The following is a 57,671-nucleotide window of genomic DNA, read 5'->3' on the forward strand; positions in this document are numbered from 1 at the left end:
GATCGGCCAGATCCAGACGCTGATCAACAAGAAGGTCGACGTACTGGTGATCCTGCCGGCCGACGGCAAGGCTCTGACCCAGGTCGGACTGCAGGCCATGAAGGCCGGCATCCCCGTGATCAATCTGGACCGGGTCTTCGCATCGCCGCAGGCGTACCGCTGCTGGATCGGCGGCGACAACTACGGCATGGGCCTCAACGCGGGCCGCTACATCGGCGAACAGCTCAAGGACAAGCCGGACGCCAAGGTCGTCGAGCTCGCCGGGATGGACAACCTGGAGCTCACCAAGCAGCGCACCCAGGGCTTCGACGACGCTCTGAAGAACTATCCCAACATCAAGAAGGTCGCCCGCCAGGCCGCCGATTTCACCGTGGAGTCCGGCCAGGCGAAGATGGCCCAACTCCTCCAGGCACAGAAGCAGTTCGACGCCCTGTGGAACCACGACGACGACCAGGGCGTAGGGGCCCTGCGCGCCATCCAGCAGGCGGCCCGGAGCGACTTCCTGATGGTCGGCGGCGCGGGCGCCAAGTCCGCGATGGACGCCATCAAGGCCGACAGCGGCGTACTGAAGGCGACCGTTCTCTACCCGCCGACCATGGCAGCGTCCGCCATCGACCTGGCGCGGGCGCTGGGCCAGGGCAAGGGCGTGGGAGGGCTCGCGGAGCTGGAGATCCCCGCCTCGATCACCCTCTACTCGGCCGTGGTCACCAAGGAGAACGTCGACGAGTACCTGCCCACGGGCTTCAGCTGATCGTCCCGCCCGCCCCCACCGAGCAATCGACGAGGAGGAACCCGTATGGAACAGAGGGACAGCGACGCCGGTGGAGCCGGTGGGTCCGGAGGAGCCGGCAAGGCTGCGGTGCCGGTGCTCGGCATCGGCATGGTCGGCTACGCGTTCATGGGCGCCGCGCACTCCCAGGGCTGGCGCACCGTCGGCCGCGTCTTCGACCTGCCCGTGCGACCGGTCCTCGCCGCCGTCTGCGGTCGTGACGCGGCAGCGGTCCGGGCCGCGGCGGACAAGCACGGCTGGGCCGCCGCGGAGACCGACTGGCGCGCCCTCGTGACCCGCGACGACGTCCAGCTCGTCGACATCTGCACACCGGGTGACAGCCATGCGGAGATCGCGATCGCCGCGCTGGAGGCGGGCAAGCACGTTCTGTGCGAGAAGCCGCTCGCGAACTCGGTCGCCGAGGCCGAGGCCATGGCCGCCGCTGCCCGACGCGCGCGGGAGCGCGGTCAGGTGGCCATGGTCGGCTTCAACTACCGCAGGGTGCCGGCGCTCTCGTACGCCCGCGCTCTGATCGCCGACGGGCGGCTCGGCACCCTTCGGCATCTCCGGTTCACCTACCTCCAGGACTGGCTGGTCGACCCGGACTTCCCGCTCACCTGGCGTCTTCGGCGGGAGCACGCGGGCTCGGGGGCGCTCGGCGATCTGGGGGCTCATATCGTGGACCTCGCGCAGTACCTGGCGGGGGAGCCGCTGGTCGGGGTCTCGGCGCTCGCGGAGACCTTCGTACGCGAACGGCCTCTGCTCGCCGGTGCGTCGGCGGGGCTGTCGGCGTCGGGAGGCCTCCGGCGGGGGCCGGTCACCGTCGACGACGCCGCCCTGTTCACCGGGCGGCTGGCCTCCGGGGCGCTCGCGTCCTTCGAGGCCACCCGGATGGCGCCCGGCCGCAAGAACGCGCTGCGGCTCGAGATCAACGGGGAGCGGGGGTCGCTCGCCTTCGACCTCGAGCGGCTCAACGAGCTGTCCTTCCACGACGACTGCGAACCCGCGGCGTCCTCCGGCTTCCGCCGGATCCTGGTCACCGAGACGGAGCACCCGTATCTGGCGGCCTGGTGGCCGCCCGGCCACGCGCTCGGATACGAGCACACCTTCACCCACCAGGCGCGCGACCTGGTGCACGCCATCGCCGAGGGCGCAGAACCGGCACCGTCGTTCGCCGACGGACTGCAGGTGCAGCGCGTGCTCGCGGCGGTGGAGGAGAGCGTGGAGAAGAACGCCGTCTACACACCCGTCCCCGTCTGAGGAGGTCCTTGCCGTGCCACGCCCCTTCACCCTCTTCACCGGTCAGTGGGCCGACCTTCCGCTGGAGGAGGTCTGCCGGCTCGCCCGGGACTTCGGCTACGACGGCCTCGAACTCGCCTGCTGGGGCGATCACTTCGAGGTCGACAAGGCTCTCGCCGACCCCTCGTACCTGGACGGGCGGCGGGCGCTGCTCGACAAGTACGGGCTGAAATGCTGGGCGATCTCCAACCATCTGGTCGGGCAGGCGGTCTGCGACCATCCGATCGACGAGCGGCACCAGGCGATCGTGCCCGCCCGCATCTGGGGCGACGGGGAGCCCGAGGGCGTACGGCAACGGGCGGCGCGTGAGCTCGCCGACACCGCCCGGGCCGCGGCGGCATTCGGCGTCCGTACCGTCATCGGCTTCACCGGCTCGTCCATCTGGCATCTGGTCGCGATGTTCCCGCCGGTGCCGGAGCGGATGATCGAACGCGGCTACGAGGACTTCGCCGAGCGCTGGAACCCGATCCTGGACGTCTTCGACGCGGAGGGCGTGCGGTTCGCCCATGAGGTCCATCCGAGTGAGATCGCGTACGACTACTGGACCACGCACCGGGCGCTGGAGGCCGTGGACCGCCGGGCGGCGTTCGGGCTGAACTTCGACCCGAGCCACTTCGTCTGGCAGGACCTCGATCCGGTGGGCTTCCTCTACGACTTCCGGGACCGGATCTACCACGTCGACTGCAAGGAGGCGCGGCGCCGGCTGGACGGACGCAACGGGCGGCTCGGTTCGCATCTGCCCTGGGGCGACCCGCGGCGCGGCTGGGACTTCGTCTCGGCCGGGCACGGCGACGTGCCGTGGGAGGACGTGTTCCGGATGCTGCGGTCGATCGGCTACGACGGTCCTGTCTCCGTCGAGTGGGAGGACGCCGGAATGGACCGCCTGGCGGGCGCTCCGGAAGCGCTTGCCACGCTGAAGCGGTATGACTTCGAACCGTCCACGGCCTCGTTCGACGCAGCCTTCGGAGGCAACGACTAGAGCATCGACGCAGGCCAGGCCCGGTGGCGCGGAACGCGCTGCCGGGCCGGTCAGGCCTGCCCGTCACCGGCTTTGTCCTGCCTCTGGAGAAAGTTCAACTTCATTGGTGTGCAAGGGCTTTCGGCCCAGGACGAAGCCCGCTACGGTCCCTGAGGTGTACAGGACATAGCTCAGAACAGGGGTCTCCCCGATCTCGACCAGCGTGACGGCGCACGCCGGTCCCCGGAGTTCCCGCGGCACGTCCCGCGCGCGGAACCGCACGGCAGCAGCACCCGCCCGTACGACCGGCCACTTCCGGAGGACACACGTGCACAGAACACGGCCCGGAGCACGCGGAGTCAGGAAGGGACTCGCGCTCCTCACCGGCGGCCTTCTGGCCGCGACGTCACTCACCCTCGCCGCCCCCGCAGGAGCGGGAGCCGCCCCCCATGACACGGCACCCGCGGCGGCGGCCGAGGAATTCCAGCAGGTCACCCTCGCCAAGGGCGAGCCCGAGGTCGGCGAGCCGATGTCGCTCGCCGTCCTGCCCGACCGCAGCGTGCTGCACACCTCGCGCGACGGCGAGCTGCGGACGACCGACGCGGCGGGCAACACCCGCGTCATCGGCACCATCCCGGTCTACGCACACGACGAGGAAGGTCTCCAAGGCGTCGGCATCGACCCGGGGTTCAGCGAGAACCGGGCGATCTACCTCTACTACGCGCCCCCGCTGGACACACCCGCCGGCGATGCCCCCAACGAGGGCACGGCCGCCGAACTCGCCAAGTTCGACGGAGTCAACCGGCTCTCCCGCTTCGTCCTCAAGGCCGACGGCACGCTCGACAACGCCAGCGAGAAGAAGGTCATCGACATCCCCGCCACCCGTGGCATCTGCTGTCACGTCGGCGGAGACATCGATTTCGACGCTCAGGGCAATCTGTATCTGTCGACGGGCGACGACTCCAACCCCTTCGCCTCCGACGGCTACACCCCCATCGACGAGCGGCCCAACCGCAATCCGGCCTACGACGCCCGCCGCACCTCGGGCAACACCAACGACCTGCGTGGCAAGATCCTTCGCATCAAGGTCACGGCCGACGGCTCGTACACCGTCCCCGACGGCAACCTCTTCGCCCCGGGTACGGAGAAGACACGGCCCGAGATCTACGCCATGGGCTTCCGCAACCCGTTCCGCTTCAGCGTCGACAAGAAGACCGGTGTGCTGTATGTCGGCGACTACGGCCCCGACGCGGGAGCGGCCGACCCCGGGCGAGGACCGGCCGGACAGGTCGAATTCGCCCGTGTCACCAAGCCGGGGAACTTCGGCTGGCCCTTCTGCACCGGCGACAACGACCCGTTCGTCGACTACGACTTCGAGACAAAGGTGTCCGGAGCAGCCTTCGACTGCGCGGCCCCGAAGAACGAATCCCCGCACAACACCGGTCTTGTCGACCTGCCGTCCGCAGAGCCCGCGTGGATTCCGTACGACGGTGGGTCCGTGCCCGAGTTCGGCACCGGCTCCGAGTCCCCGATGGGCGGCCCCGTCTACCACTACGACGCGAACCTCGACTCCCCGGTGAAGTTCCCCGAGGCGTACGACGGCGACTTCTTCGCCGGCGAGTTCGGCCGCCGCTGGATCAAGCGCATCGAGCACGGCGCCGACGGCACCGTCCGGTCCATCAACCCCATTCCCTGGACCGGGACGCAAATCATGGACATGTCCTTCGGCCCCGACGGCGCGCTGTACGTCCTCGACTACGGCACCGCCTGGTTCGGCGGCGACGAGCACTCCGCGCTCTACCGCATCGAGAACGCCACCGGAGGCCGCTCCCCGGTCGCAGAGGCGGCAGCGGACAGGACATCGGGCAAGGCCCCGCTGCGGGTCGCGTTCTCCTCTGCCGGCACCACCGACGCGGACGGCGACGCCCTCACCTACACCTGGGACTTCGGCGACGGCGGTACGTCCACGGCGGCCGACCCGACATACACCTACCGCAGGAACGGGACCTACACGGCGACCGTGACGGCGAAGGACCCCACGGGGCGCACCGGGTCGGCCAGTGTGCACGTCGTGGTGGGCAACACCGCGCCCAAGGTGACCCTGGAACTGCCGTCCGAAGGCGCGCTGTTCAGCTTCGGCGATGAGATCCCGTTCCGGGTGAAGGTCACCGACCCGGAGGACGGCCCCGTCGACTGCGCGAAGGTGAAGGTCACCTATGTCCTCGGTCATGACAGCCACGGCCACCCCGTGACCTCGGCGAACGGCTGCACCGGCACCATCAAGACCTCCGCCGACGGCGGCCACGACCCGAACGCGAACATCTTCGGCGTCTTCGACGCCGAGTACACGGACGGCGGAGGCGGTGGCCAGGACGCGCTGACCGGCCACGACCAGGCGCAGCTACAGCCACGCCACCGGCAGGCCGAGCACTTCACGGGCTCGTCCGGCGTCAGCGTCATCGACAAGACGCCCGCGAACGGAGGCAGGACCGTGGGCGACATCGACGACGGGGACTGGATCTCCTTCAAGCCCTACAACCTGACCGGTACCACCAAACTGACCGCACGGGTCTCCTCCGGCGGCGCGGGCGGCTTCCTCGAGGTCCGCACCGGATCGGCGGACGGCACCCTGCTGGGCTCCGCCCCGGTCCCGGTGACCGGCGGCTGGGAGACCTTCCAGGACATCGACGTACCGCTGCGGGGCGTACCGAAGAAGACCACCGAGCTCTTCCTGGTCTTCAAGGGCGGCGCGGGAGCGCTCTACGACGTCGACGACTTCGAGCTCTCCAGCACGCCCGTCGACCGGACCGCCAAGCGTGTCCTGGTCTTCTCGCGGACGGCCGGCTTCCGCCACGACTCGATCCCGGCCGGTGTCGTGGCTCTGAAGGAACTCGGGAAGACCAGCAACATCACGGTCGACGCCACAGAAGAGGCGGCCCAGTTCACCACCGGCAACCTCGCCCGGTACGACGCCGTGGTGTTCCTGTCGACCACCGGTGACGTGCTGAACGCCGAGCAGCAGAAGGCGTTCGAGAACTATGTCGCCACGGGCGGCGGATACATGGGAGTCCACGCGGCCGCCGACACCGAGTACGACTGGGAGTTCTACGGCGGACTCGTCGGCGCCTACTTCCAGTCCCACCCGCAGATCCAGAAGGCGACCGTGCGGGTCGAGGACCACGTCCACCCGGCCACCTCGCACCTCGACGAGGTCTGGGAGCGCACGGACGAGTGGTACAACTACCGCACCAACCCGCGCGGTCAGGCCCGCGTCCTCGCGACCCTCGACGAAACCACCTACGTGGGCGGCACGATGAAGGGCGACCATCCGATCGCCTGGTGCCAGAACTACCAGGGCGGGCGCGCCTTCTACACGGGCGGCGGACACACCAAGGAGTCCTACACCGAGCCGGCGTTCCGGCAGCATCTGCTCGGCGGACTGCGCTATGCCTCCGGGCAGGTCAACGCCGACTGCAAGCCGGGAACCGGACACCGGGACCTCTTCAACGGCCACACGCTGGAGGGCTGGAAGCAGGCCGGGCCCGGCAGGTTCAACGTGGTCGACGGCGAGCTCAGGTCCGAGGGCGGCATGGGGATGCTCTGGTACCAGGCCAAGGAACTGAACTCCTACTCCCTCAAGCTCGACTGGAAGATGACGGGCGACGACAACTCCGGCGTCTTCGTGGGCTTCCCCGCCTCCGACGACCCCTGGTCCGCGGTGAACAAGGGCTACGAGATACAGATCGACGCCACCGACGCCCCTGATCGCACCACCGGCGCCGTCTACGGCTTCAAGTCGGCCGACCTCAAGGCCCGCGACCGGGTGCTGCGGCCACCCGGCCAGTGGAACAGCTACGAGATCCGGGTCCAGGGTGAGCGGCTCACCGTCCTCCTCAACGGCGTGAAGATCAACTCCTTCACCAACGCCGACCCGGTACGGAGCCTCAAGGACGGCTACATCGGCATCCAGAACCACGGCGCCGACGACCAGGTGTCCTTCCGGCAGATCCGGCTCAAGGAACTGCCCTCGTCCTCATAGGGCGGTCCCTGCCGGACCCACAAGCCGGCGGCGGGCGGGGAGCGCCGTAACCCCGCCCGCCGCCCCACCACCGCATCCCAGGGAGGCAGCCTGTGACGAACAGGAACGAAACAGTGTCGCGCACCGGGGTCTGGCTGGTCGGAGCCCGCGGCTCCGTCGCCACCACCGCGGTCGCCGGCTGCGCGGCGGTGACCGCCGGGCTGCACCCGGCGACGGGCATGGTGACGGAGACCGCGCCGTTCGCCGCGTCCCGGCTGCCATCGTTGTCATCCCTGGTGTTCGGCGGCCACGACACCGTCAACTGCCCACTGCCGAAACGGGCCGAGCAACTGGCGGCGGGCGGCGTCCTGCCCCATGGCCTGCCGGCGGCGGTAGGGACCGAACTCACCGCGGCGGACGAGGAGATCCGGGCCGGCGGACCGCTTCCGGGGGACACCCGCACCGACGCGGAACTGATCGCCGCGTTCGCGTGCGACATCGCCTCCTTCCGGCACCGCCACGGGCTCGCCCGAGTGGTCGTGGTCAACGTCGCCTCCACGGAGCCCGTCCCGGACCCGGCTTCCGTACGGCTCCCCGCCAGCTCGCTCTATGCGGCGGCCGCGACCGAGGCCGGCTGCCCCTACGTCAACTTCACCCCCTCCACCGGGCTGCGCACCGACGCCCTCGCCGAGAACGCGTCCGCCCGTGGACTTCCGCACGCGGGCCGGGACGGCAAGACGGGCCAGACGCTGCTCCGCTGCGTACTCGCCCCGATGTTCGTCCAGCGGGCCCTGTCGGTGCGCGCATGGTCCGGCACCAATCTGCTGGGCGGGGGCGACGGGGCGGCGCTGTCCGACCCCGCCGCGGCCGCGGCGAAGAACGCCGGCAAGGAACGCGTCCTGGCCGACACCCTCGGCGCCGCACCGGAGGGCGAGGTCCACATCGACGACGTCCCGGCGCTCGGCGACTGGAAGACCGCCTGGGACCACATCGCCTTCGACGGCTTCCTCGGTACCCGCATGGTGCTGCAGACCACCTGGCAGGGCTGCGACTCGGCCCTCGCCGCCCCGCTCGTCCTCGACCTGGCCCGGCTGCTGGCCCGCGCCCACGAGGCGGGCATCCGCGGCCCCCTTCCCGAGCTCGCCTTCTACTTCAAGGACCCGGACCCGGGCGCACCGGCCGCTCTGCCGGACCAGTACGCCGCCCTCGTCGCCTTCGCGGACCGCCTCCGGGAGAACCGGTGACACGCGGCGGCGGCCGACGGCGCCTCCTCACCGCCCTTCGCGGCCTGGCATGGCTGTCACCCCCGAAGGCGCGCCCGGCGACGGGACGCAGGGCGCCGCGAGGCCGGTGGGGGGTCGCGGGGGCGGGCGCGGCACACAGGCACGGGCACGGCGACACGCGGTGCGTGTGCGGATGCCCGGATGCGCGCAGCGAGCAGCCGGCGCCGGCGGATCCCGTGGCGGGCGCCGCCGAACCCGGGAACGACGCGGCGAACCACGGCGGACCTCGGCGCGGGGGAGCCCGTCGGACAGCACCCGGGCGTGTGGACGCGCGAGGCGGCGTACCGGCCGAGGGCGGCGTACCGGCTGAGGGCGGCGTACCGGCTGAAACCGGCGTGCCGCACGGTGCGTCCACGCGGGAGGAATCCGCCCGGCCCGGGCTCGGGCCGACGATCGGGCCCGTGCCCCCCGGAGCGGGGGCCGCACCCGGACGCGGCGGGACGGCGCGGGCCTGGGCCGAACTGCTCCGCGTCTCCGCCCTGTTCACCGTCCCCGGTGACGCGCTCGCGGGCGCCGCCTCCGCAGGCCTGCGCCCCAACCGGGGCACCGCTCTCGCCGTCGTCGCCTCGCTCTGCCTCTACGAGGCGGGCATGGCCCTCAACGACTGGGCCGACCGGCACGAGGACGCCATCGACCGGCCCCACCGGCCGATACCCTCGGGCCGCGTCACCCCGTCCGCGGCCTTCGCCGCGGCGAGCTCCCTCACCGCTGCCGGTCTGGCCCTGGCCGCCCGCGCGGGGAGGGTCCCGCTCGCCGTCGCCACATCCCTGGCGGTCATGGTCTGGTCGTACGACCTGCACCTCAAGCACACTCCGGCCGGGCCGGCGGCGATGGCGTCGGCCCGCGCCCTGGACCTCCTCCTCGGCGCATCGGCCACTCGTCCGGGTGCCCTGCGTGCCGCCCTGCCGAGCGCCGGCCTCCTCGGTGCCCACACCTGCGCGATCACCTCCGTCTCCCGCCATGAAGTCCAGGGCGGCTCCACCACTGCCCCTCTCGCGGCTCTGGCGACGGCCCTCACCGTCGCGGCAACGACCAGCCGTCCCGGACCCCGCAGCGAGGGCCGGCCCGCGCCACGAAGTCCGGAGGACGCGGGAGGCGGACGGCGCGACGCGGGGGTCCGTCGGCTCCGCGCCACGACGGGTCTCCTCGCCGCCACATATGCCCACGCCACCCTCACCCCCTTCCTCCACGCCGCCCTCAACCCCTCCCCGCCCCTCACCCAGCGCGCCGTCGGCGCCGGGATCCGCGCCATGATCCCGCTGCAGGCCGCCCTCGCCGCCCGCACCGGAGCGACCGGAACCGGACTGGCCGTCCTTGCGCTCGTCCCCGTCGCCCGGCGTCTCGCCCGGAAGGTGAGCCCGACATGAACCTGCGCCTCGGCTATGGCACCAACGGCCTCACCGACCTCCGTCTCGACGACGCCCTCGTCCTTCTCGCCGACCTCGGCTACGACGGCGTCGGCCTCACCCTCGACCACATGCACCTCGACCCGCTCGCCCCCGACCTCGCCGCCCGCACCCGCCGGCTCGCGGGACGCCTGGCCGACCTCGGTCTGGAGGTCACCGTCGAGACCGGCGCACGCTATGTCCTCGACCCGCGCCGCAAACACGGCCCCTCGCTCCTCGACCCGGACCCCGACGGACGCGCAGCCCGCACCGGACTCCTCCTCCGCGCCGTCCAGGTCGCCGCGGACCTCGGCGCACACGCGGTGCACTGCTTCACCGGCATCACCCCCCACGGGACGTCCGACTCCACCGCTTGGCAGCGCCTCGAAGCCGCCCTCACCCCCGTTTTGGACGCCGCGGCCACCGCTCACGTCCCCCTCGCCGTCGAACCCGAACCCGGGCATCTCCTCTCCAACCTCGAGGACTTCCATCACCTGCGCACCCTGCTCGGCGACCCCGAACCCCTCGGTCTCACCCTCGACATCGGCCACTGCCAGTGCCTCGAACCGGCATCGCCCGCGGACTGTGTCAAGACGGCCGCCCCCTGGCTGCGGCACGTCCAGATCGAGGACATGCGCCGCGGCGTCCACGAACACCTTCCGCTCGGCGACGGCGAGATCGACTTCCCCTCCGTCCTGGATGCACTGGCCGCCGTCGGCTACCGGGGACTGACCGTCGTCGAACTGCCCCGCCACTCCCACGCGGGCCCCGAACTCGCCCGCGCCTCGATCGAGTTCCTGCGCACGCGAGGAGCAGCGGCATGACGACGTCCACCCGCGAGGACCTCGACGCCCGGCTCGGCGCCCCCGCCCGTGCCTGGCTGCACGAAGCCCTTGCCGAAGCGGCCCGCACCACCGGCACCCCGGAAGACGCCCCCGGCCCCTGCGCGGTCCCCGGCTGGGAACTGCGCTTCGCGGCCGCCGGCCGTCACTGCGGTCAGGAGCACGCCGACTCCGTACGCACCCTCCTTCTCCACGAGGCCGGCGCCGACGCGGCCACCCTCACCCGCCTCTACCGGCAAGGCACCGCCGCCGAGCGCCGCGCCGTCCTCCTCGCTCTGCCCCTCCTCTCCCCGGACCCCGCCGCCGGCCTCCCACTCGTCGAGGACGCACTGCGCACCAATGACACCCGGCTCATCGCCGCTGCCCTCGGCCCGTACGCCGCCGAACACCTCGATCCGCACTCCTGGCGGCACGCACTGCTCAAATGCCTGTTCACCGGAGTGCCCGTGGACTGCGCCGACGGCCTCGAGCGGCGCACCCGGGGCGACGGGGAACTCGCCCGCATGCTCGGCGACCACGCCGCAGAACGCACCGCCGCCGGCCGCCCCGTACCCACCGACCTCCACCGCGTCCTTGCCCTGACGTCCCCCACGGAGGAGCCCTGATGCGCATCTTCGACCCCCATATCCATATGACGTCCCGGACCACGGACGACTACCGGGCGATGCACACCGCGGGTGTCCGCGCCCTCGTCGAACCCTCCTTCTGGCTCGGCCAGCCCCGCACCTCACCCGCCTCCTTCTTCGACTACTTCGACTCCCTCCTCGGCTGGGAACCGTTCCGTGCCGCCCAGTACGGCATCGCCCACCACTGCACGATCGCGCTCAACCCCAAAGAGGCCAACGATCCCCGCTGCACACCGGTCCTCGACGCGCTGCCCCGCTACCTCGTCAAGGACAACGTCGTCGCCGTCGGCGAGATCGGCTACGACTCGATGACCCCCGCGGAGGACGCCGCCCTCGCGGCCCAGCTCCAGCTCGCCGCCGACCACGGCCTGCCCGCCCTCGTCCACACCCCCCACCGCGACAAGCTCGCCGGCCTGCGCCGCACCATCGACGTCGTCCAGGAATCCGCCCTCGCCCCCGAACGAGTCCTCCTCGACCACCTCAACGAGACGACCGTGAAGGACGCCGCCGGCAGCGGATGCTGGCTCGGCTTCTCCATCTACCCCGACACCAAGATGGACGAGGACCGCATGGTCGCCGTCCTCAAGGCCCACGGCACCGACAGGATCCTGGTCAACTCGGCCGCGGACTGGGGCAGGAGCGACCCGCTCAAGACCCGCAAGGTGGCCGACGCCATGCTCGCGGCCGGTTTCAGCACCGATGACGTCGATCAGGTCGTGTGGCGCAATCCCGTGGCCTTCTACGCCCAGAGCGGTCGCCTGCAGCTCGACCAGCTCGACCAGCTCGACCCGTACGACGTCCCGGCGCCCGAGGCCCTGCACGAGGGCAACTCCATCCTCCGCGGCGGGGAATGAGGAGGCGACACACATGCGCTTCCGCCACCCCGACGGCTCCACCGTCCACCTGGCCTACTGCACCAACGTCCACCCGGCAGAAACCCTCGCCGGTGTCCTCGCTCAGCTCCGCGACCACTGCGAACCCGTACGCAAACGCCTCGGCCGCGACCGCCTCGGCATCGGCCTGTGGCTCGCCAAGGACGCGGCCCAGGCCCTGGTCACCGACCCGGCGGCCCTGCGTGGACTGCGCGCCGCACTCGACCGGCGCGGACTGGAGGTCGTGACCCTCAACGGTTTCCCCTACGAAGGCTTCGGCGCCGACGAGGTCAAGTACCGCGTCTATCGCCCGGACTGGGCCGAGCCCCAACGCCTCGCCCACACCGTCGATCTGGCCCGTCTCCTCGCCTCGCTCCTTCCCGACGACATCACCGAAGGGTCCATCTCGACCCTTCCGCTCGCCTGGCGGACCCGCTTCGACGACACCGTGGCCGCCGCCGCCCGAACCGCGCTCACGACCCTCGCCGAGCGCCTCGACGCCCTCGAGGAACTCACCGGCAAGTCCATCCGGATCGCCCTCGAACCCGAGCCCGGCTGCACCGTGGAGACAACAGCTGACGCGATCCGCCCCCTCACCGCCATATCGAGCGACCGCATCGGCATCTGCGTCGACACCTGCCATCTCGCCACCTCCTTCGAAGAACCCGGCCCCGCACTCGGGGCGCTCACCGCCGCCGGTATCACCATCCCCAAAGCACAGCTCTCCGCCGCGCTGCACGCAGAACACCCCCACCTCCCCGATGTACGCGACGCGCTCGCCGCCTTCGCCGAGCCCCGCTTCCTCCACCAGACCCGCACCCTTGCCCGACCTGCCCGAGCAGGGGACCCGACGTCGGCCCCGGGGCTGCGCGGCACCGACGACCTCCACGAGGCCCTGGCCACCGACGGCCTTCCCGACGACGCCCCCTGGCGTGCCCACTTCCACGTCCCCCTGCACGCACCGCCCGCACCGCCTCTCGGCTCAACCCTCTCCGTGCTCCAGGACGCCGTTACCCACCTGGTCGGCGGCCCCGTTCCGCTCACCCACCACCTCGAGGTCGAGACGTACACCTGGCAGGCACTTCCCGCCGAGCTCCGTCCCCGCAGCCGTACCCAGCTCGCCGACGGAATCGCCGCCGAACTCACCCTCGCGCGCGACCTGCTCACCGACCTCGGCCTCAAGGAACTCCCATGAGCCACACCCCTTCCGGCGACACCCCTTCCGGCGACACCCCTTCCGGCGACACCCCTTCCGGGGACAGCACTGTCGTCCCTTTCGCCGGCACAACGAGCGACGCGGCGCGACCCACCCCCCTCCTCGTCCTGGACGTCGTCGGCCTCACCCCCCGCCTCCTGAACCACATGCCGCGACTGAAACAGCTGGCCTCCGCCGGCTCACAAGCCCCACTCGGCACCGTCCTGCCCGCCGTCACCTGCGCCGCCCAGTCCACGTTCCTCACCGGCACGCTTCCCTCGGAGCACGGCATCGTCGGCAACGGCTGGTACTTCCGTGAACTCGGCGACGTACTCCTCTGGCGCCAGCACAACGGCCTCGTCCGCGGCGACAAACTCTGGGACGCCGCCCGCCGCGCCCACCCCGGCTACACCGTCGCCAACATCTGCTGGTGGTACGCCATGGGCGCCGACACCGACATCACCGTCACCCCGCGCCCGGTCTACTACGCCGACGGCCGCAAGGAACCCGACTGCTACACCCGGCCCCCCGCGCTCCACGACGAACTCACGGACAGATTCGGCACCTTCCCCCTCTTCCACTTCTGGGGCCCCGGCGCAGACATCGTCTCCAGCCGCTGGATCGTCGACGCCACCCGTCACATCCTGCGCACCCGCACCCCCGATCTCGCGCTGTGCTACCTGCCCCACCTCGACTACGACCTTCAGCGGTACGGCCCCGACGACCCGCGCTCCTTGCAGGCCGCAGCCGACCTGGACTCGGTCATGACCCCCCTCCTCGACGACGCACGGCGCGAAGGACGCACCGTCGTGGCCCTCTCCGAGTACGGCATCACCCGCGTCACCCGGCACATCGACATCAACCGCGAGCTGCGCCGCGCCGGCCTGCTCGAAGTCCACACCCAGGACGGCATGGAGTACCTCGACGCGATGGCCTCCCGTGCCTTCGCCGTCGCCGACCATCAGCTCGCCCATGTCTACGTACGCCGCCCCGAGGACCTCGACGCCACTCGCGAGGCACTCTCCGGACTGCCCGGCATCGCCGAACTGCTCGACGACGAAGGCAAGAAGAGCCACGGGCTCGACCATCCGCGCTCCGGCGAGCTCGTCGCCGTGGCGGAGGCGGACGCCTGGTTCACGTACTACTACTGGCTCGACGACGACCGGGCACCCGACTTCGCCCAGCTCGTCGAGATCCACCGCAAGCCCGGCTACGACCCGGTCGAGCTGTTCATGGACCCCGAGGACCCGTACGTCCGCGTCAGGGCCGCGACAGTCCTCGCCCGCAAGAAACTCGGCATGCGCTACCGCATGGCGGTCGTACCGCTCGACCCCTCACCTATTCGCGGCAGCCATGGCCGCCTCCCCACGAGCGATGACACCGACAACGGGCCGCTCATTCTGTGCTCCACCCCCCGCGCCGTAGGAGGCCGCGTCGCGGCCACCGATGTGAAGTCCCTGCTGCTTCAACTCGCTGGACTCCACTGAACCAGAAACCACTGACAACGAGGAGTTATCCACAATGAGCCGCACGAGCAGGACCCCAGACCCGGAGCTCGGCCACAAGCTCAGCAGACGCGGCATGCTCGGCGTCGCCGCCGGAGCCACCGCCGCCGCCCTCCTCGGCGCAGCCGCCCCGGAGGCCGCCGCCCACGGCACCGGCCGCGACCGCAGCCGCCCCGTGCTGCCCCCGGGACGCCTCGGCATCCAGCTCTATTCGCTCCGCGACAAGGTCTCCACCCTCGGCTTCGCCCCGGTCTTCGCCGAACTCGAGAAGTACGGCTACGACGAGGTCGAGTTCGCGGGATACACCCAAGGCTCGGCGGGCCCCATCACCCTCGCCCAGCTCCGCCGGCTCACCCGCGACCACGGACTGCGCGCCATCGGCAGCCACGTCGGCTACTACAGCGACGGCGACCCGAACGCATACACCTTCGCCCAGAACCTCGACAAGGTCCTCGACGACGCCCAGGCACTCGGCCTCAAGCACATCGGCACCGCCTCCGGTCCCTGGCGCTACGGTGCCACCGTCGACGGCTGGAAGCGCTGCGCCGACGAGTTCAACGAGTTCGGCGCCGCTGCCCGGGCCCGTGGCATGAAGTTCTACCAGCACAACCACGCCGAGGAGTTCTCCTTCGCCACCGACAGGCCCGACGTACGCCTCTACGACGTCCTGCTCGCCGAGACCGATCCCGACCTCGTGTACCTGGAGATGGACATCTACTGGGCGTACGCGGGCCAGTTCCGCTTCTCCAAGCGCGTGGACGGCACCCCCGCTCCCTTCGACCCGCTCCGCTACGTCCTCAAGCAGCCCGACCGCTATCCGCTCTTCCACGTCAAGGACGGCGAACGCGACGACTCCGCCCGCGACGGCTACCGCATGGTGGACGTCGGGGACGGCGACATCGACTACAAGCGGTTCATCTCGGCCGTCACCAGGACCCGCAGCGGTCGCCACGACCACCATTGGCAGGCCGAACACGACAACCCCGTCGAGTCGTTCACCTTCGCCCGCAGGTCGAGCGAGCACCTCCACTCGCTCCGCGAGAAGGGCTGCTAGCGAATCCTCCGGCCCGTACCGCCCGCTGCGAGTCATTCGTCGCGGGCGGAGTCGTGTGCCCGGAAGGTCATCGAAACTTCTCGCTACTGACCGGTAGATGGAATGTTGCCTTCCGTCCATCATTGAGCGCGAGCATGCCAAGGCTGTCGCCGGAGCCCGGCGAACGGCTTCCTGAGCAATCCCCGACTCCCAGGAGAACCCCCCAATGCATGCACGCAGTTGGAGAACCGGTGTGGCCGCAGCCCTCACGGCAGCTGCTCTCACCATGGCCACCCCCGCAGCCTCGGCCGTGACCCTGGCCCCGCAGGGCGCCCAGGCCCGGGCCGCGACCACTGCCGCACAGGCGGCGGGCGTCGACTACGCGACCTGGCAGCGTGATGTGGCGTCGGTCGTCGCCGTCGCCCGCCCCTACATCGAGCAGCGGAGCGCGCAGCCGGGCGGAAAGAAGCAGGCGATCGTCCTCGACATCGACAACACCTCGCTCGAGACGGACTTCCACCCCTTCTGGGAATGGCCGACCCCTGCCGTCCAGCAGGTCCGCGACCTCGCCCGTTTCGCGGACTCGCGCGGTGTGGACGTCTTCTTCGTCACCGCCCGCCCGGGGATCATCTCCTCGATCACCGACTACAACCTCAAGAAGGTCGGATACCCGGTCGACGGTCTGTACGTCCGGGACCTGCCCGACCTCTTCGAAGAGGTCGGCAAGTACAAGACCGGCAAGCGGGCCGAGATCGAGGCGAAGGGCTACACCATCATCGCCAACATCGGCAACAAGAGCAGTGACCTCGTGGGTGGTCACGCCGAAAGGACGTTCAAGCTGCCGGACTACGACGGCCAGTTGTCCTGACCCTCCCGGGTGGCCGCGGTGACCGGGTTCCCGGCCGCCGCGGCCACCTGTCGCCTGCCCGCTCGACCACGCACAGTCGTTCACTCACCCCGTCCCTCCTGGCGTCTTCTGCTCTGATTCGGCCAGGGGATCCTCCAACCAGGGCCAGGGCCAGGGCCAGGGCCAGGGCCAGGGCCAGGGCCAGGGATGGGGCATGGCGGCTCGCGCGGACCGATGCCGACCGGGCATCTTCCCTGACTGCCAGCCCAACGCCCGCCCCCGCCGCCCTAACAGGACAAGGCGCCGCTAAGGACTTGTCCGGGCGATCGTGTTCGGAGCCGGACGGCGAGAGCCGCGGCGGTGATGGTGCCGAGGCAGACGTAGGGGCCCTTGTCGCACCGGGTGGCCACAGCCCTGGAATGCTTCAGCTTGTTGATGGCCCGTTCGACGGTGTTGCGCTTCCTGTACGGGTCTTGGTCGCTTGCCGGTGGTCACACCACCGGCCACAACGCCCGTTGCTCACCGGCAGGAACGGCCCCAGCTGTTCCCACTCGGCATCGCTCGGATCATCCCGCCCCATGCCCGGAACAACGCTGGACACAGCGCAGTCACAAGATCGGCCGGACAGGTGCTAGAGCATGCTGAGTGCCTGCATCGCATCGCGTTCGATGCGCGAGAGCTCGTGGAGGATGGAGCCGGCCTGCATGAGGTTCTTCGCGTCGCCGGATTCTCCTGCTGTCCCGATGAGTGCGGCCACCTGTGTCCAGAGGGTGGCGGCCTCGGTATACAGGCTGTGGCCAGTGCGCAGGTGGCTGCTGTCGATCAGCTGGGCGCACTCGGCGAGGAAGTCCCGGTAGAGATTGCGGAACAGGGCGCCGCCGGTGCCCGCCCTCTCCATGAGGACGGCGACCCGTGGCAGGTCCCCCCGCGGATTGTTGCTGCGCTGCAGCCACTTCGGCACTTGCTTCGCGGTCTTCTCGATGCCCCGGTGGCCCAGGTTCGCGATGGGCGGGTTCAGGAAGGCGTCGGCGCAGGTCTTGATCGCGGGGATGATCCGGTCCTGCGGTGACGCCAGGTTGCTGGGCGCTGCGATGGTGAAGGAGCGGTGCTTGGCGGTCATGGGGCCGCGCTCGGCTCTCGCCCTGGCCAGGCCGGCGAGGCTGGTCGAGACGGCTCCGCCCTGCGGGTCGGTATCCACCAGGTAGGCGTGCTGTTCGTCGTAGCCGTACATGGCCACGACGTGCCCGCCGAAGCGCACCTTGGTGCTGAAGTAGTCCAGGTGGTAGCTGTCGAGCTGAAGGCCGACCGGCCGACCGGCGTCGATGGGTGCCGCCACGTTCTGCCATGCCTTGCGCGGGGAGGTGGTCTCCCCGACCAGCAGCTGAAGCCCAAGTACGGCGGCCAGGTTCCTGGTGAGCTCGAACGGCTTGACCCGGCCTCCCAGGAAGGGAAACCCCATGGCTTTGCTGTCCCAGTAGATGAAGGACAGTCCGGAGCCAAGCCCGAACAGCATGGGCTCGGACAGGTCGAGTCCCTCATGGCGCAGCAGCACGCCCAGCGCCGTCGTCTCGCAGTGCTGCATACCGCGGACATCGATGTCCTTCACCATGGTCATGCCGCTCATTCTGCTCCCTCACCGGACGACAGCGCCGCAGACGGGCGTGCCAGACCATCACGGCCCAGGCATGATCCGCCGGACAAGGCCTAGCCGATTCCCTGCCGGTCCGGCTCCAGCGCGAACGCCCGCTCGGTGACCTCCCGCACCGTACGCTCCACGGCCTGGACCAGGAGCGTACGGTGCCGGAGCAGCGGCTCGCGCCGCTCCTGCGGTACGAGCCGCAGCAGATCGTCGAGCCCCGCCATCAGCCGCCGCGACACCTGGGGGCTGCCCGCAGCCTGCAACCGGATCTCCGTGAACGCGAGATCGACCAGATCCACCCACTCGGGCCCGTCCTGAACCAGCCGTACGACCCCTTTGCCGTCCCGGTGATGCACAGCTCCCAGGGGCCGGTCCGCGAGCTTCTCCAGAAACCCGACGATCCGGTCGACGCACTGCACGGCGGTCGTGGGGTCGTTCACGGCCGGCGACAGCGCCCGCAGCGCGATGTCGGAGAGCTGCCGCAGCCCGAACCCCAAGTCCTGGTGGAACGTGCGCTCGACGCCGACCGACACCGTGTACCGGAGGGAGGACGGCGCGGGTACCCGCTGCCCGTGCACCGCGAGCACCGGAGTTCCAGGTACCACGTAGTCCCCGATCCGAGGGATCAGCCTGAGCACGACATCGTTGCGCCGCGCGACCCGTACCAACCGCGCGACGTACACATCCCGCAGCACTCCCGCGCGCCCGTCATGGCTCACCCGCGCGATCTCGGCCGCCAGGGAAGTCCCGTCGGACCCCTGCACTGGCACCTTCGCGAGGACCTTGAGCGATTCCTTGTTGATCCGCTCGGCCACCGGGCCGACCTTCATCAGCTGCAGCGTCTGTGTCACGTAGGCGATGAACAGCACCAGACTGATCCCGACCATGAAGATCGTCAGCCCGCTCTGGACCAGCGGCACGGTCCGCACGTCCCGAGGGTCGGTCTCGCTCTCGTACGAAGTGAGCACGAGCAGCGAAAGCAGGAACGTCGACAGGAACACCGCGAAGGTCAGCTTGCTGATCCTGCTCCTGATGAAGATCCGCACGATCCGGGGGCTGAAGTTCCCGGCGGCCATCTGGACGGCGACCAGCGAGATGCTGAAGACGACACCGATGAACGTCATCATCGCAGCGCTGATCGTGGTGATGATCGTCTCTGCGTCGGTCGCGACGCCGATGAGGTAGCGAAGGGTGTCGTAGTCGCGCTCGGCCTGGAGTACCGCCACGATCTTCGTGTCGAGAGAATCCGCCGCGCCCCACAGCACACAGACGAGGACCAGCGCCGCGGTGGGCGCGAACCAGAAGGTGTCCCGCAGATGCTCCCGCAACGGCGACAAGGCTCGCGGCCTGCGATAACGGCGTTCACGGCTCACCCTGCGAGGCTAGACGACCAAACACCGTCCGTATGCATACGACCACACTCCGCACTCCGGACGTGGCGGCGCCCCGGGCCCCGGCCCGGACGGGTCCGTAGACGTCTCCCCACCCCACTGACCACGCGAAATGCAGTTCAGAGCCACCTCGAACCCCTGGTAGAGTTATCCATGTCGCCGCGGGGAACACCCTGTGAGCGGCGGTAACACCTGGTCCGGGTGGCGGAATGGCAGACGCGCTAGCTTGAGGTGCTAGTGCCCTTTATCGGGCGTGGGGGTTCAAGTCCCCCCTCGGACACTCGCTATGGCGATACGCAAGTGAGGGCCTCGACCGTACGGTCGCGGTCCTTGTTGCGTTGTCGTAGCTGATGGTGATGCCGAGGGCTTCGTGGAGCTGCCCGGGTACCCGTCCGCGCCCTCATGGGCGCACGGACCACAGGAGAGGCCTCACCGTGCGGCCCCGGTGCCCCCGTGACACCGGGACCCCTTTTCCCCCCCGTCCGACCCCCACCCTCAGCTGTTGATCCGGTCGGTCACGGCCACGCTGCACTCGTCGGAACCGATTCCCGGCCCCGTCGTGCAGACCCACAGGGTGATGGTGCCGTTCTCCCGCATGTCGTAGTTGCACGTCCTGCTGACATCCGGGACGGTCACGCTGCACGAGCCCGAGCGCCCGTAGTCCGTGTACCACTCGACCGAACTGGTGCGGCCCTCGTAGTGCTCGACCCAGATCTTGTCGCCGTAGCCGATGAATCCGCCCGTGGCGTACCCGTTGCCCACCACCGCGTCGGCCTGCGCCGACGTGGCGAACCAGAGGACCGTCGCCGCCGCGCCCACGGCGGCCACCGCGAACCGGGAAGCATTGCGCATCATACGAATCACCAACCGTCGCAGTAGTTCTCGTCGTTGAGGCTCATGTCCAGTGCGGTGAAGTTGCCGCCGTAGACCCAGCCGTCCCGGAGCGTCCCGTAGTGCGTCGTGGCGTACCAGATGTTTCCGGCGCTGTTCGCGTACCAGCAGCTCACCGCCACGGCCCCACTGATGGAGCGGCCACCGCAGGTGCTCGCGGGGCCGGTCCGCAGCGGCGTGCTGCTCTTCACGGTTCCCTGGTACCCGTAGAACCCGTCCACGGTGGGCGGAGTCGGGCAGGCGGAGGCCGCCGCGTTGGACTGGGCGGGGGCGATGATCAGGGCTCCGACAGCCGATGCGGAGACCAGAAGCGCCTGGACGATGCGTCTTGCCATGCTTGCTCCCTCGGTGAATGGGCCACCTCTTTGCCGGCCACTCACGGTGCCGGGACGGACATCGGGAAACCTTCGGAAAAGCTTGAATGCGCCTTGAATAGCTGGTCGGTGGCGCTCAGGGTGTGGCGTGCGAACGGGCAAGGGCACGGTGAGGGGGAGCGATGGGCACGTGCTACGGGGTCCTGGGAAGCATCGAAGTTCGGCGCGACGGAGTCCCGGTCGACGTCGGGCACGCGATGCAGCGGCGCGTGCTGGCGGCGCTGCTCGTCGACGCGGACCGCGCCGTGTCGCTCGATGCGCTGGTGGACCGGGTGTGGGGGGACGTCGAGCCGTCGCACGGTCGCCGGAATCTGTACGGCTACATCTCCCGGCTGCGCACCGTACTGGCCGGTGACGGCACGGCCATCGCACGCGCGCGGGGCGGTGGCTACCGGCTCACGGTCGATCTTTCGCTGGTGGACGCGCATCGCTTCAGGGACTTGTCGGACCGGGCACGACGGGCGGCTGCGGACGAGCAGGCGGAGGCGCTGTGGCGGGAGGCGCTGGGGCTGTGGCGGGGCACCGCGTTCACCGGAGTGGACACTCCTTGGTTCAACGCGCAGCGCCAGCTTCTCGACAGCGAGCGCCTGGTCGCCCAACTGGAGCTGGTCGACGTCCGATTACGCCTGGCGCAGCATGATCGAATCGTGAGCGAACTGGTGGCCCGGGCCGAGGCACATCCCCTCGACGAGCGGGTGCTCGGGCAGCTGCTCCTCGCCCTGTGCCGGTGCGGGCGTCAGGCGGAGGCGTTGGAGGAGTACGAGCGCGCCCGGCGGCGACTCGCCGACGAGCTGGGGGTCGACCCCGGCGCGGCGTTGCAGCGGCTGTACGCGCGGATCCTGGCCGGGGATCCGGACCTGTTCGGCGATCCCGCTCCGGCCGCCGCCGGCGTCGCCACCCGTATCGCCGCCGGCGTCGACGTCCACGTCGCCCCCGCCGACGAGGAAGCGGAAGACGACAGCGCCGCCGCCGTGAACCCCGTGACGGGTCGACAGCTCGTCCCCCGGCTCCTGCCGGCGGACCTCGCCCTGTTCGTCGGCCGCGACGCCGAACTGGACAAGGCCTGCCGGCTCCTCGACGCGGGCGGCCCGGGGCCGCCGACCCTGCTGGTCACCGGCCCCGCGGGGGTCGGCAAGACGGCCTTCGCCGTACGTACGGGCCACCGGCTGGCCCTCCGCTTCCCGGACGGTCAGCTGCACGCGGACCTGCGCGGCTTCGGCGACGAGCCGGCCGATCCGTTCACAGTCCTGGGCGCGTTCCTTCGCGCGCTCGGCGTCCGCGGCGGCACGGTGCCCGCGGAACTGACGGAACGCATCCATCTCTACCGCTCCCTGCTGGCCCAACGGCAGGTGCTCGTCGTCCTGGACAACGCGGCCGGGCCCGAGCAGGTGCGCGATCTGCTGCCGAGCGGCGTGCGGTGCGCCGCCGTCGTCACCAGCCGTACGACGATGGCGGAGCTGGGCTGCCGTCGGCTCCCCCTGGACGTGCTGGACGCCGCCACCGCGCTCGCTCTGCTGCGCGAGATGCTGGGCGCGGACCGGACCGACGCTGAGCCCGACTCGGCCCGCTCCATCGTCGAGACCTGCGGCGGCCTTCCGCTCGCGGTGTGGGTGGCCGGCGCGCGGCTGGCCGCACGCCCGCACTGGCCCCTGGCCACCGTGGCCCGCGCCCTCGCTGACAAGGAGCGGAAGCTCGACGAGCTCGCAGTCGGCCACATCGCCGTACGGGCCAGCCTCGAACTCACCTACCAGGGGATGGCGGCGTCGACCCAGCACGCGCTGCGGATGCTCTCCCTGCTCCTGCCCGGACCCGACTTCGCCGCCTGGGCGCTGGCCGCGCTCCTGGACGTGGACGTGTCCGCGGCGGAGGCCGTGCTCGATGATCTTGTCGAGGTGCACCTGGTGCGGGTCGGATCGGTGGGCGCCACCGGAATCCGCTATCAACTGCACGACCTGGTACGACTGTTCGGCCGCGAGCGCGCGGTTCGAGCCGTCCGACGCCAGGACCGTACGGCGGCACTCACCCGCCTGGTCGGGGCCAGCCTCCACCTCGCCGACCTCGCCGCGGACACCCTCAGCGTCGACTTCCAGGGCATCTCGCAGACGGAGCTGGTCTCCTGGCGGGTCTCCCCGGAGGACGCCCGCCGGCTGCTCGCCGACCCGTTGGCCTGGTTCACCGACGAGCGCGAGTTCCTCATCGAGGTGGCCGAGCAGGCGCTGGAGTGGACGGAAACCGCACCCGCCGCCGGGCTGGCCACCGCCCTCACGACCCTGTTCCAGGTCGGCGGCCACTTCGACGACTGGGAGCGGCTGCAGAACCGGGCGCTCAAGGCGGCGCTGAGCTGCGGCGACCGGCCGAGCGCCGCGAAGCTCCACCGTTGCCTCGGCGAGCTCACCACCATCCTCGACCGGTATCCGGAGGCGCTGAACCACTTCGAACAGGCGCTGCTGCTCGCCGAGGGACAGGGGCCGAACTACTTGGCAGGGGCGACCGCAGGATTGGCGTACGTGCACCGGCTCCTCGGCCAGTACTCCTCGGCTGTTGAGCACTTCGAGACGGCCACCGGGCTGGCCAGGCAGGCGGGCAACATCAACTGTCTCGTCTACGCCACCAACGGCCTCGGCGTCATCGACCTCGAGCAAGGCCGCGTCGAGGCCGCCATGGAGCGATTCACGGAGTGCCTGCAGGCCAGCCGGGTCGCGGGCTACCGGCCCGGGGAGGCCCAGGCCCTGCGCTGTCTCGGCCAGAGCCACCGCGCGCTGGGCGCCTACCCGGCCGCCGCCGAGGCCTACCGGCATGCGGTAGCGATCAGCGCGGACCTCGGCGACCGCCTCACCGCCACTCACGCCGCCTGCTGGCTCGGGGACGTCCTGGTCCGCCAGGGAGAACATCGCGAAGGGCGCCGTCTGCTCGCGCAGAGCCTGTGGACGTACCGGGAGTTCGGCAACCTGTGGGGCGAGGCGGCCACACTGTACGCCCTCGCGGAAGCGCAACTCGCGGCCGGCCGCCCGGCCTTCGCCCTCGTGCGCGCCGATGCCGCGGTCACGCTCTGGCGACAGGTTGGCTCCAGCACCTGGCTCGCCGTGGCCCTCGACACCCTGGCCACCGCGCACACCGAGGCCGGGGACGAACCGGCCGCGACCCGGGCCCGCGACGAGGCCGCGGAGCTACGGAAGGCCTGAGCGCCCCTCGCGAGCCTGGTGCCCAGCCACGTGCTCGAGACCGAGCTCTCCTCACCCCAACCTCGGTCGTCACGGACCGGTGGTCTGCCGATAGCCGCTGGACTGGAGGGTGAAGAGGCGGGCGTAGGTGCCCTTGCGCGCGAGGAGTTCGCAGTGGTCGCCTTCTTCGGTGATGCGACCGTCGCAAAGCACGACGATTCTGTCGGCGTCACGGACGGCGCCGAGCCGGTGGGAGATCAGCAGACTGGTACGTCCCTGACGATGGTTCAGGAGCCTTAGGTGGACCTCGTGTTCTGCCTCCGCGTCGAGACCGGAGTTCGGCTCGTCCAGGATCAGGAGCTGAGGATCATCGCGCAGGAAGGCCCGGGCCAGGGCCAGCCGCTGCCATTGCCCGCCGGACAGCAGCGTGCCCGGTTCTGCATCCTCGTGGGTGGTGTAGATCCTGCTCAGCATCGTGTCGTAGCCCTGCGGCAGGCGTGACAGCTCCCGGTCGATGCCCGCTGCGCGCGCGGCGGCGACCAGCCTCGAGCGGTCGTCGAGCGCGCGGACGTCGCCGAGGGCGATGTTCTGCGCTGCGGTCAGGTCGTAATGCATGTAGTCCTGGAACACCGCACCGAGTCGGCTGCGCAACTCGGCGGCGGGGACCTGGCGGATGTCGACGCCGTCCCAGAGCACGGCGCCGCGGGTCGGCTCGTAGAACCGGCACAGCAGTTTCACCAGGGTGCTCTTGCCCGCCCCGTTGGCCCCCACCAGAGCAACCGCCTGGCCGTGAGGCAGGAACAAGTTCACACCGCGCAGCACCCAAGGGTGCTCCTCGTCGTACCGGAACCAGACGTCCCGGAACTCGACGCCTCGACGCAGCGTCGGGAGCGCGTCCGCGGGGGAGTCGTCCGAGTCCTCGCCGGTCCCGACGATCGCGAGGAAGTGGCGCATCATCAGGAGGAGGTGGTGCACGTCGGCCAGGGACTTCACCAGACCGGACAGCGCCGTCTGCACCCCTGCGACGGCGGCGACGAACATCGACACGTCCCCGACGGTCAGTTCCCCGCGCCTGGCCGCGAGGGCCGCCCAGACCAGCCCCGCCCCGCCGACCAGGGCTCCGAGCAGCGCCAGTCCGCACTGGGTGGCCAGCTGCCGCCGGTCCATCGTGGCGTGCTCGGCGTCGGCGGCGCGTCGTTCGGTGAGCATTCGGTCGCGCAGATAGTCCCCAGATGCGTACAGGCGAACTTCCTTGGCGGCGTCGAGGCTGGAGAGCAGTGATTGGTAGAACATCTCCCTTCGCCGGGCCGAGCCGATCCGCCAGTCGCTCAGCGCCCGACGCCGGGAGAGCCGCAGCTGCGCCGTCAGGACCGGCGCCGTACAGGCGACGACGAGAGCGGTCATCTCAGGACTCACCGCGTACAGAGCACCGACGAACCCGACGGCGGTCAGCGCCCCGCCGCCGATGCGCAGGGCGCTGAGCACGATCCCGCCGATGGCTTGGCTGCCGGCCGACTGGGCCATGCGCAGCCGGTCCTGGAACCGCGGGTTCTCGAGCGTGGCCAGACCGGTGAAGGAATGGACGACGGTGTAGAGCCGGCCGACGGCGCGGTAACTGGTGGGCCGCCCGAGGCGGTTGCCCGCGTACGTGGTGAGGGGCGGGAGCGACGCCGCCGTCAGGCCGATGGCGGCGAGGCCGAGGGCGAGCCCGAGCAGGGCGGAGTCGCCGGCCCCGGTCAGGCCGTCGAGGACCAGCCGGGTCAGCCACGCGGCGGCAACCGGTGCCCCCGCCGCCGCGAGGGTGATCAGCAGCAGGGTGACGGTGCTGCCGGGCGCCGCCTGCCAGGCGAGCACGATCGCCGCGCGGGTCGAGGCGAGCGCCTCCTTCGGGGCGAGTCTCTCCTTGACGGCGGGCGCGCCCTTCGCGCTGCGTGCTCCGTCATTCCTGCGCGTGCGCTCGTCGTTCGGGGTGCGTGCGCCGTCCTTCCTCCGCGCTTGCTTGTCCCTGGGCCAGTTCATCCGGCCGCACCGGCCCGGTCCGCACGGCGGGGAAGGGTCCGGCCGCTGCCCGCGACCCGGCCGTCGGCCCCCACCTCCACGTACGCCGGCATGCCCCTGACAGCGAACGCCTGGGTCACCTCGTCGCCGAACTCCGTCACGACCACCCGAGCCACCGGCGACAACCGCCTCAGGTACTCGCCGAGCAGCGCCTCCTTCTCCTCGTCGCGTGTGACGACCGCAAGCACTCGGTCCCTGCCGTACTGCCCCGCCCGTTCCGCCACCAGCGGCAGGAGGTCTTCGCAGGCCGGACAGCCCGGCGACATGAACAGGACCATCGAGCCGTCGTCCAGTACGTCCTGGTCGACGAAGTCGCCCTCCGTGTCGACCGTGGAGAACGTCCCGATGAGGTCCCCGGAGGCCGCGACGAGCGCCGGGACGCTCATCTCGCCGCCCGTCGCGTCCGCAGGCCGCTCCCGCAGCCGGCGCACGACGCCGAAGGTCAGGGTCAGATTGAGCAAGCCGAGCAATCCGAGGAGCACGACGGACGCGGTCAGGTACGCCATGACGGTGAGTCCTTTCCAGGCAGCGGGCGAGTAGCGGTAGCGGCGGGCGGTCGCCGCGTCAGCGGAGGTCGGAGGGGAATCGGCGGACGACGACGCCGACGACGTGATCGGCGCGGAAGTAGCCCCAGAAGCGGGAGTCGAGGCTTTCCGGGGGGTTGTCGCCGAGGAGCACGACCCGGCCTTCGGGCACGTGCTCCTCGGGGCGGGTGCACAGTGCCGGGACCACGCCCCGGGGCACCGGTTCCCCCGCCGCCGCCGCGACGCGCTTGACCAGCCATCCGGCGCGGCGCCCGCGGGCCCAGCGTTCGTCTGCGGGCGGTCTCGTCACCACGATGCGGCCCGTCCGAATGCCGGCCGGACCCGTACGGCGGACGAGTACCCGGTCGCCGGAAGCGAGGCTGGGGGCCATGCTGGAGCCCTCCACCGTCACCACCACGTACCGGCGGCGTATCCCGGCCACTGCGGCCACTGCGGCCACTGCGGCCACTGCGGCCACTGCGGCCACGGCGACCGCGGCCCCGCCCCCGACGAGCGCGATCCCGAAGCCGAGCCGAAGCGCGCTCCCGAACCCGACCCTCGGCGCTGCCGCCCGCGAAGTCATCGGGGCGCCCCGTCGCGTTCGGAGGTGTGGCCTGCGGGCGCGAACAGACCGACGAGATCGTCCAGAGCCACGGTGACGAAGGCGAGGACGACCGCAACGCCCGCGGTCAGCATCAGCCCCGCGGTCGGCGCGGTTCCCCCGCCGTGCGATGCCGTCGCCCCGGCGAATGCCGTGGCGATGAGCAACACGTTGCGCACGACGTGCCGGGGCGCGATCATGCCGGCCGTCGTGCCGAAGCAGTGGCAGGATGTGCGCGTCCCCCAGCGCAACACTCCGGCCAACCCGACGGTGAACGCCGTCAACAACACCGCGGCCAGTACGAACCCCGCCCTCGCCGTCGCCGGAACGGCCAGTGCGACGACGACCGCCGCCTCGCCGACCAGCACGCCGGCGGCCACGGCCGTCGCACCACGCCGCGCATGCCCGAGCGCCGAGGCGACCACCGAGGCGAGCACTCCCGGAAGGGCCGACGGAGCCGTCTCCGGAAGCATGCGGCGCACCGCGCCCCGGAACCCCCGGAACGAGGACGGCCGCACCTTGCCGACGACCGAGCAGAGGAAGACAAGGCCCAACAGAATCCGGCCGCCTTCACCGATGTGTTCCACGTGTCCGCACCCCTCCTGGCCGGACGACGGGGCGCCCGCATGACGCCCGCAGCCACCCCGTCTCCCTGTCTCCCCGTACGGCCTCAGCAGCTGTTGACGCAGGTCCACCGCTGACGGTCGTTGCAGGGGTCGACCTCGTACAGCATGTCGCGGTTGCTGGAGCAGTTGTTCTGGTAGCAGGCCTCGAACTGCCAGCAGCTGATCGCCGAGGCGGTCTGCTTCGGCGCCACCGCGTTCAGCAGGCGATCGGAGATCGTCCCGATCCGGATGCGCATGGGTTACTCCCTTCCCGTCAGGGCCGGTTGCCCGAACACGACCACCGTGCTCGGACCGCCTTCAGAGTTCTTTGAAGAAACCTTGAACGCGCAGGCCGCGACGGTTCGTCAGGCCATGGCAGATCCCTCCCCGATCGACGCCCCAGCCGACCATCCAGTGACCTGAATCAGGGTTCCTTGATGGTTCGTTCCAGTGGGCGGCGTGATCTTCCCTGTTCCCTTTGACCTCACTGCTGATTCAGATCACTCGGTCCCGCACGCGGCGGGCCGCCGCTGGGACGGAATTGGCCGGCCCGGCGCTCCCGGTGACCCGTGGTATCCGTCCACGCCGCGGGCGGTGGCGACGATCTTGCGCCGGCGCCGATCGGCAGGGGTGAGTCGGCGCTCGACCAGGCCGGCCGTGACGAGGTCGTCGATCAGGTAGGTCATCACCGTGCGGTCGATCCCCAGGTACGTGGCCGGGGCGAGCTGATTCTGCTGGTCACCTCGGACGACGACGGTGAGCGTCCGGTAGCCGCGGGCGCCCTGCGGGACGTCATCGAGGACCGACGCGACGACGGTCCGGTACGCGCGCATCAGGACGAGGAGGGAGAGACCGAAGTCCCCCCGCGAAGTCCCCCCGCGAAGTCGACACCGTCGGCGACCGGCGTGGTCGGTGTCTCGGTGCTCATAACCGGAATGATACCCACTCGCCCATTGTTGGACAGATCATCTGCGCAGCATGCGATCTATCGGACAACGCACTTCCGCGACGAAGCGCCGCAGATGAGAAGGGCAACGGTCATGCTCAAGATCGGCATCATCCTCGGCAGCACCCGCCCCAACCGCAACGGCGAACAGGTGGCGAAGTGGGTGCTCGACATCGCCTCGCGCCGCAACGACGCCACGTTCGAGCTCATCGACCTCCGCGACCACCCCCTGCCGCACCTCGACGAGCCACTGCCGCCGTCGTTCGGCCAGTACCAACACGAGCACACCAGGCAATGGGCGGCCAAGATCGCGTCGTTCGACGGGTTCGTCATCGTGACACCGGAGTACAACCACGGCATCCCCGGCTCGCTGAAGAACGCCATCGACTTCCTCTTCGCCGAGTGGAACAACAAGGCGGTCGGCTTCGTGTCCTACGGCGGGGTCGGCGGGGTGCGGGCCGTCGAGCACCTGCGTCTCGTCGTTGCCGAGCTCCAGATGGCCGACGTACGCCAGCAGGTCGCCCTGTCGATGTTCACCGAATTCGAGAACTTCAGCGTCTTCAAGCCCAGCGACCACAGCGTGTCCGCCCTGAACACGATGCTCGACCAGGTCATCGCCTGGAGCGCCGCGCTCGCACCGCTGCGCATGGCCTCGGCCGTCGCCTCCTGAGCCGCCCGCCGGGCCCTGTTCACCCATTTGCGGCGTACAAGAAGTCGCGCCATGTCCTGTTGAGCCGAAACGTCCCCGAGCCGGACAGCTCCTGTCGGCCCATCTCGCCGACGCAGCTCGCGTCACCGCCTAGCTGTTCTGTCCCGGGAGGTTGTGGACGGGTGCCGACCTGGGCCCCGGCACTCTCTGCATCCGCGATCTGCACACCTCCTGGCAGTTCGCGTACACGGCACCCACCGACTGCAGGGTGCTCATCCTGCCCAGGGCCGGCCTGCTCGAGCATCTGTACCGAACCCGGCTGCCGGCCCTGACCGTCGCCCCCGCCACGGCCCCGGAGTCCCGGCTGCTTCTCTCCCATCTCGACGCCGCCTGGTCCCTCGCGGAGCAGCTCGGCCCGGAGGCAACGCATGCGGCCGGCGAGGCGATGGCCGTGCTGCTGACCGGTCTCATCCGGACACACGCACCCATTGCGGTCCCGCCACAGTCAGTGCGGGCCATGGCCACCGCATACGCCGACAGCCGGCTGAGGGACCCGGACCTGGCTCCGGCCACCATCGCCCGGGCGCTGAACGTCTCCGTCCGCACCCTCCATCGTGCCTTCGCCGACGGCGAGACCGTCATGGCCTATGTGCGACGCCGCCGCCTCGAAGGCGCCCGCCGCGAACTCGACCGTCCAGGCAGCCCGTACACCGTCGCCGACGTCGCGGCACGCTGGCAGTTCGCCGACTCCAGCCACTTCCGTCGCGCCCACCGCGGCATGTATGGACAGTGCCCCTCGTCGACAGGGTGACCGATGACCGAAGCACCGGCGGCAACCGGGCACTGAACTCCGTGCTGCACGTCATCGCCGTCTACCAGATCCGCGATGGCGGACGCGGACTGGACTAATACCTGCGAAAGATCGCGGAAGGCAAACGCCCGCGGAGGCCGCAGGGCCCTCAAACGCCGCCTGTCCAACGCGGTCTACCGGATCATGAAACGCGAGCAATGGGCCCACCTCGCTCAGGCCGCTCGACACACAGAGGCGCCATCAAGCCACACCGCACCGGACGGCCTGCGGTCGGCACGTCGCCGACTCCCAGGCCAGCCACTACCAGCGACAAGCCACTCAGGCATGAAGATCGCGATCTACGGCTGGAGTACTGGCCACGGGCGGGACCGTGGAGACGACGCAAGACCCCGCCTCTATGATGGACCGATGGCGTCGATCAAGCAGATCCAAGTCACCTTCGACTGCGCAAAACCTGAGCGCGTCGCTCGTTTCTGGTGCGAGGTGTTGGGTTACGTCGTACCGCCGCCACCGGAGGGGTTTGCTACTTGGGACGACTTCGATCGCGCACTGCCGCCTGAGCGTCAGGGTTCAGCGTTCGCCTGCATCGATCCCTCAGGTGTGGGCCCGCGCTTGTTCTTCCAGCGCGTTCCCGAAGGCAAGGTCGTCAAGAATCGGCTGCATCTTGACGTGCGGGTCGGCATCGGGCTCGTGGGTGAAGAGCGCCTGGCCGCACTTGAGGCCGAGTGCGCACGACTGGTCGCGCTCGGCGCGGTACGCGTGCGACTACTGACTGCCGATGGCTACAACGAGTCGTGCCTCGTGATGCAGGACGTCGAGGGCAACGAGTTCTGTCTCGACTGAGTGGCCGCTGAGTGGCCGCGAACGTGGCACCTTCGCGAGTCGACTGGTGCAGTTCGCCATCACGAGGGTCGCCGTCCCGCGGCGCGCCAACGGTCCTGATCCATAACCACCCCTCGGTGTCCACGAGCACGAATCCCGCGGCGATCGTCGCGAACATCCGCTCATGCCGCAGACAATGCGCGCTCACGCACCTCCGTGGACTCCTTCGTCCGGGCTCTCGCGCCGACACTCCCGAGGGTGTCGGCGACGAAATCCCCTCCGTCACTCTTAGCGAGGAGCGAGAGCGCGGCGCGCGCTGCACTGCCAGTCGAGATCATTTCGGTTGGGCGTGCGTCCGATGCTCGCTCCTCGGGCCCGAGCTGTCGCAGCGAGACCGGCTGACCGAGATTCGCGACAACCTGATCGATCGGGTCGCCGAAGTTCAGCGCGAGGGCCGGCTCGGCGAGGTTGAAGCCCCCAGTCACCCACCTGGGCCTGTCGGCCTTCGGCCAGGTTGCCGGACGGTCTGGTAGCCCTGGCCTCTTGTCATGAACCGGTTTCAGTGGCCGCGTCATGAGCCGCATCAGTGTCGCGGAGGGCCATCTCGTGGGCTTCAGGGTGAGCGGCCGCCGTCGGCGGCGCGTCGTGCGAGGCCGGAAGCTCCCGTCCCAGGCGTGATAGCGGGGACAAAGCCATCACCGCTGGGGACAGCATCATGCCTGCGGCCGTCACCAGGAGGCTGGTGCGCAGCCCCCACTCCTCCGCGAGGAATCCGCCGAGCAGAGAACCGAGCGGGGTCGACCCCATGCCGACAAACGTGATCGTCGCGGCCGCGCGGCCCTGCATCCCGTCCGGAGTGAGGGCCTGCCGGACGGTCATGACCGCGACATTCACCAACTGGCCGCAGAGCCCGAACACGAAGCTGACCGCAAGGAGCGCGGGAACCGTCACCGCAGAGGAGACGTGAAGCGCGGGCACACACAGGAACACGCCGTCGCCGAGTGCCGCCGCGCACACGAGCACCACGCCATGGCCGAACCGCCTCGACAGGCGGGCGGCCAGCAGCGAGCCCAGAAGCGCGCCCGGTCCCGCCGCCGCGAGTGCAGGCCCTACGACGGTGCCCGACAGGTGCAGTTCCCGCGGCAGGAAGAGTAGATAGACGGTCATCATGGCCGCGAAGGAGAACTGGAAGACGGCCGAGGCCAGGCACACGGTCCGAAGCGCGGTATCGCCGGCGACGAAACGCAGGCCCTCATGAATCCGCTGCCAGACCCGAGGGGGATGTTCCGCGCGTTCCGGGATCGATTCGGCTCGGCGGATCCGCCGGATCGACACGCACGACAGCGCGAAAAGCAGCGCGTTGGAGGCGGCAGCAATCGGCGCCGACAGCAGGGACACCAACGCACCTCCGAGAGCGGGACCGCCGATCCGCGCCGCGGACCGGCTGCCCTCGAGCGCGCTGTTGCCTCGCACCAGTTGGTCGCGTTCCACCAGTCGCACGAGAGACGCCTGGTATGCCACGTCGAAGAACACGGACAGGGTCCCGACGGCGAAGGCGAGCGCAAGCAGCGCGGGCAGTCCGAGCCGGCCGAAGAGGCTGGCCATGGCGGCGGTGCCCAGGACCAGGGCCCGACCGACGTCCGAGAGCACCATCGTCGTACGGGTCCGCCACCTGTCCACCCACGCGCCGACGAAGAGCGAGAGCAACAGGATCGGCGCTTGCCCCACCGCGCGAAGCACGCCCAGCTGGCCGGCACTGGCGTTGAGCGTCAAGACCGCGAAGAGCGGCAGCATCACCAGATGTGCGTGTTCACCGAGTTGGGAGGCTGTCTGGCCCATCCAGAGTCTGCGGAAGTCGGCGTCCCGCCACAGGCTTGACGGAACAGGTCGACCGGAATCGGATACAGCGGAGGAAGCGGACGGCACGGGGATCCCTTGGATTGCCGAACGAGGCCCGCCACCCGGCGCACACCAGGTGCACCGACGGTTCAGGCAGGGGAAGGCTCGCTATGCCGCAACATCAAGGGCAGCACGCGATGACAGGCCGGTCACGGCCTACAACGTCAACGCGCGCTCGGACGACCGACCATGTCTCAGCTCCTCGTGGGTCACTCGCTGCACCCGGACCATAGCCCTCGACGGCGCTGCGCGAAAGGCGGCCTCGTTCGCCCCACCGCAAACCAAGCAGGCTGAACCCGTAGTTCGGAGAAGGCCTGCTCTGCTACGACTGCAACCACAAGGAGGCCATGCACGCAGGGGACCTTCTCGAGGACCTTCACGCCACCCGGTGCTGGTTCCAGGCCTACTGCGACGTCCTGCTGGCCGAGCCAGTTCAACTGGTAGTGGCCATACGAGAACCGATCGACGACGGAGGTTCTCCTCCCCATACCGCCCCAGTGGGCTGACCGGCCACGAGAACCCTTCCGCTGCCGTCGCCCAGGGTGCCGCACCGCGGTTCTGCTCCGCGACCACCTGGCGGTTGTGAGCGCCCGGAGACGAGGCAGTAGACCCCGCTCGCGTTCCTGACGCTGGTTCCGTACCGCCATGGAACCCGCGCACGCCTCGTTCCTTGCGTTGCTGTAGTTGACGCCCGACGAGCACGGCCAAGTGCAGCGCGCCGCCGCCACCGCCGGTCAATCCGTGGAAGCCCTCATCAAGGCCGTGCTCCTCGATGCCGAACGATCCGTTCCTCGCCGGTCTTCCTCGGACGCGGCAGTTGATGGTGGCCGTGGCGGAGCAACTGCGTCGGCCGTGGTGCCAGAGGCAGTGCCGTTCACCATCGGCTGGTAGTGCGGCAACACCGAATGGTGTGTCGACGAGACAGCAGCTTCTGAGCCAGCAGGGTTCCGTTGCTGGTCATTTGCGGAATTGGCTTCGCGGATGGCTGCGACTGAGCTGTGTGATCATGCATGGGACAGGGACCTGGCCTCTTGGGAGGGGGCCGCGGATGCGTGGGAAGGACCGGGAGCGTTCGTGGGTAAGGGTGGGGCGGCCATACCGGACGAGGAGTGGGAGCGCTTTCTACGGGAGGCCGAGGCCGGCACGCACGACGCGCCCGAGGAGCCGTCGGCGCAAGCCCGGATGGTGGCGCGGCGGCTGCGGGATGAGTCAAATCGGCCAGAGGGGTGGCGGACTCACCAACCGGCCCTGCGGTCACGGGGCAAGGGCCGGTACGTGGTCGGTCTGCTGATTGCGCTCGGTTTGCTGGTCGTGGCAGTGGATCCGGGGCGGGTGGTTGGATGGTTCGGAGGCGGCGAGATCGCGCCGCTCGCGGCGGAGTCGGAACGTCCGGATCAGCCGCCGGAAACTGCGGGGTCAGCCCAACTGCCCACAGTGGACGAGCCGTTCAGGGGATCACCCGCGGCGCGATGGGGCGACGGCACGGCAGGGATCCGCCTGCCTGCGGCACAGGCGACCGGTTGGATGAGCAAGGAGCAGGTTGCGCATGCGCTCGAGCAGACCCGGGGCTTCCTGGTCGACTCCAATCTGGATCCTGGCGTGCTACGGGGGGAGCGGCCGAGGAAGGCGATCGCGTTGATCAATCCGCATCAGCAGGATGTCCAGGACTACCTGGCAACCGCGTTCCGCGCGCCCAGTCGGGAGAACGATCCTCTGCTGCTGTTCAGCCGGTTCGCAAAAACGAAAGTGCGGCTCGTCGGGAGCGTGGTCAAGACCCGGGGACGGATCACGTACCGGGAAGGTAAGCGTGGTGCGCTCGAGGTGACCACCGATGTCACATATGTATATCCAGTCGTACGCGCTGCCGCCGGAAGCGACGAAGTCGCGCGCACCATCGTGCGCCGCGAGGTCGTGATGAGCTGGGACCACCCGGCGAAGGTGGTCGTCGCGCCGGGCACGTTCTCCGTCGTCTCCTACAAGGTGGACATGACCAACGGCGGCTGCGACACCTTCACCGGTTACCTCACCCCCGAGTTCGCTGCCGAACGCGCGACCAAGGGCTCGGGAGGCGGACCCGAGGTCGACCCTTACGACCGGAGCACCTCGATCGACGCGCGCACGCGAGAGGCCGACGAAGCCAGGTGCGGGACCGCCTCACGGTCGTGAGTGGCGAGCCCCTTCTCACCTGAGCCGGGGCGACTGTCAGGGACGGTGAATACCTGCTGTGGCACAGGTTGGTGTAGGTCCGACCAGCCGGGCTGAGACCGCAGGAGGGTTGGGTTCACCGCACACTCTGCGGCAACGGGACCTTTTTACGTGCATCTGCGGGTTCAGTTCGTCGTGCTGCCGGGCAGGGATGCCCGCGCCGTGCGCCTGCTGTACGTCGTGGACTTCGGCTGTTCAGGCGGAGGACATCCCACACGACGTGTTCAGCCCCCCGTTGCCTTTGCCCAGCCCCGGTCGACCGTCACCCTCGCCTTCTCCAGTTGCGCGTCCGTGGGGAACTGGGGCTCCCCCTCTACCGTCGGCAGTATTGCCGCGGCGGCCTCGTCGAGGGTGCCGTCCTCGCGCATGGTCTCCATCAGCACCGGGCGGGCGAAGCCCTTGAGCCGGAGGTTCTGGCCCGCCGCACTGAAGAGGTACTCCTGCCACAGGCGGGCCGCCGCCGGGTGCGGGGCGTTCCTGTTGACGGCCAGGGCGTAGTACTGGGCGAAGCTGCCGTCGAAGGGGATCGCGACCTGCCAGTCACCGCCCTTGCTGCGGAACCGTTCCGCGTAGTCGAGGTTGACGTAGTCCCAGTCGATGCTGATGGGGGTCCTGCCGGTCTCGACCGCGGTCGAGGTGGACTCGACGGGGTTGAAGTTGCCTCGTTCGTTGAGTTCGGCGAAGAAGTCGAGGCCGGGGCGGATGTCGTCGAACGACCCCCCGTTCGCGAGGGCGGCCGCGTACACGCCGGCGAAGGCGGTGTTGGAACGGGTGGGATCTCCGTCGAGCGAGACCTTGCCCTTGTAGCGGGGATCCAGCAGATCGGCGAAGATCCGGGGGCAGGGCTTGACGCGGTTGGCGTCGCAGCCGATGGAGATGTAGCCGCCGTAGTTGTTGGTCCAGCGGGCTTCGCCGTCCTTCTGGTTGTCCGGGATCGAGTCGTACGCGGCGACCCTGTACGGCGCAAGCAGGTTCTGCCGGGCCGCTGTCCGCGCGAACGTGTCCCCCACATCGATGACGTCGGGGGCGTTGGCGCGCTTCCCGCTCTTCTTGATGGCGTCGATCTCGTCCTGGCTGGAGCCCTGGGGATCGCCGACCGTGACCTTGATCCCGTACTTCTTCTCGAAGCCGTCGATCAGACCTCCGTAGTTGGCCCAGTCGCGCGGAAGCGCGATCGCGTTGAGCGCGCCTTCGTCCTTCGCCGCGGCGATCAGCGCCCCCATGCCCCCTGCCTCCTCTGCGGAGCTGGCCACCGACGGCTTCACGGGCGCGGCCTTCGGCGTCTCGGTGCAGCCGCTCAGGACCAGGAGGGTGAGGCAGCCTGCGACGGCCGTTGCTCGGACACGAGGTGCAGTCACGATTGCTCCAGGACGCGTGGGTTCAGGAACGAGCGGGGTCGGGAACGGACGGTTGTCGCCGACGGAGGTCCGGCTTTCGCAGGATGTGGCGCGTCCCGGGGGTGATGAGCGGTGGCGCCGAGCGGTCCTGCGACGAGCCGCAACGGGTGGCGCCCCGCGGCGGGGTGCGACGGCCGAGGCACGTCCAGAAGCAGTCGGGTCGGGGGCGCGTGCTGCGGCGGGCCGGAAGCCGTGGCCCGGCCCGTGGGCGTGCCGGGTGGCCGGTCGTACAGCGACTTCACGATGTCCCTCGCCCTGCCGTGCCGTCCTGCTCCCGGCCTTCGCCGGAAAGCGGCTCCTGCTCGTCGAGCAGGAGCTCGGCGAGTCCTTCCACCGACGGGCCGGCACCGCCGTGGAGGGACAGTTCGGCCCAGATGACCTTGCCGGTGGGCGTGTAGCGGGTGCCCCAGCGTTCGGCGAACTGGGCCACCAGGAAGAGTCCGCGGCCGCCCTCGTCGGTGACCTTGGCCCGTCGCAGTCGTGGCGAGGTGCTGCTGCCGTCGGAGACGTCGCAGACCAGTGTCCGGTCGTGGAGGAGCCGGACGGTGATGGGCTCGGCGCCGTAGTGGATGGCGTTGGTGATCAGCTCGCTGAGGACGAGTTCGGCGGCGAAGTCGATCTGCCCGAGGCCCCATTCCCGGAGCCGGCGGACGCAGGCAGCACGGACCGGGGCGACCGCCGCCGGGTCACGGGGCACCTGCCATTCGGCGATCCGGGTGGGGTCGAGCCGGAGTGTGCGGGCCACCAGCAGCGCGATGTCGTCCCGGGGCCGGTCGGGCATCATGACGTCGACGACCGCGGCGCAGGTGGCCTCCGGGGAGCGGTCGGGCCCGGTCAGCGCGTCGCGCAGGGCCGCCAGGCCGACGTCCAGGTCTCGGCCCCGGTCCTCGATCAGCCCGTCGGTGTAGAGCACCAGCCGGGACCCCTCGGGCACGGTCAGCTCGGCGCTCTCGCCGGGCAGTCCGGCGCCGAGGCCCAGCGGCGGGGAGACCGGCAGGTGGGGGAAGTCCACCGTCCCGTCGGGGCGGACCACCGCCGGACCGGGATGGCCGGCGGTGGCGACCGCCAACTGCCCGGAGGCGGGATCGTAGACGGCGTACAGACAGGTCGCGCCGGTGATCCCCTGACCTTCCCCGTCGTCGGCGGCCTCGTCGCTGTCGATCTGGGCCACCAGCTCGTCCACGCGGCCCAGCAGTTCCTCCGGCGGGACGTCCAGGACCGAGAAGTTGTGCACGGCTGTGCGTAGTCGGCCCATGGTGGCCGCAGCGTGCAGGCCGTGGCCCACGACGTCTCCGACGACCAGCGCGACCCGGGCACCGGACAGCGGGATGACGTCGAACCAGTCCCCGCCCACCCCTGCCCGGGCGGGCAGATAGCGGTAGGCCACCTCCAGCGCTGTCTGCTCGGGCACCCGGCTGGGCAGCAGACTGCGCTGCAGCGTGACGGCCATGGTGTGCTCGCGGGTGTAGCGGCGGGCGTTGTCGATGCACACCGCTGCCCGGGCGGCCAGCTCCTCGGCGAAGGACACGTCCTCCTCCTCGAACGTCGGAGAGCCGCTCGTCCGCCAGTAGTGGGCCGTTCCGAGCACCACCCCCCGGGCGCGCAGCGGGACCACGATCAGGGAGTGGATGCCGTGGTCCAGGATCCGGCGGGCCCGGTCGGGGTCCTGGGCCCGCCATCCCTCGGAGGTACTCAGGTCCTCCACCAGCACCGCTCGGCCCTCGGCCGCGCCCGCGGCCGTGGGGTGGGCCGCGACGAAGCGGATCAGCTTGCCGGCCGGGTAGAGGAGATGGTCCCCCTCCAGGCCGACGACGGCGGTGCGGCGCATCTCGGTGCTCGCGCCGGAGGGCTCCTCGCCGTGCAGGACCGGGTCCAGGAGCTCGACGGTGACGACGTCGGCGAAGCGGGGGACCGCGACCTCCGCGAGTTCCTGGGCGGTGTGTGTGACATCCAGGGTGGTCCCGATCCGCACTCCGGCGTCGTAGAGCAGTTGCAGCCGCTCGCGGGCGGTCTCGGCCCTGCCGGAGAGGGCCTGCAGCTCGGTGGTGTCCCGCAGCGTCACCACCGTGCTCGCCGCTCCCTGGGGGGTGGTGAACCGCTTGTTCACGGCGAGGAGCCGGTCAGCCGCCAGGTGCACCTCGTCGGTGGCCGGCCGATCGGATGTGAGCAGTTCGGCGAGGTCGGTGTTCAGCCCCAGCGCGCTCACATGGCCGTGTTCGGCGTCCTCCGGCAGGTCCAGCAGGCGGCGGGCCTCGTCGTTGGCCAGCAGAAGCCGGCCGTCGCGCCCGATGATCAGTACTCCTTCCCGTACGGCGTGGAGGACCGCGTCGTGATGCTCGTACATCCGGGTCATCTCGGCCGGGCCCAGGCCGTGGGTCTGCCGCTGGAGCCGACGGCTCACCAGTGCCGACCCGCCCGCGGCGAGGGCGAGTGACCCGGCCGTGACCCCGAACAGAACAGGCAGTTGCTGGTTCACCCTGTCCTGCACGTTCCCCACCGTGACGACGGACGAGACGATGGCGACGACCGAGCCGCCGGTGTCCTCGACGGGGACGGCCGAGATGACGGAGAGCCCCAGGGCCCCCTGGAAGGTGCTGGTGAACGCTTTTCCTTCCGCCGCTTCCGCGTAGGGGCCGATGACGTGCTTCCCGATCTGGTTCGGGTCGCTGTGGGTGAGGACGATCCCGTCCGGCCGGTACACGATGATGGCGTCGACGCCGGCGGCCCTGCGGACCGCCTCGGCGCTCGGCTGCAGCGACGCCGAGGGGTCGGGACTCTCCAATGCCGTGAGGAGCCCTGGTGAGTTCGCGAAGGTCTGGGCCGCGGTGAGCGTCCGCTGCCGGGCGTCCGCCATGCTGTCGCGCCGCGCCTGTACGACGAGGGCCACCAGCGCGGCGGCGACGACCAGCACCACGACCGCCAGTTGCAGGAGGAACACCTGGCCGGCGAGGCTGCGCACACTCAGCAGGGAACGCAGGCGCCGCAGCAACCTCCGCGCGCTCCACCGGCCGGACGCATGATCACTCCCGGGCGACTTCGACGATCCATGCCTGTTTCGCCCCAAAAATTCACGCATAGAACATTTCTATCGTTCTCGACTACCGATCACGGGTCGATCAGGGGGAGAGCCGGTCGCGGTGGAGCCGCCGGGCGTTTCGACCAGCCTCGCTCGGGCGGGCGTCCGGTCCCTGGTGCCTGCTGCCGGGAGTCGGGCGGCGGCAAGGTGGCCTGGACGCAGTGGCGGCAATCGAGAAAGAGGGGGGGGGCACGGCCGTCGCGCTGCCGCTGGACGTCGGCCGGAGCGGCGTCAGACCGCGTGGCCCACCCGATCCATGGCCCGAGTGTGATCTTCGAACAACACCGTATCGTCCGGTCCTCCCTGCGGGGCCGGCTTGACCCGGCCCCGCGGTATCAACGGAGCGAGCAACTCCACTCCCCGTCAGTGAGTTGGTGGCGTCGTATCACCCACCAGATCCACGAGCGGATGATCTTCGAAGACGGACCCTAGTCCGCGACATGCACCAGGGCGCCGCCCACGTGCGTCCGCACGCACCGGATGCCGTGCAGCTCCCGCGGGTCGACGGCGAACGGGTCCCGGTCCAGGACCGCGATGTCCGCGAGCCGCCCGGGGGCGAGGACGCCGGCCTCGTCCTGGTGGTTCACCCAGGCAGAACCTGCCGTGTACGCGGCGAGCGCGTCGGTGAGGGTGAGGCGCTGGTGCGGCAGGAACGGGGGACGCGGGTCGGGCTCCCCCAACTCCTCCGGCCATACCTGGCGGTTCACGGCGACGTGGATGCCGTGCATCGGGTCGGGGCTGGACACGAACCAGTCGCTGCCGGCCGCGAGCATCGCGCCCGCGGCGTGGAGTGCGCCGAAGGGGTACTGGAGGGCGCCGCGCTCCGTGCCCAGGAAGGGCAGTGTGAGGTCGTCCATGGCGGGTTCGTGGGCGGCCCACAGCGGTTGGATGTTGGCGGTGGCGCGCAGGGTGCGAAAGCGCGGGATGTCGTCGGGGTGGACGACCTGGAGGTGGGCCAGGTGGTGCCGGTTGCCGGTGTGGCCGTTGGCGGCGACGGCGGCCTCCAGGGAGTCCAGGGCCTCGCGGACGGCGCGGTCGCCGAGGGCGTGGAAGTGGATCTGGAACCCTTCGGCGTCCAGGCGGACCGCGGCCTCGCGGAGCAGTGCCGGGTCGACCATGGACAGCCCGCGGTTGTCGCCGGGGCAGCCACAGGAGTCCAGGTAGGGCTCCAGCATGGCGGCGGAGAAGTTCTCCACCACCCCGTCCTGCATGATCTTCACGCTGCCCGCGGTGAACCTCCGCCCGCCCTGCGCGGCGGCGTTCGCCCGCCGCGCGAGCAGCGACTCGATCTGTTCCAGGCCGGCCTCGCGGTCCCACCAGAGGGCGCCGCGGACGCGTGCGGTGAGCGAGCCGTCGGCGTCGGCGGCGAGGTAGGTGTCGAGCGGGTCGGGGTAGCCGCCGTACGCGCCGACCAGAGCGTCCTGCCAGCCGGTGATGCCGAGGGAGTGGAGGTGCGCCTGGGCGGCGAGGAGTCCGGCGCGGGCCCGGGCGGCGGTGACCGGCGGGGTGCGGTCGCCGACCAGGCCCATGGCGCCCTCGTGCAGCACACCGGTCGGCTCGCCGTCCGGGCCGCGTTCGATACGGCCGTCGGCCGGGTCCGGGGTGTTGCGGTCGACGCCGGCGAGGGCGAGCGCGCGGGCGTTGGCCCACGCGGAGTGCCCGTCCCGCACCGGGAAGTACGCGGGCCGGTCAGGCACCAGCTCGTCCAGCAGCCCGCGCGGCGGCAGCCCGCCCGGGAAGGCGTCGAACGACCAGCCGCTGCCGACGATCCACTCCTCTTCCGGATGCGCGGCCGCGTACGCGCGGACGATCCTGCGGTACGCGTTCACGTCCCGCGCACCGGACAGGTCGCAGCCGAGCATCCCGATGCCCGCGATCACCGGGTGCACATGCGCGTCGGTGAACCCGGGGAGCGCGAACCGCCCCTCCAGATCGACGACTTCGGTACGGGGCCCGGCCAGTTCACGGATCTCGCGGTCGCTGCCGACGGCGGTGATCCGGTCACCGGTGACCGCGAGCGCCGAGGCCCGGGCGCGGGCCGGTCCGGCGGTCCAGACGGTGCCGTTGAGGAGGACGAGGTCAGGGGCGGTGCTCACGCGGAGACTCCAGTGGAGGTGGAAGCCGACATGGGTGCGGCTGTGGATTCGGGTGCGGGTGCGGGTGCGAGCGGGGGCGCGGGCCGGGTGAAGTAGGCGGTCTTGCGGCGGTAGCGGGTCCAGAAGGCGGCAGGGACGCCGAGGAGCACGGTGCCGAGCGGGAGGGCGGTGAGGAAGCGCCCGTTCTCCGGGTCGAAGGCCATGTGGTCGACGGAGGTCCACTGCAGGTACGCGACCAGACCGCCGAGGAGGAGCAGCGCCGTCCCGCCGAGCGCGGGCAGTACGCCCACGGTGAGGGTGTCGCGCAGGCGTCCGCCACGCAGCTCGTGCCGGAAGGTGATCACGCACGCCCAGCCCCCGATGCCGTACATCAACGACACCAGGATGCCGACCGAGTTCACGACCGCGAGCACGACCTCGGAGAGTTCACCGACGGCGAGCCCGGCCACGGAGAGCGCGACCGCGAGCCCGGCGGTGCGCAGGGTGGAGGTGACCGGGGTCCGGCGGGACGGGTGCAGCCGGGCCCAGCTGGGGCCGAGCACTCCGTCGCGGCCCATCGCCAGGGTGAGCCGGGACCCGGCAATCACCGAGGACTGCATGCAGGCGACGGTGGCGGCGAGCATCGCGGCGATTGCGGCGATCGCGCCGCCGGTTCCGTAGAAGGTGCGGGAGAGTTCGGTGATCCCGGCGAGCGGGTCGGTGAGCTGCCCGGGGGTGAGCGCGTGCAGGAAGCCGGCCGCGCCGATCAGGAACAGCACCAGCGTGACCACGATCGCGATCAGGCCGGCCCGGCCCGAGGACCGCGGCTCGGCGTTCTCCTCGACCACGCTGAAGGCGCTCTCCCAGCCCCAGAACATGTACGCGGCGAGCACCGTGGCGCTGAGCAGGGTGAGCGTGTCGCGGAAGGCGAACGGCGAGAACCAGGACACCTGCACCGGAGCGGCGTCCCCACGTACGAAGGCGGTGACGACGACCGCCAGGACGACCACCGCGGACAGGCCGAGCAGCACCGACTGCACGGCGGTCGCGTCCTTCACACCGCGCAACGCGCCGATCACGATCAGACCGGTCCACAGCAGACCGGTGAGCGTGACCGCGAGTGTCGACTGTGTGCTGAACAGTCCTGTCTCATGGGCGAGTTCGAGGGTGAACTGGCCGGTCAGCTGGCCTGCGTAGGAGAGGAACATGATGTTGGTGGCGACCGAGGTCCAGCCGGTGAGGTAGCCGGTCCACGGACCGAGGGCGCGGCGGACCCAGACGTACGCGGTGCCGCAGTTGGGGTCGCGGGCGGCGAGGCGGGCGTAGCCGCCGGACACGGCGAGGATCGGCAGCGCCGCCAGCAGGAAGGCGGCGGGGAGCGAGGTCCCGGCGACGGCGGCGAGGAAGCCGAGTCCGATGCCGATGGAGACGGTGGGGCTGATGTTGGCGAGCGCGATGATCACGCCGTGGCGGGTGCGGAGGGTCTTGCGGAACTCGTCGTGACGGGGGTTCTGGCCGTCGTCCATGCGCGGTCCTCCTCGTTCCGGGGTGAGGGAAGGAAAGCGCCCGCCGACCGATTAAGTCAACAGTGTGGGAAAAATAATCTCCCGGATGGGATCACGGGCTTGCCGGGAGGTGCCGTGGGCTGGTCTCATCGGGTGCATGGCATCGGAAGGCACGGTGGTACGGGGCAGGGGGCGGCCGCCCAAGGTGGTCCTGGACGCGCGGATCATCGTGGACGCGGCACTGGCGCTCTGCGACGAACACGGCGCGGAAGCGCTGACCGTGAGGAAGCTGGCGGCCCGGCTCGGTGTGGACCCGTCGTCGCTGTACCGGCATGTCGCGGACAAGGACGAGCTGCACCTGCTCCTCGCGGACCGGCTCTTCGAAGAGGTCCTGGAGGCCTTCGCGCCGGCCCCCGGCGACTGGCGGACGACCCTGCGCGACCTGGCGGTCGCCTGTCGCGAGACCGCCTTGCGGCATCCGGCGGCCGCGGTCGTCGCCACGTACCGGACAACGCGGCGACCCGCGGAGATGCGGATCGTCGAGCACATCCTGACCGCATTCGCCGAAGCGGGCTGCGACCCTGAGCAGTCCGCCCTCCTGCACCGCGTCTACGGCGACTTCAGCCTCGCCTGGTCCGGCATGGACGCCGCCTTCGCCACCCTCGACCCGGCGGCACAGGCGGGCGACGAGGCGGCCTGGACCCGCGAGTACGTGGCGGCCGACCCGTCCCACTACCCGTCGATCGCGCGCAGCTCCGCCCACATGGCGACGATGACGGGCGAGCGCGTCTTCCGGGCGGCGCTGGAGGTGCTGCTGGACGGGCTGGGGGCGCAGATCGGGCGGGGCGGGCCGGTCGGTTGAGGAAGGGTTGGAGGATGACTTCGGGGCCGGCGCACGCAGCTTCGGCGTACTCCTCGAAATCCGGGTTCGCCAGCGACAGTTGCGCCTGGACAGGACGAAGACCTCGCCGCCCAGTTCGGCAATCCGGCGACACGCATCGCGAGGATCCTCGCCTGGCTGGTGCGGTTGCGGTAGGTGTCCAACCATGAGCTGCCGCCGGACGGCTGGGTAGAGCCAGACATCGTTACTGATGAAGTTGCTGGTTTCGATGCCTCCGCCTGTGACCACTTTCCCGGGCGGACAGGTCGCACTCTTCAGTAGCGGGGAAGGGGCCCGAATCGGGGTCCAGCACGCATGACTGGCCTGCTGTCATCTTCCTTGTCATTCGGGGGCGGCGAAGGGCACGACCTCCGGGTCTTCCACGATCCTGACTCGGCGATGTCCTTTCAGGCGCAGTACGGAGCAATCCAAACGGGTCTGCCCTGGGCGTGACCGGGTCTACCGGGAGGTAGCGGCACGGTGCGGAGCAGCGGCTCTCCAGGTCGCCAACGCCCGGTCCACCGCAGTTGCTTGCCTAGAAGGCGCTCGGTGCTCGGGCATGGCAGCGCAGGAACGTCGCCCAGGTCGCGGTGCAGGAGCGTGGCGTGCGGCACGCGGTCGCGCCAGGTGAGGTTCGACCAGCTCTCCTGACAGCTGCGGCACGGCGCGCGACACGGCTTCGGCGTGGCCCCCTGTTTCCGCGCGGCCATAGATCTCCCGCGGCTCCTGACAGGCCCGCCCGGAGGACATCGAGCAGCTGGCGCCCGCCGCCGGCGGGTGACGGTCCCCTCAGGGTCAGCGGCCGGGAAGGCGTTCGGTGATCTCCTGCAGGATCCAGCCGTTGCCGTCGGGGTCGCTGAAGGAGGCGAAGGAGGCATAGCTTCGGCGTTCGGCGTCGGGCCCGGGGACCCGGTTGCCGGTGCCGGCACGGTGGAACACGCCTCCGGCGTCGTGGAAGACCTCGCTGACCTCCGCTCCTCGTCCGAGGAGCTCCGCGCGGGCCGCCTCGACGTCCGACACAGCCAGGTGCAGCCCGCGCGCCGATCCGGGGGCGGCTTCGCTGACCCCGGTGCCGAAGATCACCGAGCAGGGAGAGCCGGGCGGGGTCATCTGCACCACGCGGAAGTCGTCCCCGGTGGGGACGTCGGCGTCCTCGCGCCATCCCAGCGCTTTGTAGAAGGCCTTGGCCCGGTCCACGTCGGCGACCGGAATCACCACGACCTCAAGCTTCGTATCCATGACAGGGCACTCCTTCTTCTCTCCGAGGAGCGGGGAACCGGCGCCGGAACAGGAGGGGAGCACGCGGCGGTCACCGTCGCGGGGAACGCGCACGCTCGTTGAGCGCCGTCAGGGCCGAAGCGCGAGAAGCAACCGGCGATCAGCTGCCGGTGACGGCCACACAAGCCATGATGAACCCATATCCGGGATGACGCAGATGTACCGGACGACGCCGACACCACCTCCGCCGAGCCGCAGGTGGGAGACGAGGGCATCGGTCAGTCGCGGAAGTAGTGGGCCACTTCCCATGTCCTCGATCAGTGCCCTCGATCAGTGCGGGGCGCTCCCGCCACCATCCCAGGAGTTCCAGGGTCCGCGCACTGGATGTGAGGTGTCCAGCGCCACGAAAACGTGGCCGCGGTGGCCGCGCCGGTGCCGGTCGGATCGGCACGGGTGAGGCGGTGGGGCGATGCCCCGAGCCGTTCACGGGCGGTCGAATTCGAGTCACCGTGAGCACCGAGTGAAGGTGAGAGCACATCTCGTACGGGGGAAAGCCATAACCTGCCGCCATGTCGATCAAGGTGGTCCGCCTGGCGGACGTACACCGTGCGGAGCTGCACGAACTGCTGCTGGCCGAGAACTGGACCCAGCTGGCCAAGGAACTCCAGGAGGACGGCCTGCAGGTGTTCACCCAGTACGTGGCACTGGTTGAGGGGCATGTTGCGGGATGGCTCGAGGGCACGCTGCGCTACGAGACCGACATGACCGTATCCGGCTTCCCGATCCCATGGGCCCAGGTCAACTATGTTCTCACCCATCCATCCATGCGCCGGAAAGGAGTTGCGGGCGAGCTTCTGCGTCGCTTCGCACACGACGAGGGTCAAGCGGGACGTCGATTCATGGTGCTGTGGCCCGACCGGCGCGACGATTCGAGCGGACGGTTGGCGTTCTTCAGCGCGTACGGCTTCCAGCCGGTCCCCGGCACCGAACTGCTCGGCGCCGGACTCCGCCGGGTCCTCACGGGGCCGGCCGGCACCCACTGAGTGGAGCAGCATGTTCCGAGGGTGCCGCCCACGGCGCGGTGAGTCAGCCGCAGACTCCTTGGCGTTGCGTGCGGTGTGTCGGAGGTCTTCGGTGTCCATGAGGTACTGGCGGGGTCTCGCCAGGTGGCGGGGGCCGTCGTCGCTGCCGGGGGCCCGGACACGCGGTGCGGGTGGCGCCTCCCGCGCACCACCCGCACCGCGAATGCCGGAGCCTGACCCGACTGCTTCGGCTGCCCGACTACCCCTTGTAGTTCTTGTTGGGGATGTACTTCCCCAGGGAACCGTCCGGCTTCACCTCCCAGACGCCCTTGATGTACTCCGGGCGGATACCACCCGGGAAAGCGATCTCGTCCTCGTGGGAGAAGGGGCTGTCATTGAAGGTCTGGTTGATGTCGATCCCACCGGGCGCATCGATGTCGTAGACGTACTTGGCACCCCACTTGGTGGCGAAGTCCTCGTTGCTCGTGGTGCCGACGAAGGCGGACGGCTCACTTTCGTTGACGTAGCTGTCCAGGTCCGTATTGTTCTCATTCTGCGGCGCGAAGCCCTCCTTGAAGATGACGCTCGGCGGACGGTCGTCATTGCGGAAGAGCGGCTCACGCGTGTCACGCCATGTCACATGGCCCTGACCTTCGATGCTTTCCTGGATGGTCTCAACATCCACGTCGGGGTCGATCGCCACCTCTGGATGAGGATTGGGCTTCGGCCCTTCGTCCTTGTCGACGTCTTTGTCGTTGTCGTCTTCCTGCCGCGTCGGATCCGGACAGGCGCTGGAGTCGAAGACGGATTTCGCGGCCTCTTCGGCCTGTTGATAGGTGTCGTAGCCGGCGACCGCAGCACCGCTTGTGCCCATGGCGGCGGCAGCCACGGCGCCGATAGCGGACTGCATGCTCTCCATGGCGGCGTCATCGTCCCCACCGCCGAGGCCGGCGGCCAAGGTGACCCGACCGATGGAGCCGCGCACCGGCATGGAGATGCCGGAGCCGGTGACACCGAGGCTGAGGGTGTCGCAGTCATCGGTCTCGGGCTTCTCGGGCTGCTCGGGGTCCTCGGGGTCCTCGGGCTCCGGGTTGTCAGGCTGTGTCGGCTGCGCGGTGGGCTGACCGCCGGAGCTGGAGCCGCCGGAGCTGGAGCCGCCGGAGGAACCGCCGGAGCTGGAGCCGCCGGAGGAGCCGCCGCTGCTGCCACTGGTCAAACCGCCGGAACTCAGGCCACCGATCAGGCCACCGATCAGACCGCCATCGGTACCGCCGCTGTTTCCGCCGGTTGAACCGCCGGAGTTGGAACCGCCTGATGCGCCTCCGGACGAGCCGCCGCTGTTTCCGCCGGAAGACCCGCCGGAGGAACCGCCGCTGTTTCCGCCGGTTGCACCACCGGAGCTGGAACCGCCGGAGTTGGAACCACCTGACGCGCCTCCGGACGAGCCGCCGCTGCTTCCGCCCGATGAACCGCCGGAGGTACCGCCGCTGTTTCCGCCGGTTGCACCACCGGAGCTGGAACCGCCGGAGTTTGAACCGCCTGATGCGCCTCCGGACGAGCCGCCGCTGTTTCCGCCCGATGAACCGCCGGAAGACCCGCCGGAGGAACCGCCGCTGCTGCCGCCGGACGCACCGCCGGAGCTCGTACCTCCGTCAGAGCCGCCGCTGTTGCCGCCTGTCGAGCCTCCCGAACTTGGACCGCCCGAACTTGACCCGCTCGAGCTGGACCCACCGGAACTGACACCACCGTCGGCGCCACCGCCGTCGTCTCCGCCGCTCCCGCCAGTGTCGCCACCAGTTGAGCCACCGGAGCTGGAGCCACCTGAGCTGGAACCGCCGGAAGTGGAGCCGCCGGAAGTGGAGCCGCCCGATGCAGCTCCACCAGAGTTCGTCCCTCCGGAGCTCGTACCACCCGAGCTCGTACCTCCGTCGGTGCCTCCGCTGTCGCCGCCGGTCGAACCACCCGAATCGGTCCCACCGTTGTCTCCGGCGCCGGTACCACCCGTACCCCCGGTGCCCCCACTGGTTGCGCCGCCCGTCCCGCCCCCACCTGTCCCACTGCCGCCCGTCCCGCACGACGAGTCGGTGATACTGCAGACCGCGCTCTGGAGCCCGTCGGCGACGCGACTCGATACGCTGCCGGTCACCAAGGCCAGAATGATCAGCGCGACGATCACGATCAGTCCCAGGTACTCCACAGCCGTCTGTCCCCGGTCGCGTCGCCGGAAGAGTATGCGCGAGAGGGAGAACCGGGAGAGCGCCTCACGAAGGTTCTGTGTCCGGGCCGGCATCCCGAACCACTTGCGGCTCTCGAGCCGGGTGAGGAACGTCAGGATCATCACGGGCAGGAGCAGTTGGCTGAGGCCCAGGTACGACCCGGCGGCGAGGTTGAGCAGGCTGCCGGCGATCAGCCACACCTGTAAGGCGACCAGACCGCCCCAGGCGCGCCTGCCGCCCTTGGGGATGTGCCACGCGAGCACCCAGGCCAGGGTTCCCGGCGCGGCCGCGTACAGCGCGAGGCCGAAGAGTCCCGGAGTCATCACGTGGGTGGAGATGGCCGAGCCGATCACCCCGAGCCCGCCCACGACCGTGAACGCGAACAGCACGTGCAGCAGAATGCGTGCGGCTTTGAGCGAGGGCGGCAATGTGCGCCTATCGCCCGCGTACGGCGTGGGGATACCGGTGTGCGTGGTGACACCGGTGTGCGTGTGGAGACCGATCCCCGACAAACTTCTCACCCAACCTCTCTCGTGTGCACGTGAGTTGACCAGTGCCCACACGACACAGGTGCGTCAGGAACGGCTCCTCGATACGAGGCATCAGGACCGCCGGACCGTTCTCTCACGCTTGTGCGTCCCTTGTGCGTCCCCCGGGAGCAGCACCACCCACGCTAGGCCCGGCCCCGGGCCCAGAGACAGGGCCCATGGGCCTACCGCGGGCCCAAGGCGAGTCCGGGATGTCCATCTCGGTTGCGGAAAGATCTCGAGGCTGTCGTGGAGACCTGATGGGCGAACAGTGGGCCCGGTGGAAAGCGGTGTCGGCCCCCTGACGCCGCCCCGCAGCGGTCCGGCGGCCCGCTGGGTGACGCATCACTCGCTGTTCCCGCCAGGGGCTCATCGGCACCACGCTGCGTGCCGGCTGCGCCGAAGGTGGAGCGGCTGATGGCCCATGTCCGCGACTCGTTCCGGCAGGGACGTGAGTTCACTTCGCTCGAGCACATGCCGACCGAGGCCGTGACCCGGCGTCAGCAGGCCGCCGGACGGTGGAAGTGCCGGCCGCTGGGTGGGCCGCCCCGACGGTTGTGATCGAGGCACTGGAAGCGGCTGAACTGCTGCCTCTGCCGCCGACCCCGTCCGTGCCGACGGCTCGAGAATCGAACAACTGAGCGGTAGTGCCTCTTCTGATCATGCTACATTCCACCGCAGCCCTGACAGCAACACGACCACCAGGGCAAACAAACGGGAGAAAAATTGCGTAAGTTGGCAACTGGCATCCTCACGGCCGGACTGTTCGCCGCCGGAGTCGGCACCGCGTTCGCGGCTTCGTGGCACAGCATTCCGACGCTGAAGACCGGCGGCGCGTCGTTCACGAGCGGCCAGTACAAGTTCCACCCCGCGGGCTCGAGCCACGGCGCGTTCCAGTGGACGGGCAAGCTCAACGATGCCGACCATGGTGACGGTCACAACGTCTACATGCAGGTGAAGGTCGAGGGGTACGGCTGGTCCCGCTACAACGGGAAGCAGAAGTCGTCCGTCTCGCTCAACAAGCTCAACTGGGACGGTGCCCAGCGCTACACCGACGACGCATACATCCGCGTCTGCCGTGACAAGGGTTCGCTCAACCCCGACAACTGCTCGCCGACCAAGCACTACAGGCCGTAGATCGTCAGATGAGTAAGGCCGGGCCCAGGGGTGCACACCTGGGCCCGCTCGCTTCTTGGGGGAAGCCATCAGTACGTCAGAAATTGTCTGTGCCACGGGAGTCGACCTCTCCTACGGCACGCAGTTGGCCGTCAGCGGCGCCCATCTCTCGGTCGCTCGGGGCGAGGTCGTGGCCATCACCGGGCAGAGCGGATCCGGCAAGTCCTCACTGCTGTACGCCCTCGCGGGCGTGCTGCCCGTCGCGCGCGGGCAGGTCCGGTTCGAGAACCGGGCGCTCGGCGATCTCGCTGACGACGAGATCAGTGCGCTGCGCCGCGAGCGGTTCGGTTTCGTGTTCCAGTACGGCGAGTTGTTGCCCGAGCTGACCATCGAGGAGAACACCGCCCTGCCGCTGCGCCTGGCCGGGCAGCGCAAGAGGCCCGCGCTCGCCGCCGCGGGACAGGTGCTGGACCGGCTCGGGCTCGGGGAACTGCGTGAACGGCGCCCGTCCCAGGTGTCGGGCGGACAGAGCCAGCGCGTCGCTGTCGCACGGGCTCTCGTCCACCGGCCGGCCGTCGTCTTCGCGGATGAGCCGACCGGTTCGCTGGACAGCGCGAACGCCTCAGCCGTACTGAAGGAGTTCCTGGACCTGGCACGCTCGCAGGACACCGCGGTCATCATCGTCACGCACGACCCCGCCGTCGCCGCGCAGGCGGACAGCCACTACACGATGTCCGACGGTGTCCTCAGCCCGCGGGGGTCGGCGTGAGGGAGTTCCTTCTCGGTCTGCGTCTGCTGTTCGGCGCCGGCCGCGGCAACCGCATGCGTTTCTTCCTGATGGCAGCCGGCGGTTCCCTGGGGGTCTGCTGCCTGGCGCTCGTACTCACCATCCCGCAAATCCTGGACGCGCACGACATGCGTGCGGCCGCACGAGAGCCGCAGACCACCTCCGCGCAGCCGACGGGTTCCACGCTGGTCCTCCAGCGCTCGGACCCGTACGGTTCCGTGACGTTCAACCGGGTCTTCGTCGCCAGGGGGACCAAGGGCGCGGACAGTACCCCGCCGGGGCTGGACGAACTGCCTGGCCCGGGTGAGGTGTTCGTCTCCCCCCGGGTGCATGACCTGCTCCGCGACCAGCCTGCGGTCAAGGGACTGCTGCCGGGCCATGAGAAGGGCCTGATCGGCGCGACAGGGCTCGCTCATCCCGACGAGCTGTTCGCTTACGTCGGCACCACGCGTGACCGCATCGCGGACGAGGGGCGTGCCCTGAAGGGCTTCGGGTACGACTACGCTCCGTTCCCGGCCGTCGAACCCTCCACCCTCACCACCCTCCGATTCGCTCTGGGCTCGCTCGTCCTGCTCCCACTCGGCATCTTTCTGTCCGTCTGCGCCCGGCTCTCCGCCGCCGCCCGGACCCGCCGGCTCGCCTCGCTGCGCCTGCTGGGCCTGAGCACCAAGGGCACGCAGCGGGTCAACGCCGCCGAGACCGTCGTCGCGGCGCTGTTCGGTGCCCTGCTCGGCCTCGGCGAGTACTGGTTCCTCAACCAGATGATGACCCGGACCGGACTGCCCAGTCTGAGGTGGTACCCGGACGACGGCGCGCTGTCTGCGACGACCATCGCCGTCTGCTTGATCGGCTGCCCGGCTCTCGCCTGGTTCGTCGGCCGGGCCAGTGCGCGCGAGGCCGCCGCCAATCCGCTGGCGGTACGCCGTACCGCTGTGCCCAAGCGCCCGGCCAAGTGGGGCGCCCTCCTCCTGGTGACCGGCCTCGGTATCGTCGCCGGTTACTGCGCCACCGGTCTGATCGACCACCCCGCCAACAGTGTCGGCCCCAACGCGTTCCTGATTCCGGGCGGCATTCTGCTCACGGGACTCGGGCTGGTGTTCACACTGCCCCTGATCTCCCACGCCCTCGCCCGCCGGGTGGCGAGGACCACCCAGTCGCTCACCCTGAACCTGGCGATGCGCCGCAACGAGGTGGAGCCGGGCAGCACCATGCGGGTCGTCACCGGTCTTGTGCTCCTCGTTTTCGCCGCTTCGCTCGCCCAGGGCGTGCTGATCCAGCTGGAGCAGGTCACCCGCCCGTCCGCGCCCGTGCAGGACTACTCCGTGCCCCTGTCCTCGGTCACCACGGAGCAACAGCGCGACCTCGCTGCCGTGCCGGGTGTTCGCGCACACGCCGTGATGATGGATTCCTGGGTCGACCTCGAGTCGGCGGACGGCACGCTCCAGGAACAGGCCACCGCACTGGTCGCCACGTGCGACCAGCTGGAAGGGATGGTCAAGCGGTCCGAGGGCTGCCGGGACGGCAAGGTCATGAGGCTCGTCGACCCCAATTCGAGTGTCGGGTCGGACCTGACACCGGGTACCTCCTTCCCCTACCGCTTCGACGCCGGCAAGGGGAAGACGCTGAACATCACGCTCCCTGCCGAGCGGATCGTCTACAGCGCGTACTCGGCGTCCGCGGTCGGCAGCGCCGTACTCCTCGTCCCGCCGTCCGCCCTGCCCGCCGCCCGGCCCGACTCCGCGCAGTTCATCCTCACCAGCGGCTCGGAACCCGACCGGATCCGCGAGGTCCTCGACGGCATCGCGGCCGTCGCCCCGATCGCCGAGGTCGAACTGATCGGTGTGAACATCCAGGGACTCGAACAGATCGCCGTCATCGAGACGTTGCTGGCCGTGGGCATGGTCATGGGCCTGGTCATCGGAGTGGCGGCCTTCATCGTCTCCGCGACCGACCGTGCGGTGGAACGCCGCACGCAGGTCACCGCCATCATGCTGATCGGGGCCCGGGCGCGCACGGTGCGGGCCGTTCAGTGTGTCCAGGTCGTGCTGCCGCTGAGCATCGGACTCGCCCTGGCACTCGTGACGGGCAAGCTCGCCGAGTCCAGCTATCTGATCACCGGGGGCAGCGCGGTCTACTGGGACTTCGCCGGTACCCCGCTGCTTGCGCTCGCGGCGGCGGGCGTGGTGGCGGTGGCGATCGCGGGGACACTGCCGTTGGCAGGACGGCGCATCAACCCGGAGCTGATCCGCCGCGACTGACCGGTGTCCGATCTCCGCCTTCGGCATCGAGCCCCCGCCGGGCTCGGCGGATTCCAGGGGGCGCTGCAACACGTGGTCGGTCGATCACGTTGCGGGTAGCGCTCTTGGTGACGTAGGTGTCCCCGAGGACCTGGACCTGGACCTGGACCTGGACCTGGACCTGGACCTGGACCTGGACCTGGACCTGGACCTGGACCTGGACCTGGACCTGGACCTGGACCTGGCGGAGGCAGGTGTGTCGGGAGGCCGGTGCAACCTGATCGGTGGGCCCTGGACCGAGAGGGGCGGTGACGGGGTGGGTGTCCGTCTCTCGCGAGGAGTCATGGGGACCACCCTGTGAACCGTGCAGCTCGAGCCGCCCTTGCGCGGTCACGACCGTGCGTAGCGGATGCCCGAACCGGTACTTCATCGTTGTGGTCGGTTCTCTTGTCGCAGCTCGTCGTGCCTGGTCTTGTGTCCTGCGGGCGATCACGCCTTCCGTGTGAATGACAGAGGAGTGAGGGCGTGGAACCAGGGGCTGGGCAGGATGTACGAAGCACTCTGCCCGAAGGACTCGCCGACGCGATACGCGGCACCGCCGAGGACATCGCCGGGGTGCTGCGAGGCGTCGCCGACACGAGCATCCCGGTACCCGGCTCCGAGTGGACCCTTGGGGAAGCGGCAGCGCATCTGGCGCAGGCCAACGAACTGATGGCCGACATCGCGGCCGGGGGCGTACGAAGCCATGGCGACGGCACGCCCCAGAGCCTCGCGGCGGCGAACGAGCGCGCGCTCGCCGGGTTCGACGAGCGCCGAGCCGATCCGCTGGCCGACATGATCGTGGAGCATGCCGACGCCTGTCTCAGGGCGATGGACCAGGGCGCGGCGGAGGAGACCGTGGCGACCCCGCTGGGCACGATGACCCGGGCCGAGCTCGGTTCGTACCTGCTGACGCACATGCTCGGGCACGGCTACGACCTCGCGCGTGCCGTCGGCCGCCCCCATATGATCGACCCGGCCCGGGTGGAACTCACGATGCCGTTCATGATCACGGCCATGCCCCGTGTGACGAACGAGGCCGCCACCACCGGGCTGACCGCCCGCTACACGGTCCGGCTGCGGGGCGGCTCCGGCTTCGGCGCCACGTTCACCGACGGCGCGGCCACCGTCACCCCACGGCCGTCGGCCCGTCCCGACTGCACCATCCTCATCGAGCCGGTCACCTTCCTGCTGATGGCCCTCGGCCGCTGCGCACCCTGGGGCGCGATCGCCCGTGGCCGGGTCCTGACCTGGGGCCGCAAGCCCTGGCTGGCGCCCCGCTTCCCGACGCTGTTCACGGCGCCGTGAGCGGCGGCGGCTGCAACGGCCACCGTAGCGATCCCGGGTGAGGGCACGGGCGGTCGCAGTCAGGAGAGCGGTCCCGGACGTCGGCGGAGAACGTCCGGGACGAAACGCCACAGGGCGACCGCTCCCGATGGCCTCGGGTGTCTGGTGGCCCGCTCAGCGACCTGCCTCCAGACGCTCGACCGCGTCCTTCGCCTCCTTGAGTCCGTCGCCCGTGATCTTGCGGTGGACCTTGATCGCCTCGATCTTCTTGCCCTCGCGCACCAGCGCGGCCACCTGGTCCAGTTGTGGATCGGTCTCGTGGATACCGAGGTGATCCAGAACGAGGTCGACCTTGCGCTCGAGCCGGGAGAGCTTGCGATCCATGCGGCTCAGTCTGGTCTCGAGCGATCCGCTCAGAATCCCGACCACGACGATCAGGAGAAGAAGCACTGCTATGTCCATGTGGGGTGATCCTAACGGCAGGGTGACGTCACAGGATTCCGCCCACGATCTCCGTGGCGCCGAGGCGGACTTGGGGCGGTGCGCGGTCGCGGGGGAGCGCCCGCCGGCGCCGCGACGACGGCCTTCTGGGTACGGCGCTACGAGTTGAGCGCCCACTTCTGGTTGGCGCCGCCGGTGCAACTCCAGATCTGGGTCGGTGTCCCGTCGGCCGGGTTGTTGTCGCGGACGTCCAGGCACTTGTCGGCGCCCGGACTCACAAGATCACGCGTGTTCGCGTTGTACGACCAGCGCTGCGCGCCCGTCCCGTTGCAGTCCCAGAGCTGTACGCGCGTACCGTCGGCCGTGCCGCCGCCGTCGGCGTCCAGGCACTTGCCGAGAGCCCGGACGGTGCCGTCGCTTCCCACGGTCCAGCGTTGTGCGGGCGTGCCGTTGCAGCCGTAGAGCTGGACGGCAGTTCCGTTGGCCGTGGCGGCACCCGCCACGTCCAGGCATTTGCCCGCAAGGCCCGTGAGTGCGCCGGTGGTTCCGGCGCCGCCGTCGGAGGAGACGCGTACGTAGTCCACGACGAGCTGCTGAGGGAAGACCGTGGAGCCGTTGGGATCGCCGGGCCAGTCGCCGCCGACGGCGAGGTTGAGGATGAGGAAGAACGGCTTGTTGAACACCCATTGCCTGCCGCCGAGATCGGCGGGGGTGCGGCGCTGGTAGACGTTGCCGTCCACGGACCAGGTGATCGAGTCGGGCGTCCAGTCGACGGCGAAGGTGTGGAAGGCGTCCGCGAACGCCTGCCCGCCCGGCAGTGAGTACGCGGCGCCGATGCCGCCGCCTCCCGAGTAGCCGGGGCCGTGGATGGTGCCGTGCACCGTGCCGGGCTCGAAGCCGACGTTCTCCATGACGTCGATCTCGCCGCTGTTCGGCCAGCCCACCTGCCCGATGTCGTGGCCGAGCATCCAGAACGCCGGCCACATGCCCTGTCCGCGCGGCACCTTCATCCGGGCCTCGACGCGCCCGAAGGCCTGGGTGAACCTGCCCGCGGTGTTGAGCCGGGCCGAGGTGTACTGACATGTGCCGTACCAGCACTGGTAGTTGGCGGGGTTCTCACGGCGAGCCGTGATCACCAGATGTCCCTGGCCGTCCAGCGCGGCGTTGGCGTTGCCCGCGGTGTAGTACTGGCGCTCGTGGTTGGCAACGTTGTCGCCGGTCTCGATCTGCCACCTGCCGCCGTTGACCGCCGCACCGGCGGGGCCGTCGAAGTTGTCCTCGAAGTTCACGGCTTGAACGCTGCTGACAGGAGGGGCGGCGGCGGAGCTGGGTGCCCAGCTCAGCGCGGCGATGAGAGCGGCGGACATCAGGGCCACGGTCCGCAAGGGCTTTCTGCGAGTGCGCAAGGACATGAAGAGTGCCTCGATCTCTGTCGTGGGGGTGCCAACGACGCAGTGCTGCCGGGAAATTGGCAGCCTGATCGTGGGGGTTTGGATTCGAGTCCTGGTCCATACCTTTCTTCCGGGGAGTGAACTGCGTTCAGAGGTCTCTGTCAACGCATGTGCACCAGGTGGCGCGTTGTGTACGGCAGAGGCCACCCGGCGAGCCGTCCGATGAGAGGCAAAGGCCGCCAGCCTGACGCGGTGACCGTGACCCTGGACCTGCTCTCCCGAGCCGCTTCCGGCCGCCAGCGACCCCACCTTGCGGTCACTGCCGGGGCCCGTGGCAGATCTCCTCGCGGGCCTTGGGGCACCACCGCGCCTGGCCGCCCATCTGCGGGCGGTCCACGACGTCGCCCATCAGCTGGTCGCCTGGGCGGCCGACAGTTGCCCAGGCCTCGTCGTCGACCGCGAAGCCGTGCTCGTCGGCGCCGCCACGCACGACATGGGCAAGACGCTGCACATCGCGGAGCTGTCAGGACCGGGCTCCGCGCACGAGGAAGCCGGGCGACAACTCCTGCTGGACGGCGGCTTCGGCGCGGACCTGGCGCGGTTCGCCGGAACTCACGCGTCGTGGACATCGCCGACGGCGACCATCGAGGACCTGCTGGTGAGCACGGCCGACAAGGTAGGGAAGAACGAGCGCGTCCCGGAACTCGAGGACCTCGTCATCGCCCGGCTCGCGGAGGCCGGCGGCCGTGAGCGCTGGGAGGAGTACATGGCGCTCGACGAAGTGCCGGCCCTTGTCGGCGAGGGCGCGGCCGGCCGGCCTTCCAGGCGTCGTTTCCGGTGCGCGCCTGAGTGACGCCCGTTGTCCCGGTCGCCCACTGGGGAGCACGGCGTCACCGACCATGATCAGACATGGTCGGCCTCGCGCTGTCTCTTGCGCGTTCGGCCATCGCGGTTCTCAGCCGCACGATGTCCTCGGCGTCCTTGGCCCGGCGTGGCGCGCCAGGAACCCACACCGGCATCATCTCCTTGATCTCGATCTGTGCCGGCGGGCTGACGACGGCACACTCCAGCCCACCGATACGCCCGGGCTCCGCATCGAGCATCCCCTCCGGCCAAGGGGCGCCCGCCCACGGGCCGCCGGCGACCACGAGGCGCCCCGCCGCGTCTTCTGCGACGAACGCGAAACTGCTGTCCAGCCCGTCCTTGGCGAAGTCGGCCTGGAGATCAGGGGGAGGCCCGGTGACTGGTT

The 57,671-nt window shown here is 70.1% G+C and carries 45 protein-coding genes, 1 tRNA gene and 1 pseudogene (2 of these 47 cut by a window edge); 26 read left to right on the forward strand and 21 right to left on the reverse strand.

The genetic code is table 11. The features are described 5' to 3' along the window. The 13 genes from ACFU5O_RS06130 to ACFU5O_RS06190 form a co-directional block, all read left to right on the forward strand. Positions 1-751, forward strand: partial view of a substrate-binding domain-containing protein gene (locus ACFU5O_RS06130; protein WP_384236971.1) — the 3' portion only. It extends 305 nt beyond the left edge of the window; 751 of the gene's 1,056 nt are visible here — the last part of the coding sequence; its start codon lies beyond the left edge, outside the window; the stop codon is at positions 749-751. 45 nt (positions 752-796) lie between these two features. Then, the gene (locus ACFU5O_RS06135; RefSeq protein ID WP_384236973.1) at positions 797-2,029 is read left to right on the forward strand and encodes a Gfo/Idh/MocA family protein; all 1,233 of its coding nucleotides are present in this window, start codon (positions 797-799) and stop codon (positions 2,027-2,029) included. Positions 2,030-2,042: 13 nt separating this feature from the next. Continuing rightward, positions 2,043-3,047, forward strand: a complete 1,005-nt coding sequence (locus ACFU5O_RS06140) for a sugar phosphate isomerase/epimerase family protein (protein ID WP_384236976.1) — start codon at positions 2,043-2,045, stop codon at positions 3,045-3,047. Positions 3,048-3,354: 307 nt separating this feature from the next. Then, complete coding sequence (locus ACFU5O_RS06145; RefSeq protein ID WP_384236979.1) at positions 3,355-7,065, forward strand: ThuA domain-containing protein; 3,711 nt, start codon at positions 3,355-3,357, stop codon at positions 7,063-7,065. A 92-nt stretch (positions 7,066-7,157) separates the two neighbouring features. Next, the gene (locus ACFU5O_RS06150; RefSeq protein ID WP_384236981.1) at positions 7,158-8,288 is read left to right on the forward strand and encodes an inositol-3-phosphate synthase; all 1,131 of its coding nucleotides are present in this window, start codon (positions 7,158-7,160) and stop codon (positions 8,286-8,288) included. 440 nt (positions 8,289-8,728) lie between these two features. Next, entirely contained in the window at positions 8,729-9,694 is a 966-nt protein-coding gene (locus ACFU5O_RS06155) for an SCO3242 family prenyltransferase (protein ID WP_384236984.1), read from the forward strand. Then, positions 9,691-10,536, forward strand: coding sequence for a sugar phosphate isomerase/epimerase family protein (locus ACFU5O_RS06160; RefSeq protein WP_384236986.1), 846 nt, complete (start codon positions 9,691-9,693; stop codon positions 10,534-10,536). Before ACFU5O_RS06155 ends, ACFU5O_RS06160 begins: the two co-directional genes overlap by 4 nt. After that, positions 10,533-11,159, forward strand: a complete 627-nt coding sequence (locus ACFU5O_RS06165; protein WP_384236989.1) for an EboA domain-containing protein — start codon at positions 10,533-10,535, stop codon at positions 11,157-11,159. Before ACFU5O_RS06160 ends, ACFU5O_RS06165 begins: the two co-directional genes overlap by 4 nt. Then, a complete protein-coding gene (locus tag ACFU5O_RS06170; RefSeq protein ID WP_384236991.1) occupies positions 11,159-12,034 on the forward strand; it encodes a TatD family hydrolase in 876 nt (291 codons plus the stop codon). Before ACFU5O_RS06165 ends, ACFU5O_RS06170 begins: the two co-directional genes overlap by 1 nt. Before the next feature lie 13 nt (positions 12,035-12,047). Then, a complete protein-coding gene (gene eboE, locus ACFU5O_RS06175; protein WP_384236993.1) occupies positions 12,048-13,247 on the forward strand; it encodes a metabolite traffic protein EboE in 1,200 nt (399 codons plus the stop codon). Next, positions 13,244-14,734, forward strand: coding sequence for an alkaline phosphatase family protein (locus ACFU5O_RS06180; RefSeq protein WP_384236996.1), 1,491 nt, complete (start codon positions 13,244-13,246; stop codon positions 14,732-14,734). Before eboE ends, ACFU5O_RS06180 begins: the two co-directional genes overlap by 4 nt. 34 nt (positions 14,735-14,768) lie before the next feature. Next, entirely contained in the window at positions 14,769-15,806 is a 1,038-nt protein-coding gene (locus ACFU5O_RS06185) for a sugar phosphate isomerase/epimerase family protein (protein ID WP_384236998.1), read from the forward strand. A gap of 232 nt (positions 15,807-16,038) precedes the next feature. Continuing rightward, entirely contained in the window at positions 16,039-16,653 is a 615-nt protein-coding gene (locus ACFU5O_RS06190) for an HAD family acid phosphatase (RefSeq protein ID WP_384237001.1), read from the forward strand. A 266-nt stretch (positions 16,654-16,919) separates the two neighbouring features. Here ACFU5O_RS06190 and ACFU5O_RS06195 read toward each other — a convergent pair. The 3 genes and pseudogenes from ACFU5O_RS06195 to ACFU5O_RS06205 form a co-directional block, all read right to left on the reverse strand. After that, positions 16,920-17,123: pseudogene (locus tag ACFU5O_RS06195) on the reverse strand (hypothetical protein); the annotation flags it as partial. 140 nt (positions 17,124-17,263) lie between these two features. After that, a complete protein-coding gene (locus ACFU5O_RS06200) occupies positions 17,264-18,247 on the reverse strand; it encodes a BtrH N-terminal domain-containing protein (RefSeq protein ID WP_384237004.1) in 984 nt (327 codons plus the stop codon). 89 nt (positions 18,248-18,336) lie between these two features. Then, positions 18,337-19,644 (reverse strand): DUF2254 domain-containing protein, encoded by a 1,308-nt coding sequence (locus ACFU5O_RS06205; protein ID WP_384237007.1) that lies wholly within the window; start codon positions 19,642-19,644, stop codon positions 18,337-18,339. 213 nt (positions 19,645-19,857) lie between these two features. Here ACFU5O_RS06205 and ACFU5O_RS06210 point away from each other — a divergent pair. Continuing rightward, a tRNA-Leu gene (locus ACFU5O_RS06210) sits at positions 19,858-19,942 on the forward strand. Positions 19,943-20,157: 215 nt separating this feature from the next. Here the strand turns inward: ACFU5O_RS06210 and ACFU5O_RS06215 are convergent. After that, complete coding sequence (locus tag ACFU5O_RS06215) at positions 20,158-20,517, reverse strand: hypothetical protein (RefSeq protein ID WP_384237009.1); 360 nt, start codon at positions 20,515-20,517, stop codon at positions 20,158-20,160. Between the two features lie 5 nt (positions 20,518-20,522). Further along, entirely contained in the window at positions 20,523-20,888 is a 366-nt protein-coding gene (locus ACFU5O_RS06220; RefSeq protein ID WP_384237011.1) for a hypothetical protein, read from the reverse strand. Positions 20,889-21,049: 161 nt separating this feature from the next. Here ACFU5O_RS06220 and ACFU5O_RS06225 point away from each other — a divergent pair, with 161 nt between their 5' ends. Continuing rightward, positions 21,050-24,109: a BTAD domain-containing putative transcriptional regulator gene (locus ACFU5O_RS06225; RefSeq protein WP_384237012.1), complete on the forward strand. Its 3,060-nt coding sequence runs from the start codon at positions 21,050-21,052 to the stop codon at positions 24,107-24,109. Positions 24,110-24,178: 69 nt separating this feature from the next. Here ACFU5O_RS06225 and ACFU5O_RS06230 read toward each other — a convergent pair whose 3' ends face one another. The 6 genes from ACFU5O_RS06230 to ACFU5O_RS06255 all read right to left on the reverse strand — a co-directional run bounded on the left by ACFU5O_RS06230 (position 24,179) and on the right by ACFU5O_RS06255 (position 28,709). After that, the gene (locus tag ACFU5O_RS06230) at positions 24,179-26,107 is read right to left on the reverse strand and encodes an ABC transporter ATP-binding protein (protein WP_384237014.1); all 1,929 of its coding nucleotides are present in this window, start codon (positions 26,105-26,107) and stop codon (positions 24,179-24,181) included. Next, the gene (locus tag ACFU5O_RS06235) at positions 26,104-26,652 is read right to left on the reverse strand and encodes a TlpA family protein disulfide reductase (protein WP_384237015.1); all 549 of its coding nucleotides are present in this window, start codon (positions 26,650-26,652) and stop codon (positions 26,104-26,106) included. Before ACFU5O_RS06235 ends, ACFU5O_RS06230 begins: the two co-directional genes overlap by 4 nt. A 58-nt stretch (positions 26,653-26,710) precedes the next feature. After that, complete coding sequence (locus tag ACFU5O_RS06240) at positions 26,711-27,253, reverse strand: S26 family signal peptidase (RefSeq protein WP_384237017.1); 543 nt, start codon at positions 27,251-27,253, stop codon at positions 26,711-26,713. Beyond that, positions 27,250-27,858, reverse strand: coding sequence for a MauE/DoxX family redox-associated membrane protein (locus ACFU5O_RS06245; RefSeq protein ID WP_384237019.1), 609 nt, complete (start codon positions 27,856-27,858; stop codon positions 27,250-27,252). The genes ACFU5O_RS06240 and ACFU5O_RS06245 overlap by 4 nt, the downstream gene beginning before the upstream one ends. Positions 27,859-27,941: 83 nt before the next feature. Further along, positions 27,942-28,133, reverse strand: coding sequence for a hypothetical protein (locus ACFU5O_RS06250; protein ID WP_384237021.1), 192 nt, complete (start codon positions 28,131-28,133; stop codon positions 27,942-27,944). Between the two features lie 243 nt (positions 28,134-28,376). Next, the gene (locus ACFU5O_RS06255; RefSeq protein ID WP_384237023.1) at positions 28,377-28,709 is read right to left on the reverse strand and encodes a MarR family winged helix-turn-helix transcriptional regulator; all 333 of its coding nucleotides are present in this window, start codon (positions 28,707-28,709) and stop codon (positions 28,377-28,379) included. Positions 28,710-28,916: 207 nt separating this feature from the next. Between ACFU5O_RS06255 and ACFU5O_RS06260 the strand changes: the two genes are divergently transcribed. From ACFU5O_RS06260 to ACFU5O_RS06270, 3 genes are all read left to right on the forward strand, one after another. Beyond that, positions 28,917-29,492: an NADPH-dependent FMN reductase gene (locus tag ACFU5O_RS06260; RefSeq protein WP_384237766.1), complete on the forward strand. Its 576-nt coding sequence runs from the start codon at positions 28,917-28,919 to the stop codon at positions 29,490-29,492. Between the two features lie 151 nt (positions 29,493-29,643). Next, positions 29,644-30,282 (forward strand): helix-turn-helix domain-containing protein, encoded by a 639-nt coding sequence (locus ACFU5O_RS06265; protein ID WP_384237026.1) that lies wholly within the window; start codon positions 29,644-29,646, stop codon positions 30,280-30,282. A 408-nt stretch (positions 30,283-30,690) separates the two neighbouring features. Further along, positions 30,691-31,125 (forward strand): VOC family protein, encoded by a 435-nt coding sequence (locus tag ACFU5O_RS06270; protein ID WP_384237028.1) that lies wholly within the window; start codon positions 30,691-30,693, stop codon positions 31,123-31,125. Between the two features lie 525 nt (positions 31,126-31,650). Here the strand turns inward: ACFU5O_RS06270 and ACFU5O_RS06275 are convergent. Beyond that, on the reverse strand, positions 31,651-33,030 hold the full coding sequence (locus tag ACFU5O_RS06275; RefSeq protein WP_384237030.1) for an MFS transporter: 1,380 nt from the start codon (positions 33,028-33,030) through the stop codon (positions 31,651-31,653). A 1,047-nt stretch (positions 33,031-34,077) separates the two neighbouring features. Between ACFU5O_RS06275 and ACFU5O_RS06280 the strand changes: the two genes are divergently transcribed. Then, positions 34,078-35,169, forward strand: coding sequence for a hypothetical protein (locus tag ACFU5O_RS06280; RefSeq protein WP_384237032.1), 1,092 nt, complete (start codon positions 34,078-34,080; stop codon positions 35,167-35,169). Positions 35,170-35,432: 263 nt separating this feature from the next. Here the strand turns inward: ACFU5O_RS06280 and ACFU5O_RS06285 are convergent, their stop codons facing one another. From ACFU5O_RS06285 to ACFU5O_RS06300, 4 genes are all read right to left on the reverse strand, one after another. Next, positions 35,433-36,566: an ABC transporter substrate-binding protein gene (locus tag ACFU5O_RS06285; RefSeq protein ID WP_384237034.1), complete on the reverse strand. Its 1,134-nt coding sequence runs from the start codon at positions 36,564-36,566 to the stop codon at positions 35,433-35,435. Between the two features lie 277 nt (positions 36,567-36,843). Next, positions 36,844-39,681: a SpoIIE family protein phosphatase gene (locus ACFU5O_RS06290; protein ID WP_384237036.1), complete on the reverse strand. Its 2,838-nt coding sequence runs from the start codon at positions 39,679-39,681 to the stop codon at positions 36,844-36,846. Positions 39,682-40,109: 428 nt separating this feature from the next. Next, on the reverse strand, positions 40,110-41,777 hold the full coding sequence (locus tag ACFU5O_RS06295; protein ID WP_384237038.1) for an amidohydrolase: 1,668 nt from the start codon (positions 41,775-41,777) through the stop codon (positions 40,110-40,112). Beyond that, positions 41,774-43,282, reverse strand: coding sequence for an APC family permease (locus tag ACFU5O_RS06300; RefSeq protein ID WP_384237041.1), 1,509 nt, complete (start codon positions 43,280-43,282; stop codon positions 41,774-41,776). The genes ACFU5O_RS06295 and ACFU5O_RS06300 overlap by 4 nt, the downstream gene beginning before the upstream one ends. A gap of 136 nt (positions 43,283-43,418) precedes the next feature. Here ACFU5O_RS06300 and ACFU5O_RS06305 point away from each other — a divergent pair, with 136 nt between their 5' ends. Continuing rightward, on the forward strand, positions 43,419-44,123 hold the full coding sequence (locus ACFU5O_RS06305; RefSeq protein ID WP_384237043.1) for a TetR family transcriptional regulator: 705 nt from the start codon (positions 43,419-43,421) through the stop codon (positions 44,121-44,123). An 813-nt stretch (positions 44,124-44,936) separates the two neighbouring features. Here the strand turns inward: ACFU5O_RS06305 and ACFU5O_RS06310 are convergent. Further along, positions 44,937-45,380: a VOC family protein gene (locus tag ACFU5O_RS06310; RefSeq protein ID WP_384237046.1), complete on the reverse strand. Its 444-nt coding sequence runs from the start codon at positions 45,378-45,380 to the stop codon at positions 44,937-44,939. Between the two features lie 548 nt (positions 45,381-45,928). On the opposite strand from ACFU5O_RS06310, the gene ACFU5O_RS06315 reads away from it, so the two are divergent. Beyond that, positions 45,929-46,402 (forward strand): GNAT family N-acetyltransferase, encoded by a 474-nt coding sequence (locus ACFU5O_RS06315; RefSeq protein ID WP_384237048.1) that lies wholly within the window; start codon positions 45,929-45,931, stop codon positions 46,400-46,402. Positions 46,403-46,640: 238 nt separating this feature from the next. Here ACFU5O_RS06315 and ACFU5O_RS06320 read toward each other — a convergent pair whose 3' ends face one another. Continuing rightward, positions 46,641-49,118, reverse strand: coding sequence for a Flp family type IVb pilin (locus tag ACFU5O_RS06320; protein ID WP_384237051.1), 2,478 nt, complete (start codon positions 49,116-49,118; stop codon positions 46,641-46,643). Positions 49,119-49,859: 741 nt separating this feature from the next. Between ACFU5O_RS06320 and ACFU5O_RS06325 the strand changes: the two genes are divergently transcribed. From ACFU5O_RS06325 to ACFU5O_RS06340, 4 genes are all read left to right on the forward strand, one after another. Next, the gene (locus ACFU5O_RS06325) at positions 49,860-50,261 is read left to right on the forward strand and encodes a hypothetical protein (protein WP_384237054.1); all 402 of its coding nucleotides are present in this window, start codon (positions 49,860-49,862) and stop codon (positions 50,259-50,261) included. Between the two features lie 55 nt (positions 50,262-50,316). After that, positions 50,317-51,009, forward strand: coding sequence for an ABC transporter ATP-binding protein (locus tag ACFU5O_RS06330; RefSeq protein ID WP_384237056.1), 693 nt, complete (start codon positions 50,317-50,319; stop codon positions 51,007-51,009). Next, the gene (locus ACFU5O_RS06335) at positions 51,006-53,285 is read left to right on the forward strand and encodes an FtsX-like permease family protein (protein ID WP_384237059.1); all 2,280 of its coding nucleotides are present in this window, start codon (positions 51,006-51,008) and stop codon (positions 53,283-53,285) included. Before ACFU5O_RS06330 ends, ACFU5O_RS06335 begins: the two co-directional genes overlap by 4 nt. A 504-nt stretch (positions 53,286-53,789) precedes the next feature. Next, complete coding sequence (locus ACFU5O_RS06340) at positions 53,790-54,611, forward strand: maleylpyruvate isomerase family mycothiol-dependent enzyme (RefSeq protein WP_384237061.1); 822 nt, start codon at positions 53,790-53,792, stop codon at positions 54,609-54,611. Positions 54,612-54,764: 153 nt separating this feature from the next. On the opposite strand, the gene ACFU5O_RS06345 is transcribed toward ACFU5O_RS06340, so the two are convergent. Both ACFU5O_RS06345 and ACFU5O_RS06350 read right to left on the reverse strand, forming a co-directional pair. Then, positions 54,765-55,052, reverse strand: coding sequence for a ribosomal protein L7/L12 (locus ACFU5O_RS06345; RefSeq protein ID WP_384237064.1), 288 nt, complete (start codon positions 55,050-55,052; stop codon positions 54,765-54,767). A gap of 137 nt (positions 55,053-55,189) precedes the next feature. Continuing rightward, positions 55,190-56,398: a ricin-type beta-trefoil lectin domain protein gene (locus ACFU5O_RS06350; RefSeq protein WP_384237066.1), complete on the reverse strand. Its 1,209-nt coding sequence runs from the start codon at positions 56,396-56,398 to the stop codon at positions 55,190-55,192. A 355-nt stretch (positions 56,399-56,753) separates the two neighbouring features. Between ACFU5O_RS06350 and ACFU5O_RS06355 the strand changes: the two genes are divergently transcribed. Then, the gene (locus ACFU5O_RS06355; protein WP_384237069.1) at positions 56,754-57,275 is read left to right on the forward strand and encodes a phosphohydrolase; all 522 of its coding nucleotides are present in this window, start codon (positions 56,754-56,756) and stop codon (positions 57,273-57,275) included. Positions 57,276-57,312: 37 nt separating this feature from the next. Here ACFU5O_RS06355 and ACFU5O_RS06360 read toward each other — a convergent pair whose 3' ends face one another. Continuing rightward, a protein-coding gene (locus ACFU5O_RS06360) for an aminoglycoside adenylyltransferase (RefSeq protein ID WP_384237070.1) crosses the window boundary here: on the reverse strand, positions 57,313-57,671 show its 3' portion. Its footprint extends 133 nt past the window's final position; the window shows 359 of its 492 coding nt (coding positions 134-492); the start codon falls outside the window, past its right edge; it ends in the stop codon at positions 57,313-57,315.

Origin of the sequence: Streptomyces sp. NPDC057445 (assembly GCF_042802855.1) — a bacterium.
GTDB lineage: Bacteria > Actinomycetota > Actinomycetes > Streptomycetales > Streptomycetaceae > Streptomyces.

What these genes read in the sequence shown, in the direction of transcription:
- ACFU5O_RS06135 (WP_384236973.1), top strand. Translation starts at nt 797, where the DNA reads ATGGAACAGAGGGACAGCGACGCCGGTGGAGCCGGTGGGTCCGGAGGA.
- ACFU5O_RS06160 (WP_384236986.1), top strand. Translation starts at nt 9,691, where the DNA reads ATGAACCTGCGCCTCGGCTATGGCACCAACGGCCTCACCGACCTCCGT.
- ACFU5O_RS06165 (WP_384236989.1), top strand. Translation starts at nt 10,533, where the DNA reads ATGACGACGTCCACCCGCGAGGACCTCGACGCCCGGCTCGGCGCCCCC.
- ACFU5O_RS06170 (WP_384236991.1), top strand. Translation starts at nt 11,159, where the DNA reads ATGCGCATCTTCGACCCCCATATCCATATGACGTCCCGGACCACGGAC.
- eboE (WP_384236993.1), top strand. Translation starts at nt 12,048, where the DNA reads ATGCGCTTCCGCCACCCCGACGGCTCCACCGTCCACCTGGCCTACTGC.
- ACFU5O_RS06180 (WP_384236996.1), top strand. Translation starts at nt 13,244, where the DNA reads ATGAGCCACACCCCTTCCGGCGACACCCCTTCCGGCGACACCCCTTCC.
- ACFU5O_RS06185 (WP_384236998.1), top strand. Translation starts at nt 14,769, where the DNA reads ATGAGCCGCACGAGCAGGACCCCAGACCCGGAGCTCGGCCACAAGCTC.
- ACFU5O_RS06200 (WP_384237004.1), bottom strand. Translation starts at nt 18,247, where the DNA reads ATGACCATGGTGAAGGACATCGATGTCCGCGGTATGCAGCACTGCGAG.
- ACFU5O_RS06215 (WP_384237009.1), bottom strand. Translation starts at nt 20,517, where the DNA reads ATGATGCGCAATGCTTCCCGGTTCGCGGTGGCCGCCGTGGGCGCGGCG.
- ACFU5O_RS06220 (WP_384237011.1), bottom strand. Translation starts at nt 20,888, where the DNA reads ATGGCAAGACGCATCGTCCAGGCGCTTCTGGTCTCCGCATCGGCTGTC.
- ACFU5O_RS06225 (WP_384237012.1), top strand. Translation starts at nt 21,050, where the DNA reads ATGGGCACGTGCTACGGGGTCCTGGGAAGCATCGAAGTTCGGCGCGAC.
- ACFU5O_RS06230 (WP_384237014.1), bottom strand. Translation starts at nt 26,107, where the DNA reads ATGAACTGGCCCAGGGACAAGCAAGCGCGGAGGAAGGACGGCGCACGC.
- ACFU5O_RS06235 (WP_384237015.1), bottom strand. Translation starts at nt 26,652, where the DNA reads ATGGCGTACCTGACCGCGTCCGTCGTGCTCCTCGGATTGCTCGGCTTG.
- ACFU5O_RS06240 (WP_384237017.1), bottom strand. Translation starts at nt 27,253, where the DNA reads ATGACTTCGCGGGCGGCAGCGCCGAGGGTCGGGTTCGGGAGCGCGCTT.
- ACFU5O_RS06250 (WP_384237021.1), bottom strand. Translation starts at nt 28,133, where the DNA reads ATGCGCATCCGGATCGGGACGATCTCCGATCGCCTGCTGAACGCGGTG.
- ACFU5O_RS06255 (WP_384237023.1), bottom strand. Translation starts at nt 28,709, where the DNA reads ATGCGCGCGTACCGGACCGTCGTCGCGTCGGTCCTCGATGACGTCCCG.
- ACFU5O_RS06260 (WP_384237766.1), top strand. Translation starts at nt 28,917, where the DNA reads ATGCTCAAGATCGGCATCATCCTCGGCAGCACCCGCCCCAACCGCAAC.
- ACFU5O_RS06270 (WP_384237028.1), top strand. Translation starts at nt 30,691, where the DNA reads ATGGCGTCGATCAAGCAGATCCAAGTCACCTTCGACTGCGCAAAACCT.
- ACFU5O_RS06290 (WP_384237036.1), bottom strand. Translation starts at nt 39,681, where the DNA reads ATGCGTGAATTTTTGGGGCGAAACAGGCATGGATCGTCGAAGTCGCCC.
- ACFU5O_RS06300 (WP_384237041.1), bottom strand. Translation starts at nt 43,282, where the DNA reads ATGGACGACGGCCAGAACCCCCGTCACGACGAGTTCCGCAAGACCCTC.
- ACFU5O_RS06305 (WP_384237043.1), top strand. Translation starts at nt 43,419, where the DNA reads ATGGCATCGGAAGGCACGGTGGTACGGGGCAGGGGGCGGCCGCCCAAG.
- ACFU5O_RS06310 (WP_384237046.1), bottom strand. Translation starts at nt 45,380, where the DNA reads ATGGATACGAAGCTTGAGGTCGTGGTGATTCCGGTCGCCGACGTGGAC.
- ACFU5O_RS06315 (WP_384237048.1), top strand. Translation starts at nt 45,929, where the DNA reads ATGTCGATCAAGGTGGTCCGCCTGGCGGACGTACACCGTGCGGAGCTG.
- ACFU5O_RS06345 (WP_384237064.1), bottom strand. Translation starts at nt 55,052, where the DNA reads ATGGACATAGCAGTGCTTCTTCTCCTGATCGTCGTGGTCGGGATTCTG.
- ACFU5O_RS06350 (WP_384237066.1), bottom strand. Translation starts at nt 56,398, where the DNA reads ATGTCCGCCGCTCTCATCGCCGCGCTGAGCTGGGCACCCAGCTCCGCC.